Genomic DNA, 55,303 nt, shown 5'->3' with positions numbered 1-55,303 from the left:
CGGGTCCTCCCAGCCGTGCAGCACCAGGATCTTCGCGCCGATCTTCGGCTGCTCGGGAAGCCCGGCGGCCGCAGCACCCCGTGGATCGACACCACCCCGCGGACCCCGCCGGCGTTGCTGCGCGCCGCGTCGAGCGCACACAGGCCGCCGAAGCACCAGCCGATCACCACCAGGCGGTCGGGGTCGACCAGCGGGTGCTGGCGGGCCGCGGCCACGCCGGCGACCAGGCGGTCGCGCAGCAGCGCGCGGTCGTTCAGCAGCGGGAACATCAGGCGCGAGTTGTCGCCGGTCTCCTCGCCGCGCACGCCCTTGCCGTACACGTCGAGGGCGAAGGCCACCCGGCCCTGGGCCGCGAATTCCTCCGCACGGGCGCGGATCGAGCCGTTCTGGCCGTCCCACGCGTGGGCCAGCACCACGCACGCGCGCGGCCGTCCGGTCGCCCCGTCGTGCGCCAGGTAGCCCTCGGCCACGATGTCGCCGGCGGGGTAATCGACGAACTCGGTGACGATCGATCGGCTCACGGTTGCGGTCATCGGCACCCAATGATTCGCACGGCGCGGCCCGGTCCGACAAGCCCCGCGAAAGATCACGGCTCGCGCTTGTCCTCGGTCGCAGGCGTACACGTCGCCAGCGACGGCGGCCGCGCCGCTTGCAGCCGCTGCGCCGTCGCTCCGCGGCCCGCAGCACGCGGAGCAGGTTGCGGCCGGCGAGCTTCTCCAGCTCCTCGTCGGTCCAGCCCCGGCGGGCCAGCTCGGCCAGCAAATGGGGGTACTTCGACACGTCCTCCAGGCCGACCGGCACCGCCGACATCCCGTCGAAGTCGCTGCCCAGGCCCACGTGGTCGACGCCGGCCACGCGGCGCACGTGCTCGACGTGGTCGGCCACCTGCGCCAGGGTCGCGCGCGGCTGCGGCTCGGCGTCGATCTCCGCCAGCCGGGCGGCCCTGGCGGCCGGATCGGCCAGCTTCGCCCTCCGCCTGGGCCTTGCGCCGCGCCTCACGGGCGTCCGCGCCGCCTGCGACACGTAGGCCGGCAGGAACGTGACCATCACCACCCCACCGTTCTCGGGGATCCGCCGCAGGATGTCGTCGGGCACGTTGCGGGCGGTGTCGGCGATCGCCCGCGCCGACGAGTGCGAGAAGATGACCGGCGCCTCGCTCACCCGCAGCGCGTCGTCCATCGTCGCCGGCGACACGTGCGACAGGTCGACCAGCATGCCCAGGCGGTTCATCTCGCGCACCACCTCCTCGCCGAACGTGGTCAGCCCGTCGTGGCGCGGCGGCAGCACTGCGCAGTCGGCCCAGTCGGTATGGACATTGTGCGTCAGCGTCAGGTAGCGGACCCCGAGCGCGTGATAGGCCCGCAGCGTCGCCAGCGAATTGGCCAGAGTGTGCTCGCCCTCGGCGCCGAGCAGCGACGCCACCCGCCCGGCCTGGAAGGCCGCCTCGACCTCGTCGGCGGTCAGCGCCAGCGCCAGGTCGTCGGAATATTGCGCGATCATCCGCCGCGCCAGATCGATCTGCTCGAGCTGCAGGCGCACCATGTCGCCGGCCGGCCGATCGCCGGGCACGTACACCGACCAGAACTGGCGCCGACCCGACCCGCGCAGCCGCGGCAGATCGGTGTGCCCTTGGTGGCCGCGCGCAGGCCATACGCGGCGACGCCCGGCGCATCCTTGTGCTCGCGGATCGTCCACGGCAGATCGTTGTGACCGTCGATCAGCGGCACGCGAGCCAGCACCGCGTGGGCCCGCTGCAGCGCCGGATCGGCGGCGAGCGACGGATCGAGCCCCGGCGGCGCCCCGACCTGCATCGCCTCGGACGACGGCGACGGCTCGGCTTGCGTCGCATCGGACGACGGCAACCCGGGCGGCGCGGCCGCCGATCGCTCGCGCGCCGGCGCGGCCGCTCGCGCATCCTCCTGCTCGGACGGCGCCGGTCGCTCGATCGCAGGCGCGGCCGCTCGCGCGGCCTCCTGCTCGGGCGGCGCGGCGCACCCGAGCGCCAGCCAGGCCAGCGTCCACGTCGGCGCGCGCGAGGGGAGACAAGCCGCAGGCTCGGAATCACCCGCGGATTCTATCACGGACCCGCGAGCCCCGGCTCACCTCGCCGATCCCGGCGCCGCGCTCGCCATTCATCGTGGGCACCAGCGGCCAGCGCAATCGCCTTCTCCCGAGTCTCGCGGTCGCGTGCGGGCGACCGCGGCGCACCGCCATCGAGCCTCGAGGTCCTCGCGCAGGTGCCCGCGGCACGCCGCCATCGCCTGCTCCCGAGTCTCGCGGTCGCGTGCGGGCCACCGCGGCGCACCGCCATCGGGCCTCGAGGTCCTCGCAGACACCCGCGGCCCGCCGCAATCGCTCGCTCGCGGCTCGAAGTGCCGAGCTCGGTCCGCGTTCACAGCGGCGACGGCGACGGCGACGGCGCCGGCGACGGCGGAGGCGGCTGCGGCGGCGGCATCGGGTTCGGCGGCGGCTTCGGCTGCGGCGACGGCGGCTTCGGCCCCGGGCTCGGCGGATTGGGGTTCGGATTGGGGTTCGGGTTCGGATTCGGCGGCGGCGTCGGGTTCGGCGTCGGCGACGGCGGAGCCGGAGACGGCTGCATCGTCGCGGCCGCGACCGCTGCGGCGGCCTCGGGCACCGCGATGGTCATCAGCGCCAGCGCGGCGACCGTCGCCGAAGCGGACTTGAGAATGCGAGTCATGATGCGCTCTTTCATGATCTCAACCGTAGTCGCCTCGCGGGACCCGTCCAGCGGAGCCGGGGCCATTGCTCCACTCCCTTCATTCCATTAGGGCGCGCGACTCTCGCCGGCTCGGGTCGGCCAGCGAGGCCAGGCGTGGCCCGCTGCGACGATTGCGGCGCAGCGACGAAGACGTGGCCGCACCGGTCGCCTCGATCACGCGCGTCCGCCTCGCCGCGACCTCGCCCGCGCGTCGCTTCACCCGTACCGCCGCGCCGCCTGCGCGACTCATTGCGTACTGCGATTCGCCACCCGTCGATCGGGCGATGTGCCGGGCGTCCGCGCGAATCGTATTGCCGCACCGGCGAGCGAGCCCGACTCGCCGTCAGCGTCCCACCCAGGCGAGCCCGCTCGTCATGCTCCAATCCTGTTTTAAAGACATGTCCATTTCAACATGTCTCATCAAACATCCCTCGCCCGTCCTCCCCTGTCTCCCGATGAAGACGCCCGACCCACTCCGATCCTGCCCAAGAACAAGGTTCTAACCGACCTTATCTGCCGCTATATCAATACCAAAGTTTTCACTTGACCTTTCAGCCGCGCGATCCAATACTCAAGTCCATGCTTGACCTTGGCGCCGTCGACCGGGTTTTTCACGCGCTCGCCGATCCGTCTCGTCGCGCCATGGTCGAGCGGTTGAGCAGGGGGCCGGCTTCGGTGAAGGAGCTGGCCGCGCCGCTGGCGATGAGCCTCGCGGCGGTCGTGCAGCACGTGCAGGTGCTCGAGCAGAGCGGCGTCATCCGCACCGAGAAGGTCGGGCGGGTCCGCAGCTGTCGTCTCGACCCTGCCGGGCTGAACGTCGCCGAGCGGTGGATCGTGGAGCGCCGCGCCCTGTGGGAGCGCCGCCTCGATCGCCTGGGCGACCTCCTCGCCGAGCCCGAGACCGACGAATAGCGAGCGCACGACAAACAAACCACGGAGGAACAGCCATGCACACGGAGTCCGTCGTCCACAGCACCATCACCATCGAGCGCACCTACCCCGCCGCCGCCGAGCGCGTGTTCGCGGCCTGGGCCGACCCCAAGCGGAAGCGGCGGTGGTTCGCCGAGGGCGAGGGCTGGAGCGTCCTGCATCTGACCTGGACTTCCGCGAGGGCGGCCGCGAGACCGCGATCTTCCGCGACGACAAGAATGGCGCCGAGATCCGCAACGACGGCCATTACGAGGACATCGTCCCGGGCCGCCGGATCGTCGTCGCCTATACCATGAGCGTCGGCGGCAGGCGGATCAGCGCCTCCCTCGGCACCATCGAGCTGCGCCCGCAGGGCGACGGCACCCGGCTCCTCTACACCGAGCAGGGCGCCTTCTTCGACGGCGCCGACGGCCCGCAAATGCGCGAGCAGGGCTGGCGCGAGCTGCTCGATCGGCTCGCCGAGCAGCTTCAGGCCCCGCGCTGACGATCAGCGCAGCGACAATCGCAGCACTTGCACCGGGAACAGCCGCTCCGGCGGGAAGACCTGCCCGCCCTCGAAGCTGCGCAATTGCGAGTTGGCGATATAGACCAGCGAATCACCGTCCAGCACCCCGGTGGTGGGAATGAGGAAATCGGGGTGCCCGGCCTCGAGCACTCTTGCCTGGACGATGCTGCCGAGGTCCGGCGCCAGCTCGAGGCGCACGATCCGTCCCCCACCCGCGCCGTTGTCGACCCCGACCAGCGCGCCGCGGTGGAAGTACAGGCCGTCGAAGCCGTGGGTCGCTGCGCCGCGCGGGTGCGGCAGCGTGGAGCTCGCGGGTCGCCAGCGGGATCGCGGTCAGCCCGCGCACGAAGTCGGCCACGAACAGCACGCTCCCGTCGTCGGACAGGGCGATCCCGTTGGGGTAGCCGAATTCGCCGGCGGGGGCGACCGACTCGAACTGCGCGCCGGGCCCCGGTCGCAGCGTCAAGACCTCGCCGGCCTCGCTGTCGGTGACGTACAGCGCGCCGTCGGGCGCGATCACCAGATCGTTGAGCAGGTGCCGGCCCGCCGATTCACGCGGGTAGCGGGCCCGCGACTGCCCGGTCGACGGATCGATCTCGTGCAGCGCCGCCTTGCCGCGGTGCTCGGCCTCGACGTAGCCCTGCATCTCCGGCCCGGCCGCGCTGGCGACCCACAACGAATTGCGGCGCGCGTCGAACTTCATGCCCAGCGGGCTGTAGAGACCGTTCGTCGCGTCCGCCACCGCGAGGTGCGCGCCGCCCCCTTGCGATCGACGGCCACGACCTTGCGCTTGTAGATGCTGCCGACGAAGAAAGTGCCGGTCGTCGGGTCGTGGGCGATGCCCTCGGGGATCAGCGCGCGGTCTGCCAGCGTGAACGCGCGAGCGCTCTTCGGCGCCGGCAGCCGCGCGGGCGGCCGCGACCAGGCGCTCGAACTCGGGCCCGCCGAGCTTGGGAAAATCGTGCGCCTGCGGCACCAGCAGGCTGCCCGCCGCGTCGAGGCGGCGCAGCACCGCGAAGGCCTCCTCGCCGCGCCCCGCGGCCGCCAGCACCTGGGCGCGCAGATAGTCGATCGCCTGGTTGCTGCCGTCGATCGCCGCCGCCGCGTCGAGCGCAGCCAGCCCCGCCGCGTAGTCCTGGCGCCCGAGCGACCCCCCGAGCTTGCCGTACGCCCCGGCCAGCGCGCCCACCTCGGCCCCGACAACATCGCCGGCGCCGCCTCCCCCGTCGGCTCGGACGGCGCCCGCGGGGCGTGCAGGCGGTCAGGAGGGCGGCGAGGAGCAGCAATCGTCGCATCTTGCCGCGACCTTAGCCCAACCCGCCCCGCCCCACGACCACGATGCAGCGCGCGGGCCCGGCGCCGCTGCCCCCATTCGCGAGGACACCGGCACTCGCTCGCATCAGCGCTCTGCGACCGTCTCGCTCATTGCTTGTACCAGTCGTCGAACGGCGACAGCGCCCACAGCACCGTCTTCCACGTCGTGTACGTATCGACCGCCTGTGGTCCGCAGTCGCGGCCGAAGCCGGAGGACTTCACCCCGCCGAACGGCACCTCGACGGGGGTCGGGTTGTAGTTGTTGATCCACACGTAACCCGACTGCAGCTCCTGCGAGCAGCGGAGCGCCCGTTGCACGCTCGACGTCCACGCCCCGGCCGCCAGTCCGAACTCCGTCGCGTTCGCCAGCGCGATCGCCTCGTCGTCCTCGGTGAATTTCGTGACCGTCACCACCGGCCCGAAGATCTCCTCCTGGAACACGCGATGTTCCGGCTTCACGTCGGCCAGCACCGTCGGCAGGTACCAGTGCCCGCGCGTGAAGTGTCCCTCTGCCGGCGGCGGTCCGCCGCACAGCAGCGTCGCGCCTTCGAGGATCCCGACATCCACGTAGCCCGCGACCTTGCGCAGGTGCGCCGCCGAGATCAGCGCGCCCATCTGGCTGCGCTCGTCGAGCGGCGGCAGCACGCGGATCGCCTGCGCCCGCTCGACCAGGCGCGCCACGAAGCGCTCGTAGATCCCGGCCTGCACGAGCAAGCGGCTGCCCGCGTTGCAGTTCTCGCCCTGATTGTAAAAGATGCCGAACGCCGCGCCCGCGCTGGCGCGCTCGAGGTCTGCGTCGTCGAACACGATGTTGGGCGACTTGCCGCCGAGCTCGAGCTGCGTCGGTCGCAGCCGGTCCGCGCGCGCGTGCAGCACCTTGCGCCCGGTCACGGCCCCGCCGGTGAACGCCAGCACGTCGACATCCCGATGCTCCGCCAGCGGCGCGCCGGCCTCGGCCCCGGTGCCGCAGACCACGTTGAACACCCCCGGCGGCACCCCGGCCGCAAGCGCCAGCTCGGCCGCGGCCAGCATCGTCAGGCTGGTCAGCTCGCTGGGCTTGAGCACCACGCTGCAGCCGCTGCACAGCGCCGGCGCGAACTTCCACGCGCCCACGTACAGCGGGAAGTTCCACGGCGTGATCTGCCCGACCACCCCGGCCGGCTCGCGGATCACCGTCGCAAAGCTGTTACCCGGCACGCGCGTGGTCTGGCCGAACACTTGCGACGCCAGGCCCGCGTAGTACTCGAGGATCTCCGCCGTGCCGACGATGTCGGCGCGAGCCTCGGCGATCGGCTTGCCGCTGTCGCGCGTCTCGAGCCACGCGAGCGCCTCGGCCTCGTCGCGGATCGCCCGCGCGAACGCCCACAGCACTCGCCCGCGGTGCGCCGGATCGGCGCGCGACCACGTCCCGGCGGTGAAGCTGGCCCGCGCGGCCCGGACCGCGCGGTCGATGTCCTCCGGGCTGCCCGCGGGGATCTGCGCGAAGATCTCGCCGGTCGCGGGGTCCTCGACGGGCAGCGTCGCGCCGGTCGACGGCGACACCACGCGGCCGTCGATCACGTGGCCCTGGGTTGGAGGAAGCGGGCGGCACCGGCGGGGATCGTGGCAGTGTCCATGGCGGTCGGGGCCGCGAGTCTACCCGCGAAGGCGTCACCGCGCATGCGGGCCGCCGGCGGGCCCGCCTCGGGTGCTGCTACCCTCGCCGGCATGGTCTCCGAGACGCCCGTCTTCGCCGCCCTCCTGCTCCTCCTCGTCGCGCTGCTGGCCGTGAACACCTCCGTCACGCGCATGCGCCTGAAGATCCGGCTCGGCGACGGCGGCGACGAACGCATGACTCGCGCCATCCGCGCGCACGCCAACGCGTTCGAGCATGTGCTGCCATTCGTGCTCCTGCTGTTCTTCTATGAACAATCGAGCGCCTGCGCTGCCACCATTCGCTGGGCCGGCGGCCTGTTCCTGGCCGCGCGGCTCGGCCACGCGGTCGGCATGCTGCGCGGCCCGTTCGACCTCCTCCGCCTCAGCGCCACCCTCACCGCCCTGCTCGAGTGTGGGTCGCCCTGGCGCTGCTGCGCAACGTCCTGTGAGCGCCGGTGCGCCCTAACGTCGGTGCTTCCGGATCTACCCGGACGCGGCTACTGTATCCCGCATGTTCGGGCGCCTGCTTCGCTGGCTCCGTGGACCCTCCCGCCCGCCGCTCCGCCCGCCGCGACGCCCACCGCGACACCCGAGCCGGCGACCGAGAGCGACAGCCCCTATCGGCGACCTGCCCCCGAGCCGACTGCCACGAGCGTGACCGCCCCGGCGACCAGGGACTGGTGGACGGTGCACCTCATGCCGGCAGGGTGTTCGAGAAGATCGATGCGTTCGCGCTGCAATACGTCACGGGGCTGATCTACATCACCACCAACGACATCGTCCTCGTGCACGAAGGAATGCCGCATGTGCTCGAGCACCAGCGGTGCGAGCCGGCCGAGCCGGAGTGGTGGGGCCTACGACTCACGTCCTTCGCACCTCGTATGAATGGTGGCGGTCGCACGATCCGCACCGCCGCCTCGTGACGGTCCCGACCTACGAGGCCCCCCACCTGCCGCTGTCGCTGGAGGACCACGAGATCGTGACCCGCCCCTTCGAGTCGGCAGAGCCCACCGGGCGGCGCGTCGACCTCGCCCCCGCGCTGTTGCCCGAGCTCGCTCGGGTGCTGCGCGCCGGCGATCCGGACGCCCTGTCGGCGGTCCTCGCCCTGCTCGACCTGCTCGCGCGGTTCGACGGGCACCGCCGCGGCGAGATCGACATCGCGTCGACGCCGGCGGGGCGCCAGAGCAACCTGCGAATCGGCCTCGGCGCAGCCGGCGTCGACCTGCTCGGCGACCGCGTGGACGAGCCCACGCGCGCACGCGTCGCCGCCGCGCTCGCCCCCGGCATCACGGCCGACGGCACCCGCGTACACGCGCTCATCGACAAGCGCGAGGCGCTCAGCAGCAGCAGCGGCCACCTGGCGCGGCTGTGCCTCGCCTCCCTGGAGGTCTCGGCCAGCGGCTTCGTCTACGAGGACGAGCTGCTATGGATCGAGTTCGACCCCGGCATGGAATATTCATAGCGCCTCGCCACCGCCCTCACTGCGGCAGGCGCAAGTTCGAACCCGTCGACCACCGCGCGCGAGATCACGTTGGGAAGGGCCGGCACGATCGCCTGCGCCGCGGCGGGCACCTCGCTCGGATGAATCACCGCGACCTGCACCGTGCGCGAGTTCTCGTCCATCAGGAACAGATAATAGCGGTCGTCCTGGGCCGCCGCCACGCCGGCCCTGCGGCCATCGCCGGCGCGTCGGCGTCGATGACCGCGCCGTGGTCCATCGCCGTCAGGCTGTTCACGTCGACCAGGTCCGCGTCGGTCGGGATTGCTCGATCGCGCACGACGCGATCCCGCACGTCACTCCCCCGAGCGACCCCACCTGATACGAGCGGATGCCCGTGCTGATGATGTCGCGGTTGCCCCACTGCGGCCCGGACGCCTCCGCGATCACCTCGAACACGTTGATCTGGCCGCAGCCGTCGCCGAGCTGCCCGCCGTCGGTGTTGTTGAAGCAGTGGCACGGGTGGTAGCCCGACCAACCATCACGATTGAGCTCGGACGGTGACACGCCGATCCACGGCGCGTCCTGCTCTCGCTCGTCCTCGCCGTCGCCGATGCAGCTCAGCGGCTGCAGCGTCGGCTCGTCGGCGTACGGCATCGACGCCAGCAGCACGACCAGCTTCGAGCCGGGCCACCCGTAGTAGTCGAGCGCCGACCCGGGGCAGTACGGATCGCTCCCGGGGCCGCACGGGAACGGCCGCTCCTGCATCGCATAATACGCGCAGTTGTTGCCGAGGTCCCCGACGAACGCCGGCGCCCCGTTCGGGCCCGAGAGATGGAGGTTGTACGATTGCTCCGGCGCGCGCCGGTCCCAGAACGAGCGGATCGCCCACGGCCCGTCGCCCGCGCCGAGCGGCTGATACACCGCCAGCGCCTTCACCCGCAGCGGCCCCTCGATCACGAGGTGGAGCTGCTCGTTGAACGGCGTCAGCCGATCCGACGTGACCTCGTGCCGGGTGCGGCAGCGAACTCCTCGCCCCACCCAGAAATCGATGACCTCCGACTGCACGTCGCAGCGCGGATCGTCGGGTTCGGCCTCGATCCGGCGGCCCCACCAGCCGGGCGCGCCGATGTTGGTAAACGTCAACGTCCCGCCGCGCGTCGGCTCGCCGTCGTTGTCCGGCTCCACCGGCGGATGCGGCGGCGCGTGCGGCTCGTCGAGGTCGTCCCAATCGCCGGTGTTCGGCTCGCCCGCCGACGTCGGCTCGCCCGCCGACGTCGAACTCCTGGCCGCCGACGTCGGCTCGCCCGCCGACGTCGAACCCCCGGCCGCCGTCGAGCCGCCCGCGGACGACTGCTCCGGGTTCGATCCGCACGCCGCAGCGAGCGCCAGCAGGCCCACGGCATGAACAAGATTCTTCATGGCAGCCTCGCTTCGCCCGTCGTCGGCTCAGATGTCCTCGATGATGGCGAACACGTGATCGCCGCGGTCCTGGAACACCGGGCCGTTGACGATGAAGCGGCCGTTCTTGTCGTTGAGCGAATGCACCTCCGGGCCCTCGCCCGTGGGGATCCACTCCTGATTGGCCTGTTGCTCGTACGACAGCGTCCCGAGCAGCTCCGTCTTGTCCTCCTGCCCGAGGTAGCGGTAGAGCGTGATCTTGTACAGCTGCTCGCGCGTCGGGATGTCGCCCATCTCCGTCCTGGCCGCGCGCAGCTCCGGCCACGTGAAGCCCTCCGCGTGGGCGAAGTTGTAGCCGGCCCGATCGCAGCCGCCCGAGTACGGCTTGTGGAAGTTGCCGGGCGAGTTGAGCCCCGGCGCGCCGTCGTCCTCCCAGATCGCCACCTCCTCCATCGGCCGGCCCTTGTGCCCCCAGTACTTGTGCCCCGGCGCGCCGGCCGAGGCGTACCGGGCAGGAAGGTCTCCGACGGGTAGTAGGATTCGTTGCCGGGGAACTGCGTGCGCGTCGTCGGCACCGGCGCGCTCGCCAGGTTGATCGTCACGCACGCGTGATAATCGTCCCAGCCGTCGTCATGGTTGGCGACCGTCGCCCGCTCCGGCTTCGGCACGTAGACCCGGCCCTCGGGATCGACGTAAGGCCGAAGTGAGCTCCCAGCCCTGCCCGTGGCGCGGCCACTCGAACCCCTGCGAGTCGGGCGCCTCGGGATCAGGAAGAACATTTTATAGGCATCGCCCTCGGGGTGGACGACCCACGTCGGCCGGAAGCCGGTGAAGTTGATCGGGTCGTTGGGCAGCGGATCCTGGTTGTACGTCGAATAGCCGTATTCGTAGCCCGCGTTCACGTGGTAGACGAACGGCCGCATCCCGCCGTTTTCCGCGATCTTCTCCGCCGGGTCGTCGTTTTCGCCGATCGCCCAGCCCTTGTTCTTCGCCCCCGGCATCCACGCGACCTCGTCGGTCACGCCCTTGAGGTACGGGACCTCGAAGTCGCTGTCGACGATGTAGTGGGTCTCGGTCTCCTCGACCGGGAAGTCCTTGCCGCACTGGACCGCCGACAGCGTGTAGGTCCACGGCATCGCCGTGATGATCGGGTACGGCTTGCCCTCGAAGGTCGTGTCGGCCAGGTGCTTCACGCGGTAGACGTCCGAGAACGGGGTGCTGTCGTCGACGCCTTCGCCCACGCAGTCGTCGGGCGGCGGCTCGGGCCCGTCGGAGTCCCCGCTCCCCTGGGAGCCTGCGGAGCCGGTGGGCCATCGGGCCCTTCGGAGCCTTCGCTGCCGCTGACCCCGTCCGTGCCGGCGGAGCCTTCGCTGCTCCCGGCCCCGTCGGTGACCTCGCCACTCTTCGCACTCCCGCACGCGAGCAACCCCACCGACAATCCAAGGACCCCGACCTTCATGTTCATCGCCGGATGCTATCGCACGCCGAAGCGCGGCGGAAGGGCGGAAAGCGAGCACTCCGAGATGGCCCGTGAAGCGCGTGTGTTCAGGAGACCGAAGTGTGGACTTTGACGGTGAGAGGTCGTTCGGCACCAGTCGCGGTTCGGCACCACGCGCGTGTCGGCGGCGATTCAGCCCCGCGTCGCCGGACGCATCGTGGGCCGCGGCCTCCAGGACGTCTGCGTCGATCCGCCACTGCATGCGCGCGCAGTTCGGGCCGTCCCCGCCGACACGCTCGGCCATCACCCGAGCGCGTCGTCCGGAGTCGCGAGGACTCGCTATCATTGAACTCCAGTCAATGTTCGCACGCAGGGCGAGCGCTCATCGCTTGCGCTGCGGCTTCGCGGGGAACAGCGCCGCCACCCGCTCGCGCAGCCACCTGTGGGCCACGTCGTCCTGGCGCGACGCCGAGAACAGCGCCCCGAAGCGGACCTCGGGCAGCTCGAGCGGCGGCGGGAACGTCACCACCGGCGCGTGGCGGGCGTACTCGAGGGCCAGGCTGCGCGGGGCCGTCACCATCACCTCGGTGCGAGCCGCGATCGCCAGCGCCGTCTGGAAGCACGGCGTGCGCAGCACCACCCGGCGCGCGCGGCCGAGGCTCGCCAGCCGGTTGTCGACCACCCCGCCCGGCAGCGCGCGCGGGGCCACCAGCACGTGGCGGGCCGCCAGGTAGCGCTCGAGCGTCAGCCGCCCCGGCGCGTGTTCGGCCGCGATCGCCACCACGAACGGATCGCGGAACAGCGGGCGCAGCATCAGCCCGCCGCGCTCGGCGAACGAGGCCCCGAGCGCCAGGTCGGCCTCGCCGCGCTGGATCACGTCCTCGACCGCGTCACCGACCACCATCGTCACCAGATCGACCCCCAGGGCCTCGCTCGCCAGCGCCGCCAGCAGTTGCGGCAGCACCACCAGCTCGGCGTAGTCGGCGGCGATGATGCGGAAGCTGGCCTTGAGCGCCGCCGGCTCGAACGCCGCCCCGGCCTGGAACACCCGCCCCACCGCCGCCAGCGCCTCGGCCAGCGGCACGCGCAGTCCCAGCACGCGCTCGGTCGGCGCCAGCTTGCGGCCGACGCGGACGAACAGCGGGTCGCCGAGCGCCTCACGGAGCCGCCGCAGCGCGTGGCTGACCGCGCTCTGCGTCAGCCCGAGCTCGCGCGCGGCCCGGACCGTGCTGTGCGTGCGCAGCAGGACGTCGAGCACGCGCAGGTGGCCCAGATCGATCCCCGACGTATGAATGACGTTCATGGCTGACATGACGACGATGAGCTTCATGATGCCATGCTCCGGGCGCACAGTCGCGGGCATGACGACCGCCAAGCTGCTCGCGCCCGCCCTGCTCACCGCCGCCTTCGCCCTCGCCTGCGCCCACGGGTGCGACGGCGGCGACGACCTCGACAACCCCGAGGCCACCCCCGACATCGCCGGGCGGTACGTCAGCGACTGTCTGCCGAGCCCGCAGGCCGACGGCTCGACGCAGTACCTGCGGCTCGACTTCGACCTCGACGACGCCGCGTGGAAGCTCGACTACGTCACCCACGCCGACGACGCCTGCGCCACCAAGCTGGTCACCGTCCACATCGAGGGCCCCTACGAGCTCGAGCGGCCGTCGACCGCCGTGGAGGGCGCGTGGGAGGCCCGCTTCGGCTTCACCACCAAGACGATCCGCCCCGAGGTCGACGGCCTGCGCGACTACCTCAATCCGCTCGACGGCTGCGGCGCCGCCGACTTCGCCACCGGCGTCGCCCAGGACGTGCTGGGGACCGGCTGCGCCGGCTTCGGCCAGTACCCCGGTTCCGACTGCCCGGCCGACTACGACCTCGTCAAGCGCGACGGCGACGACCTGTTCTTCGGCGCCCGCCCGGCCGACAACAACATGTGCACCGCCGCCAAGCGCCCCGCCGCGCTCAGCCCCGTCGCCAACCACCGCCGCTGATCGCCGAGGTCGATCACCTCGGTGGATACAGCCGCGGCAGCTTGCGCGCCCGCTTCACCCCCTGCGCGTGCGCGGCGAGGTCCGCGCGCGGCGCAGGCCGAGCGGCTTCGCCTCGTCGAACGTCGACGCGGTGTTGAGCCGCGCCGCTCGGACTCGTCGACGTCGCCCACTCCGACCAGCGTGCCGTGGCGACACAGCGCCGCGTTGAGCGCGTCGGCCCGCGGCCGCGAGCGGCCCTCGGGGCCCAGCAGCATCGCCCGCAGCGGCTGCAGATCGAAGCGCGCCAAGAGCCGCGGCTCGGGGTCGAGCGCGACGTGCCACAGCTCCGCCTCGCCCGCGAGCAGCACCTCGCTCCGCTGGCGTCGAACGCCGCCGCCGAGATCGCGAACGGCACCCGGAACAGCATCGTCGTCGCCTCGACCACCCCGCCGTCCTGGACCCGCCGCCACGCGTCGCGGGCCTCGCACAGCACCAGCGCCTCCAGCCCGGTCTCGGCCCAGGCGGTGTCGTCGAGCCGGTCCGACTCGTCCTCCGTCGCGTCGCGCAGCTGTCCTTCGGGCCACATCGCCGGCACGTGCTGGCTGTACAGGTCGAGCGGCAGCTGCAGCTCGCCGTCGAAGCGGTACACCGCCCCGTCGCCGTGCTTGTCGCGCGCCGCCAGGTAGCGCGCGCCAGCGTGACCCGCAGCTCGACCGGGTAGTCGCCGAGCGCGTCGAGCCGGTGCCGCCGCCCCGTCGCCGTCTCGATCCGAACGACGCCTCCTGCAGCTCCTCGAACACGAACGGCACGCAGGCCGGCAGCGCCCCGAGCACCAGCGCCCGCGCGCCAGCTCGTAGCAGGCGAACTGCCAGCCGGCGGCGTACAGCACATTGCCTTCGAGACATGTCATGAGGGACAGCCCCGCGCTCGGCCACCAGCGCGGCAGCGCCCCGGTCTTCAGGTCGACCTCGAAGCTCGCCGTCGATGTCGCCAGCACCGCCCGGTCGGCGGCCACGAACGCCAGCCCGCGCGGCGTCGCCGCTGGGCGTGCGTCTCGGGCACCGGCCACACCGGCGCCTCGTTCGGCCCGCGTGCGGCCGCGGGCAGCTCCCGGTCGCAGGTCGGCGCCGGCGCCTCGCTCGCGTCCCACGCCGCCAGCACCGCCTGCAGCGCGCGCTGGACCACGAGGGTGTCGTGGTGCTCGATGATCGGCGGCGCGTGGAGCTCGATGAGCCGCCCCAGCCGCACCGCCGCGCGCAGCAGCTCCGCCAGGGACCCGCTGCGCGCCCCGGCCACCAGCACCCCGCCCGGGCGCCGCTCGAGCGGCCGCTCCACCACCGGCGGCACCGGCACGCGCCCCACCAGCAGCCGCGCCGCCGCCTCGGGCCCCACTCTGGCCGCGAGCGCCGCCGCGAGCGCCGCCGGCCCGGTGTTCGCGTAGGCCTCGTCCTGCCACGACTCGTCGTCGCGCTCGACGACCTCGGCGTCGATGCCCAGCGCCGCGTACACCTCGACCAGGCGGTCCGCGTACCCCGGATCGCACGCGGCCTCGAGCCGGCGCAGCTCCCGGTCGGGCGGGTCCGGCGGCCAGGCGTGCAGCCACGTGTCCAGCCCCGAGTCGACGCCCGGGTGCCCGGGGGGCGTCCGCACCCGCCCCTCCGCGTCGAGCCACGCCGTCATCGCGGCCACCGCTCGCACCTCGACCTCGCGCAGCCCGAGCGCCGCGGCGATCGCCGGCACGAGCCCCGGATGCACCACCGCCACCGGCAACTCGATCACGCCCCACGCCGCCGGATCGCGGGCCTCGATCGGCCCGAAGAACGGCTCCGACCATAGGCCCGCGCGAGCCGTCCGCATGCCCGGCAAGAACGGCACCGGCCCCGGATGGACGACGCGCGCGCGCGGTTCGTCGGCCGCGGCCAGTCGGTCCTGCGCGCCCAGGATCGCCGCCGCGTCGGCGGTGAAGAAGCCGGCCAGCGGATCGGATCGCACTCCGCCTTGTACCTCGAGCGCCCGCCCCGAACGAGGGCCCCGCCGCCCCGCCGGCGCGCGACCGCTCGCGCGTCGATCTTTATTGTCAACTTGATAATTAAATTTCACACTGGGCCCATGCCCCGATCTCCCATCCCCCTTCATGGCCAGCGCCCTGCTCGCCTGCGGCGCCCCCGACGGCGGCCTCGACACCACCACCACCGGCGACTCGGACACCGGCGCCGCCGACCCTGCCGAGCCGCCGGTCAGCTACACCCGGCACGTGGCGCCGATCCTGGCGCGTCACTGCGTCGCCTGCCACAAGCCGGGCAGCATCGCCCCGTTCGTGCTCGACGATTACGCCGCCGCGGCGCCGTTCTCCGCGGCGATCGTCGCCGCCACCGCGGCGCGCGAGATGCCGCCGTTCTCGGCCGACAACAGCGGCGCCTGCGGCGCTTCCGCGACGCCCAGTGGCTGAGCGACGAGGACTCGCCACCCTCGCGGCCTGGCACGAGGCCGGGGCGCCCGAAGGGCCGGAGGCGCCGGCGCCCGAGCCCGCGCCGCTGCCCGGGCTCACCGGCGAGCTGTTGACCGTGGCCATGGCCGAGCCCTACGTCCCCGACGCCGCTCAGCCCGACGATTACCGCTGCTTCGTCGTCGAGGGCGCCCCGGCCGACGGCCCCGAGCGGTTCGTCACCGGCTTCGCGGTCCGGCCCGGCAACGCCGCGGTCGTCCACCACGTCATCGTCTACGCGCCCAAGGGCGAGGATGCCCAGGCGCAGGTGCAGGCGCTCGACGACGCCGAACCCGGGCCCGGCTACACCTGCTTCGGCACCGCCCAGGTGCCGGCCGCCGTGGCCGCGGCCTGGGCCCCGGCGGCGGCGCCACGCACTACCCGCCGGGCACCGGCATCCGCCTCAAGCCGGGCGCGCCGCTGGTGCTGCAGATGCACTACAACACCCTCGCGGGCGGCGACCTGACCGACCGCAGCGAGGTCGACCTCGAGGTCGTCGAGGGCGGCGTCAAGGCGGCCCGCTTCGTCGGCCTCGTCGACCTGCTGCTCGAGCTGCCGCCCGGCCAGGCCGAGGCGCACGCGGGCCTCGACGTCGAGCTCGGCCAGGCCGGCAAGCTCACCGGCCCCGTCGACCTCCTGGGCCTGTTCCCGCACATGCACACGCTCGGCCGCACCCTCGAGCTGGACCGCGCCGGCCCCTCGGGCGCCGGCTGCCTGGTCCGCGTGCCGCGCTGGGACTTCCACTGGCAGCGCCTCTACTTCTACGACCAGCCGATCCGCCTCGACCCGGCCGACCTCCTGACCCTCCGCTGCAGCTACGACACCCGCACCCGCGACACGGTCACCCGCTGGGGCGAGGGCACGCAGGACGAGATGTGCGTCGCCGGCCTGCTGGTGGTCGATCCGTGAGCGCGTCGGCTTTATTGTCAAATTGATAACAAAGCCCGCGACGGTTGACAGCGGCCCGGTCCGGCGGCCTGGTCTCGCCGTGGCCCGCGACCGCCCTGTCCCGCCTCGCGCGCCTCGCCGCCGCCGCGCCCGGAGGAGGCCCGCGAGGAGCTCCTGGTCGCCGCCGACCGCCTGCTGGCCGCGCGCGGGCCCGAGGACGTGGGGCTCGCCGACGTCGCCCGCGAGGTCGGCGTCACCACGGCCTCGTGACCCACTACTTCGGCACCTACGCCGGCCTGGTCCGCGAGGTGTTCGTCCGCCGCAACCGCCTCGCGGCCGCGACCATCCTCGAGCAGATCGACGCGGCCCGCGAGTCCGGCGACGTGCAGGCGCTCCAGCGCTTCGCCGTCGCCTACGTCACCGACCCCCACCGCGTGCGCCTGTTCCTGTGGCTGCGCCTGCACGACGCCGACCGCCCGCGCGGGGCCGGCGAGGGCGGGGCTGCTGCGCGCGCTGGTCGACGTGCTGGCCCACGAGCGCCCGCCCTGGCCGGCGCCGGCGCGCCGGTGCCGGAGCGCGCGACGATCGAGCTGCTGGTGCTGCTCACCCTGTCTGCCGGCCACGGCTGGGCCATCGGCAAGGAGACCTGGCTCCGCGGCCTCGGCCTGACGCCCGGCCCGGAGATCGACGCCACGTTCCAGCAGCTCCTCCTCGACGCCCTGGCCCTGGTCGCCCGCGCCCGCGCGCCCGGGTGACCCGCGAGCGACGCCCGCGGCGGCCCGACGGCGACGCTCGCACATGTCCCGAAGGACATTGATCATACCGAGCCGGCACCTGCCGCAGCGTAACCCCCGGCTCGTCGACCAACGGACTCGACCGGCACGAGAGCCGCCGACCCGTCATCCCTCGCGCTTTCCATGCGAGCCGAATCACGACGCCTCCGCGGTGTCCGGGCCGGACAGGGTGCAAAACGAAAGCCCCGCGAGCTCTCGCCTCGCGGCGCTGGTGCAGGAGGACGACCTCGAGTTCGCGCGGAACGATCGCTCGCGCCGCACCAGCGGGCCGCGGCGGCGATGCAGCGAAGCACCGGCGAGCATCGGCGCACGAAGGGCGTGAGCCGCCCGAGCTCGCCGCCGTGCTCCACCCGAGTCCGCAGCGCGTTGGGCGCCGCCACGCATCCTACGACCTCGGCAAGTCTGCGGGGATATGCCAGGGTTCCGCGGCCGCGCATGGACCTCGACGCAACCCCTGCACCCCCGACGACCTGGCCGTCCTCGACCGGCTGCGCACGCCGATGTGGATCGTCGACCTGCCGCACGCCTGGAGGTGGTGGTGCAACCGCGCCGGGCTGGCGATGTGGAACGCGCCCTCGCTGCCCGAGTGGATCGGGCGCAACACCCTGCATCCCCGTCGGCCGCCACGCTCACCCGCATGGAGACCTTGCTCCGCCGGTTCGAGCGCGGCGAGGTCGCGACCGAGCGCTGGACCTTCTACCCGACCGGCGCGCCCGCCCCGGTGGTGGCCGAGTGCCGCGCCTCGGGGTTTGGATCGCCGAGCGCCGCGGCGAGCCCGGTCGGCTGGCCATGCTCGTCGAGGCGCGGCCGCTCAGCGCCGAGGAGATCCACACCACCGAGCGCCGCGGCTACGAGGCCCTGCGCCACATCGGCGAGCTCGTGTCTTATTACGCCGACAGCGGCGAGGCCCTGCTGCGCAACCCGGCGGCGATCCGCGCTCTCGGTGACCCCGTCGCGCCCGAGGAGACTCGAGATCAGCTGCTCGCCAGCTTCGTCGATCCGGCGCAGGTCGCCGAGCTGCGCGCCTGCATCGCCGGCAACGCCGTCTACCGCGCCGACGCCCGCGTCCGCACCACCGCCGGCGAGCACTGGTACGACACCGAGGCCCGCGGCGTCCTCGATCCGGTCACCGGCAGGCCGGGCGTGCTCGTCACCCAGCGCGACATCACCGAGCGCCGCTCCCACGTCGAGGAGCTCGAGCGCAGCCGCGAGCTGTTGGCCGCCCAGGCCGACGAGCTGCGCAACCTCGCGGCCCCGGTGATCCGCGTCGGCGCCGGCGTCCTCGCGCTGCCGCTGATCGGCAAGCTCGACCGCGACCGCATCGAGGTCGCAGTCGCCGCGCTGCTGGAGCGCACCACGGGCCAGCGGGTGTCTCGCGTCGTCCTCGACCTCACCGGCGCCGCCGACATCGACGACGCGGCCGCCGAAGGCCTGCTCCGGATCCTCCGCGTCCTCCGCCTCCAGGGCGTGGCGTCGGCCCTCAGCGGGATCCACCCCCGGCTCGTGCACGCGATCCTCGCCGCCGGCCTCGAACTCCGCGGCGTGCCGTGCTTCCAGACCCTCGAGGACGCGCTGCGCGCCGCTTGATCGGCGTTCATATGTCCCAAGGACAGACCACCGATTTGCCCGCGCGAGGCCGACGCGACCGGTGCTCGCGCTGCCAGGCGCAAGTGCGCCGCGCCATCGCTCTACTGCCAGCATCTTACCCTCGTCGGTCCACCCGAAGGGTCGGCGTATTATCCGCGACGCGGTCTGAACCACGCGGAGTGGAGACGAATCGAAGACACGCTCGAAGACGACGCCCCTCCTGCTTTTCGTGTGCGCTGTCGGCTGCACGCCGTTCCGGCAGGCCTCCAGCAAAACCGCCCCGGAGGCCTCTCCCAGGCCACGGACGTCGAGCGTGACGACGTGACGAGTGCCTCGGGCGCGCAGCAGCGATTTACGTGCGCCACGTTCGAGGTGAGGGCCTCGGTCGACAATGGTGAGCGCCGGATGGGCTACACGCTGAAGGTCGACGCCACGAAGACGATCGCGTTCGAGGTGACGGAGTTCTCGCTCGATCCGGTGTCGGGACACACGGCCGACGAATACCGAGGTGAGCTCTCGAAGATCCATTCTATGAACGGCACGGCCCACCTGAACGAGAGCGGCGTGCTCTCCGGCGTGACGTTTGCTCCCGAGCCGACGCGAACGGCGCTGCTGCAGGAGCAGACCTTCGGACCGACGTCCACGACGCGCTGCTCGTCATGGCTCGACCGCGGAAGCCGGCGCTTGGCGAGACGCAATCGTGGGAGCTCGACGTGCCGAAGTTCGGCGTCCCGAACGGCTATGGGACCGCCGATCTCCTGCCGGCGCGTCTCTTTCGGTGGACGGCGAGGCTTCACGACGACGCGCGTGGCGCGGCCGTGGAGCTCGCGTGGACGACGTCCGCCGCGAAGCAGACGTACGCCGGAGCGGACCTCGAGCAGTGGGACGAGAGCGGCACGGCCGAGGGTCGTTATGCGCTCGACGGCTTCGTCGAGGAGCTGCGATCCTCGCGGACGACGATCGCCACGGTCTCGGCTGCGGGTCGACGTTCGACGGGGACGACGAAGGACGAGCGCTCGATCCGGCGGCTCGGCCCGTGCTCGCCATGACGTGCGGTCGTCCGGCCGGCTGAGCACCCCGAGCGCGATTGCGCTCCGACTTCTGGCGTTTTCAGCCCCGCAGCACTAGCCTGCGGCGCATGCTGTTCGAGCCGGACCGCCACGAGCCGCTGACCGACGAGGCGTGGGACCCCGAGCGAGCGCGCGCCGCGGTGCGCACGATCGTCGCCGACCTCGCCGCGAGCTTCAGCCCGTCCGAGCTGTGGCCGGAGCACCCGCTCGACGAGGTCGGAGCTCCGCCGCCCGCCGGCAATACAAGTCGATCTACCTCGGCGCCGCCGGGCGCTGTGGGCCATGTGGTACCTGGCGCGCGAGGGCGCGGCGAGCCTCCCGTTCGGGCCGGAGGACCCTATCGCCCGCGTCCACGCCGCCTTCCTCGCGGCGCCCGACGTCGGCCAGGCCGTGCCGTCCTACTACCTCGGCGAGGTCGGCATCCTCCTGGTCCTGTGGAAGCTGACGCGCGCCGAGGCGGCCGCGGAGCGGCTGTACGCGGCCATCGAGGCCAACATCCCCAACCCCACGAACGAGGCGTTGTGGGCCGCCCCGGGCACGATGCTCGGCGCCCTGCACATGCTGCAATGGACCGGCGAGCCGCGCTGGCGCGAGCTGTTCCACGCCAACGTCGAGCAGCTGTGGCGGACCTGGCTGCCGAGCGAGCGCCCCTCCTGTCACTTGTGGACGCAGGACCTCTACGGCGACGTCGTGCAATACCTCGGCGCCGGGCACGGCTTCGCCGGCAACGCCTACCTGCTGCTGCGCGGGCAGGCGCTGCTGCCCGCCGAGCGCCGCGAGCTGCTGCTCACTCGCTGCGTCGAGACCCTGCGGATCACCGCCAGGCACGAGGGCGACGCCGCCAACTGGCCGCCGCAGCTCGGCCCCGAGCCGCCCGGCCGCGAGAAGATCCTCATGCAATGGTGCCACGGCGCCCCGGGCATCGTCACCGCATTGAGCGACTTCCCGCCCGGCGAATCTTCCGAGATGGACGCGCTCCTGCTCGCGGCCGGCCGCGCGACCTGGCAGGCCGGCCCGCTCGCCAAGGGCGCCGGCCTGTGTCACGGCACCGCCGGCAACGGCTACGCGTTCCTCAAGCTGTCGGCGCACCGGCGACCCGCTGTGGCTGACCCGCGCCCGCGCGTTCGCTATGCACGCCATTCGCCAGAGCGAGCGCATGCGCCAGGAGCACGGCCGCGGCCGCTACACCTGTGGACCGGCGACCCGGGGTCGCCGTGTACGTGTGGCATTGCCTGATCGAAAAGGCCGACCTGCCGGCGCTCGACGCCTTCGAGTGACCCGGCCGGCGGGCGCATGCCCGAAGCGACATGTCCACCGGGACAGGCTATCACGCCTGGTTCGACCCTTCATACAATGCCTCGAGGACATGTCCCTTCCGACATTCATTGAACGAAACCATCAATGATAGCGCCGGTCGCACTCCCACGCCTCGGCCTCCCGCGCGCGACCGACGAGGCCGCCGTCGCCGACCACGACCGCCTCGTCGCCGACCGCGGCGACCGCGTGCAACGGCGGCAGCTCCTCCTCGGTGCGCACGGTCTCGTCCGTCCAGGCCGGGTGCCCGTACACGACGACCCCATCGGCGCGCACCATCCACCGGCCTTCGCGGGTGAGGCCGGTGATGGTCGCTCGGTCGAACTGCGACTCGTCGATGAACACGCCGTTCGTCAGGATGAACAGGGCCTCGTCGGCGCCGCCGAGCGCCCAGTCGCTGGCGGTCGAGGCGACGCCGCGGGTCCGCCGCCGGCGACGCCACAGCCTCCTCGGAGCGACGCGCCGCCTCACCGAGTTGCCGGCGAATGCCGCCTGCCCTCGCGCCTCGCACGACGGCACCCCTCAGCGCGCCGCCGACGAGCGCCGGCCTGCCGCCTCGGCTCGCCCGTACAGCACGCCGGCCACGATCTCGAGGTCCGCGGTGAACTTCGCCATCTCCGCGCGGCGGTCGGCCGAGCTCGGTTGGCGCAGGATCGACGACGGATGCACCGTCGCCAGCACGTGGGGCACCCGGTCGTTGGCGATCAGCTGCCCGCGCATCGTCGACACGCGGAACGACCGGCCCAGCAGCGCTTGCGCCGCGGTCGCGCCGAGGCACACCAGCACCTCCGGACGGATGAGCTCGATCTCCTTCTCGAGCCACGGCAGGCACGCCCGATCTCGCGGGCGCTCGGCTCTTGTGCAGGCGCCGACCGCCGCGCCGCTCCCACTTGAAGTGTTTGACCACGTTCGTCACGTACGCGTCGTCGCGGGCGATGCCGGCCTGCTCGAGCCCCTGGTCGAGCACGCGGCCCGCGGGGCCCACGAACGGCGCCCCGGCGATGTCCTCGTCGTTGCCGGGCTGTTCGCCGACGAGGATCAGGCGCGCCGCCGGGTCCGGCGCCGAACACCGTCTGCGTGGCGTTGCGGTAGAGCGGGCAGCCGTGGCATCCCGCCGCGGCCGACCGCAGGGTCGGAGTGACAGCCGCTCCGGGAAAAGTCCCGGGCGCTGCCTGTCACGTCGTCGTCTTCGTCGTCGTGCATGTACAAAGTGTGGCGCGGGTTGCGACCGCGCGCGCGTCCGCGAGCCCCGATCTTGCCCGGGCGTGCTCGCCGGCGATCCGGTGCTACATACCGGCCATGCTCGCGCTCGCCGCATTCGCGCAATCGCTGGCTGCCCCGATTGCGCCCCTGTCCGCGCCGCCCGAACCGCGATCGCGGCCGATCCGGACCGCTGGTTGTACGCGTTCGGGGTCGCCGCCCCGTTCCTGGTCGCCTCGGTGGTGATCGCTCTGGTGTATCGCCTCGGCCGCAGCGAGCCGAGCCGGAGGTCCCGCGATGGCCCTGAACAAGCAGCACGACGGTCCGCTCGTCGCCGCCGGGATCGCCCTCGGCGTCGGCCTCGGCGGCTTCGTCGACGGCATCCTCTTCCACCATTGTTGCAGTGGCACCAAATGCTCAGCTCGGCTGCCGCCGGACACTTTGGTGGCGATGAAGGTCAACATGATGTGGGACGGCCTGTTCCACGTCTTGACCTGGCTGATGACGGTGGTCGGCATCGCCCTGCTGTGGCGCGCCGGCGGCCGCGAGGACGTGCCGTGGCGCGGGCGCACCCTGGTCGGCGGCCTGTCGCTCGGCTGGGGCCTTTTCAACTTCGTCGAGGGCCTCGTCGATCACCAACTCCTCGGCATCCACCACGTCCACCCCGGCGCGCACGAGCTCGCCTGGGACCTCGGCTTCCTCGGCTCCGGCCTCCTCTGCATCGCCCTCGGCATCGCCCTCGTCTGCCCGGCGCGTCGCTGAGCGCACCGCGATGCTCGCCCCGCTCCACGGACAGGGGCCCGCCACCACGACCGAGCTCGTCCGTCGCGCCGCCGAGTGCGGCGATTCGGCGCGACGCTCCGCTCGTCTGTTTGCACATGCATGCGACCCGGCCCGGGGATGCTCACCGGCCGGGTCGTGATCGATCGCGGGCATCCGCACGTCGATGTCACCCAGGTCCAGCTGTTCTACCGCCGGGCTCGGCCCTTCGCGGGGCTCCCGCGAGGTCGACGCGAGCGACCTGCGACGCGCTCACCGCCGCTTCGCCCGGGCTCCCGCGAGGTCGACGCGGGCGACCTCGCGACGCGCTCACCGCCGCTTCGCGCTCGTCTTCTTTGCGCCCGCTCGCGGCCTTGCGGCGGCGCGTCTCCCAGCCCTTCTTGGCCGCCTCGCTGCGCTTCTTGGCCGACTGGCTGCTGCCGCCGATCCGGCCGCCCTTGCGCGACGACGAGCGATCGACCTTCTTGCCGCGGCCGCTGCCCGACTTCTTGCCGCCGCCCGTCCCTGTTGACGGTGGCCCAGGCCCGGCTCTCGGCCTCGTCCTCGCTGACGCCGCGCTTCTTGTAGCCCTCTTCGATGTGCTCGGCCTGGCGCTTCTGTTTGTCGGTGTACTTTTCCTTGCTTCCGCGTGCCATGGAGATCCTCCTTTTCGACGATTTGCTCGAGAAGGTGGCACACGCGGGCCGCGGCAACACGCGGCCCGCGGATTTCATCCGACCGATCGCGGCCGTGACGACGACCCTCAGAACGGGACCCCGCAGCACTCGCTGGCGGCCGCGTTCAACGCCGCCTCGTCCATGCCGGCGCACAGGCCCGGATCGGGGCAGGAGGCGAACTCCTTCTCGCCGTCGTGGCAGCTGCAGGTACCGCCCTGGCAGACGAACGCGACCCCGAGCACGTCCGGGCATTCGACGATCGTGTCGCATCGATCCGCGGCGAGGAACTCCGCCTGGACGATGCAGTCCGCGCAATGGATGAGGTAGGCGGCGCCCTCGGCGAAGCAGGGGGAGCCCGCCTTCAGGTCCACCGCGTCGCCCTCGCAGTCGAGCGCGCCGCGGCAGGTGTTCCACGCCGTCCCGCTGCACAGGCACGCCGGCGTGTCCTTGAACAGGGTGTCGATCTTGCAGTTCTCGGCGCACGCGGCCGGATCGACCTCCGCGTCGCACGAGCCGAACACCCGCACACCTGGTCGCACGACGCCTCGAAGTCCGCCATGTCGACCTCGCACAGCGCCTCGCCGGTCGTCGCGGTCGTCGTCGGCTCCGTCGCGCTCGCCTCGGTCGTCGGAGTCGTCGTGCTCGCCTCCGTCGCGGTCCCCTCGCTCGTCGTCGTCGCAGTCGCGTCCGTGGTCGTCCCTTCGCCCGTCGTCGGCACCTCGGTGGTGTTCGACTCGGAGCCCGACGCCGACTCGGTCTCCTTCTCGGGGCAGGCGGTGCAAAAAACGATCGACGCCGCGCAGAGACCGCGGACCGTCACCATCAAGCTGTTAACATCAAGTCCCATTGGCCGAGGATGGGCCAGCGAGCTCGGCTTGTCCAAAACTTTCCTCACGCGGTCTCGCGGCCCCAGAACGCCGCCAGGGCGTCAGTGCGCACATACCCAACATTCGCTCCCGGTATTCGCCGGATCGAGATCCAGCCAATCATCGCAATCACCCGAGGGCGCGATCGCCCGGGCGCAGCCTGCGCGAATGACCGCACACGGAAATCACGTGGGCCGGTCCGCCAGGGATGCTATGGCAAACCCATGCACCTTCGACCTCTCCTTGGCATGATGATGATTTCCGGTCCGGGCTCCGCTGCTCGCCTGCGGCGACGACGACAACGCCTCGGCCACCGACGACGCGAGCACCGGCGGGCCGACCACGACCGCGCCGACGGGCGAGCCGACCACGACCCTACCGACCACCGGCGCCCCGACCACCGACGTCGATCCGACCGAGGGCGACAGCGAGAGCGACAGCGGCTCGACCACCGCCGGCACCTCGACGACCGAGGGGCCGGCGCTCGCGTGCCACGAGCTCCGCTGCCGGCGGCGCTCGTGGAGGACGGCGCGGGACGACGGCCTGACGATCTCCGGCTTCGCCGGCTACGACGGCCTCACCCCCAAGGTCTACGACTTCGCCCGCGACGCCGATCGGCGACGTGCTCGCCGTCGGGTACTTCCATTACATCGGCGAGGACATGGTCCATCCATTCGCGCGCGACGACGGCAGCGGCTGGATCGAAGACGCGAGCCTCGGCGTCGAGCCCGAGCGGCCCACCCTCTCGGCGGTGGCCGCCGACGACGGCGGTCGGGTCGCCCTCGCCACTTACTCGGCGCTGCCGTTCGACCTGATGCAGCGCGAGGGCGAGGTGCTGCTGGCCGACGGCGGCGAGTTCGAGGTCATCGGCACCTTCCACGGCGCGGTGCGCAGCGGCCTTCTACGACGGCGAGCCAGGTCGCCGGCGTGTTCTCGCTCGACGACGAGCCGGCCATCTTGCACCTCGCGGTCTACGGCGACATGGGCTGGCACGCCCCGCCCGGCGGCGCGCTCACCGGCACCGGCGCCTTCGAGCTCACCGTCGACGGCGACGAGCTGCTGGTCGGCGGCGCCTTCTCCGGCGTCGGCGGCATCGCTGCGCAGTCGGTGGCCGCGTGGACGGCGCCGACTGGACCGCGTTCGACCTGCCGGAATCGACGGTGTTCGCGCTGGCGCGCGACGGCCAGGGCGACCTCTACGCCGGCGGCCTGTTCTCGGTCGAGGCAGCGTCGAGACCGGCGGCATCGCCCGCTGGTCCGGTCAATCATGGCAGTCGGTCGCCGGCGGTCTGGCCAATCCGAGCTTCCGCGGGGTCGTCTCCGACCTGGCCGTTCGGTCAGGTGAGCCTACGTCGCCGGCTGCTTCACCTCCGCCGGCGGCCCGCCCAGCGAGCCCGCCGCGGTCCCGGCCCTCGGCCTGGCGCGCTGGGCCGGCGGCGCCTGGAGACCTCGCCGACCCGGGCCTCGGCGTCGGCACGGCGTGGTTCACCCCGCTGAAGTGCGGCGACGAGGGCCCCGACGCGATCTGGGACGCCCAGCACCAGCGCCTGTTCGTCGACGGCGACCGGCTCCTCCTCGGCGGCTCGTTCGCCGGCGCCGGCGGGGTCGCCTCCCAGAGCGTCATCGCCCTGGGCGCCGACGATCAACGGGTCGCCCAGGGCGAGCCCGGCCGCGGCTTCTCCGGCGCCACGCGCTCGCTCGCCGTCGGCGGACCCGAATGCGGTCCACGTCATGGGCGGCGTGACCCACGCCGGCGGCGTCGCGGTCGACAATCGCGTCATGCGCGACGACGGCGGCGCCTGGACCCCGCTCGGTCCGCCGGTCCCCGCCGACGCCTATTGTTGGCAGCTCGCGGTCGACGCCGCCGGCGTCCCGGTGCTCGGCTGCGACCTGCCGCCCGAGGGCGACCTGCCGCCCGAGGGCGGCGTCCTGCGGCTCGCGGACGATTCGTGGCAGGTCGTCGGCGAGCCGTTCCCGCAGGGCGGCGTGGCCACCGTCGGCTTCGACCCGCGGCGCGCTGTGGGCCGCGGGCGGCGGCGGCGAGGGCTTCGTCGCCCGCGAGGACGGCGGCGCCCTGACCGTCTTCGGTACCAGCAATGGCCGCGTCGCCTCGCTCGCCTTCCGTCCGGTCCCCGCGGGCGAGCCGGTGCAGGCGGTCGTCGGCGGCTACTTCAGCGAATCCGAGGGCGTCCCGGCCGGCGGCGTGGCCCACTGGAACGGCGAGGCCTGGGAGCCGCTGGCCGACGGGATCGTCGGCAGCGTCCTCGCCGTCGCCTACGCCGAGGACGGCGCGATCTATGCCAGCACCGCCGACGACGGTACCCCCAATCGACCGATCCTCGCCCGCTGGGACGGCGCGGCCTGGGCCGACGTCGCCACCCCCGAGCCCGGCCCGGTCGAGGCCGGCTACGCCTTCTATTCGCTGCTGGCCCGCGGCCAATACGTGGTCGCCGCCGGCTTCGCCTGGCCGAACTCCGGCCAGCGCAACATCTTCGTCTACGACGGCGCCGGCTTCGCGAGCCTGCGCGGCGGAGCGACCGCGATCTACGTCGAATCGACGGCGCTGGCCCACGACGGCCTAGTGGTTCGGCGGCACGATCGCGGAGGCGGGGCCGCCCGAGGCCCGGCTCTCGTCGGTCGGGATCGCCCACCTCCGCTGATTGACTCGACCGCGGGTCTCGCGTCTCGCGCGCCCGGCCGCGGATCGGTTCGCCTCGCCCTTTCTCGAACGAGAAGAGAAAGGAAGTCGCGTCGTCCGGGCGAACCCCGAGGCGCAGCGCGGCGCCGACGGCATTCGCGCACCCTGCCCCACCTGGGTCTCACCGGCGAATCGCCGTACCCGACGGCGATGCCGGGAATAACCTGGCCGCGCCCGGATGCGATCGGCACCCCGCGGCTTAGCGCGCATTCGAGCCCTGTGCCCTCGCCAGACCGCTTCTGGGGTCGGCCGCGCCCGTCGGCTCAATCGCCCTCCGCGACGATCCCGCAGCGGTCTCGCAGCGGCGAATCTCGGCCCTGGGCCGCGAGTCGCAGATATGGGGTGTCGTCGCATCCTGCGGATGGGGTCGCATCCGCCCGCTGCGCGATCGCGCAATGTTGCGCCGCTTCGGCCGGGCATCATCCGGGGCGTTCGATGGAGGGCGGCCGCGCATGAGCTATCACGAGCCCATCTTTGCCATGAGCCTCGACCCGGCGGTATTGCTGGACTCGCAAGGCGTCGTCACGCGCGTCAACGACAGCTGGCAGCCCACCTTCGGGCATTCGGCGGACGAGCTCGTGGGCCAGACCTTGACGGGTCTTGTTGCCCCCGCAGGAGGCCGAACACCTCGGTCGTTGGCTCGGCGACCTCGCCTCGGACGGCAGGCCGCGGAGCTGCATACCCGGCTCCGCGCCGGCAACGGTGAATATCGCCTGACCTACCTCCGGGCCTTGCGGGCCCCCGAATCGGGGGACGTCTGTCTGATCGCCCGCGAGCGCTGGCTGGACGACGCCGAGCGCGACCATCTGCGGCGGATCGGTCACCGCTGGGACGCGCTGGTCCACTGCCTCCCCGACTTCGTCGTCACCTCCGACCTCGACGGTGTCGTCCTCACCATCAACCGCGAGGTCCCGGGCATCCCCACCGATCAGCTCGTCGGCAGGCCCGAGAGCATGTTCACCCCGATCGCCCCCGACGAGCGGCCGGCCCTGCGCCAGCGGTTCGCCCACGTGGTGAAGACCGGCGAGACGCTCACCTACGAGACCCAGGTCCTCTACCCCGACAACACCTACGGCACCTTCGAGAGCCGGCTGGGCCCGATCTTCGACGGCACCAGGATCACCGGCACCGTGCTCGTGACCCGCGACCTCACCCGTCAGCGCCAGGCGGAGGAGGCGCGGCGGGCCGCCGAGCAGCAGATCCGCGAGTACACCATCCAGCTCGAGCGCAGCAACCGCGAGCTCGAGCGGTTCGCCTCGGTCGCCTCCCACGACTTGCAGGAGCCGCTGCGCAAGATCCAGGCGTTCGGCGACCGCCTGCGCCAGAAGTACGAGGAGCTCCTGCCCGAGGCCGGCCGCGACTACGTCAATCGCATGCAAGAGGCCGCCAAGCGCATGCAGGACCTCATCAACGACCTGTTGATGTTCTCGCGGCTCACCACCAAGGAGCAGCGCCACGCGCCGGTCAACCTCAACAAGATCTTGACCGCCGTGCTGTCCGACCTCGAGGTGCGCATCGAGGAGAACGAGGCCAAGATCGAGGCGGAGGGGCTGCCGATGCTCGAGGCCGACCCGATGCACATGCGGCAGCTGTTCCAGAACCTCATCAGCAACGCGATCAAGTTCCGCCGGCCCGAGCACCCCCTGTGGTCAAGATCACGGCCCAGGAGCTGCCGGCGCACGGGCGGGCGACCAGCATGGTCATGCGCGTGTCCGACAACGGCATCGGCATCGACGCGAAGTACCACGAACGGATCTTCGGCATCTTCGAGCGCCTGCACAGCCGCGGCAAGTACGAGGGGACCGGCGTGGGCCTGGCGGTGTGCCGCAAGATCTGCGAACAACACGGGGGCGCGATCCGGGTCGAGAGCAACCCGGACGCCGGCAGCACCTTCATCGTCGAACTCCCGCTCCGTCAGGAGAGGAAGCACCAGTACCCATGAAGTCCAACAGCAAGCGACCGATCACGATACTCATCGCCGACGACGACCCCGAGGACCGGATGCTCGCCGCCGAGGCGCTCAAGGAGAGCCGCCTCGCCAACGACATCCGCTTCGTCGAGGACGGGAGGAGCTGCTCGACTATCTGCTGCTGCGCGGCCGCTTCACCAACCCCGACGACGCGCCGCGCCCCGGGGTCATCCTGCTCGACCTCAACATGCCGCGCAAGGACGGCCGCGAGGCGCTGCGCGAGATCAAGGAGACCCCGGACCTGCGCCGGATCCCGATCATCGTGCTCACCACCTCCAAGGCCGAGATCGACATCTATCGCAGCTACGACCTCGGCGTGAACTCCTTCATCGTCAAGCCGGTCACCTTCGACTCGCTCGTCGAGGTCATGCAGGTGCTGCGCAAGTACTGGTTCGAGATCGTCGAGATCGCCGCGGATTGAGATGCACGAGCCGGTCGACGTGCTGATCGTGGACGACGACGAGGACGACTTCATCCTCGCGCGCGAGCTGATCGCCGACATCGAGACCAGCGATTATCGGGTGCGGTGGGTCCAGTCGTACCAGGACGCCGTCCACGCCCTGCTGACCGCCGCGCCCGACGTGTGCCTGCTCGACTACCGGCTCGAGGCGCGCACCGGCATCGACCTGCTCCGCGAGGTCCGCGGGCTCGGCTGCGACGTCCCGATCATCTTCCTCACCGGGCAGACCGAGCGCGAGCTCGACCTCGAGGCGATGCACGCCGGCGCCGACGACTTCTTGATCAAGGGCAGCTTCACCACCCGCGAGCTCGAGCGGGCGATCCGCTACGCCATCGAGCGGGCGGCCACCGGCGCCGCCCAGCGCCGGCTGACCGAGGAGCTGCGGCTGATGCAGGTCCAGGCCCAGCGCTCGAGCCAGGCCAAGAGCACGTTCTTGGCCAACATGAGCCACGAGTTTCGCACCCCGCTGAACGCCATCCTCGGCTACAGCGACATGCTCATCGACCAGGCGCGCGCCGGCGAGTTCGAGCAGATCGAGGACGACCTCGCCCGGATCCGCAACGCCGGCCATCACCTGCTCGCGCTCGTCACCGACATCCTCGACCTCAGCCGCATCGAGGCCGGCCGGCTCAGCCTCGCGCCCGAGCGCTACCCCCTCGGCGAGCTGCTGCGCGAGGTCGTCGACGCCGTCGCCCCGCTCATCCACCGCAACGGCAACCGCTTCGTCTACGCCCCCGCCGACGAGCTCGGCGAGATGGTGGCCGACGCCACGCGGACCCGCCAGATCCTGTTCAACCTGCTCAGCAACGCCGGCAAGTTCACGCGCAAGGGCGTGGTCTCGCTCGCGGTCACCCGGCGGGCCGCGCGGCTCAGCGACTTCAACCATCACGCCGGCGACCAGCCGATCGAGGGCGTCGAGTGCGTCGAGTTCGTGGTCGCCGACTCGGGCATCGGCATGACGCCGAAGCAGATGGAGCGGCTGTTCGAGCCGTTCTCGCAGGTCGACGACACGGGAGGGCGCCGCTTCGGCGGCTCGGGCCTCGGCCTCGCCATCAGCCGTCGGCTCGCGCGGGCCATGGGCGGCGAGCTGCGGGCGCGCAGCGAGATCGGCCGCGGCTCCTCGTTCCGCCTGTCGCTGCCGTCGGACAGCACCGCCGCCGCGCGCTGGCGCGGGCTCACGCCCGAGCGGCAGTTCGCCGCCGGCGAGCGCGGCCAGCTGCCGATCGTGTTCGTGCTCGGGCCGACCGACGCGTTCGGCCGCCAGCTGCGCGACCAGCTCGCCGACGTCCAGCTCGACATCGTCGTCGAGGCCGACCTGCGCCGCGGCGTCAAGCGGCGCGCGCGCTCGGCCCGTCGCTGCTGGTGGTCGAGCTCAACGTCGGCGCCCCGGCCACCCTCGTCACCCTCGGCCAGCTCGCGCGCGAGCCCAGCCTGCAGGAGGCCGGCATGTTGATCTACCTGGTCGACGAGCAGGCCCAGTTCGGCTGCCTGCTCGCCAGCGACGGGGTCGTCAGCGCCCCGCTGCAGGCGCTGCGGCTGCAGCGGATCGTCGAGCGCCTGTCCCCGGGACAGCTCAGCCGCTGCACCTGTGGTCGAACAGCGCCGGCCTGTTGCAGGAGGCCACCGAGATGATCCGCCACACCCGCCGGATCGCCGCCCCGGCCGGCGGCGCGGTCGTCGACCCGAGCGAGCTGCACCTCGTCCACCTCGCCGCGCCCGGGGCCTCGTGGGGCCTCGCGGCCGGGCGGGTCGACGACCGCGCGCGCGGCCCCGCCGTCGTCCTGGTCGCGCCCGACGACCCGCGCGCCGTCCCGCCGAGCTTCGCCGCCGAGATGCGCGCGCTCGTCGAGCAGACCGGCATCCCGCGCCAGGAGCTCGCGCGGAGGTCGGCGCCGCCTTGATGGCGAAGATGCGCCACGACTGATTTCACAGCAGCGGCAGCCCCTGGTGCTGCACCGCCAGCTTCAGCAGCGCCGGCTTCGGCGTCCCGGCACGATCCCGTACGCGCGGGTGATGGCGAAGCTCGCCACGTAGAGCGTCTTCTTGCTCTGCTTCGTCACCCCGAACACCAGCGACGACGGCGCGTCGAGCGGTCCGCCTTCGGCGACCACGTCGATGTCCCCGTGCTTGTCGATCGCGACCAAGCGGTCCTGCCCGTTGACCGCCACGAACAGCGTCCCCTTGTCGTCGAACGCGATTCCGTCGGCCCCGGCCAGCGCGTCGAAGTCGTCGGCCCACACCTCGACGTCGCCGGGCGATCCATCGCACTCGATCTCCACCCGGAGGATCGTCCCGTAATCGAGGTTCGACACGTAAAGGTTGTTCTTGTGGCGGTCGAAGGCGATGCCGTCGACCCCGAAGTCCGACAGCTCGAGGTACGGATCCTCCTCGTTGCCCGCGAATGCAGGGTCTGTCAGCCAGACCTCGGGTTCGCCGTCCTCGTCGATCTTCCAGATCTGCCCGTGCAGCGGATCGGTGACGAACAGCTTGCCGTGGTCGCCGAACGCCAGATCGTTGGGATAGCCGGTCGGATCGAGGGTCGCGTACGTCGATACCGCGCCGTCGGGGTCGATGCGAAACACGAACGCGACCGGCGGCGTGGGTGAGATGCTGCCGGTGGCCACATAGAGGTCGCCGTCCTCGCCGAACTTGAGCCCGGCCGACAGCACGCCGGGCGGCAGCGGCAGGTCGCGAACACGCTCACGTGGCCCCACGGGGTGATCTTCGATGTGCTTCCCCGTGGAAGCATAGATGTTCCCGTCGTCGTCGACGGTGATCGACTCCGGTAATCCGCCCAGGGCCGGGTTGAACGCCACCACCGTCGACAGCTTGCCGCCCGCCGCGGCCACCCCCCGGCGAGAGAGACATGAAAAGCCCTACAGAGATTGACGCGATCGGCTGCGACCCATGACAAATCCCCCCCCGATTCTCACCCGGGTCATGGAGCGTCGCGGTACGTCGTCCAGGATCGAGAAATCGTCGCGCCGCGCAGTATGATGATCGGAGGGCGCGGCGACGAGCGCGGCGGCGGCGCGTCGCGGAATCTCGAAATCGAGTGGGTCGGCCGCGACGGGCTGCTATCCTGCCGGCGATGACACGCTCCGGAATCGTCGCTCACCTGATGCGGCGCACCGCCCTCGGGCCGCGCGGCGGGTTTCTCCTCGGCAACCTCCCGGAGGTCGCCCAGGGCCGCATGTTCGAGCTCCTGCATCATATGTGGCGGGCCCACGGCGACATCAGCTGCGCCCGGGTCGGCACACGACTGCTCTATCTCGTCGTTCACCCCGACCAGATCCAGCATGTGCTCGTCACGCGCCGGGAGAACTACACCAAGGCGATGCACCGCGCCGCGCCGCTGATCGGCGACGGGCTGCCGGCCAGCAACGGCGAGCTGTGGGCGCGCCAGCGCAAGCTGCTGACGCCGCGGTTTCAGGTCGGCGCCCTGCCGCATTCGCCCCGCCCCTCAGGGGGGCCATGGAGCGACAGCTTGGGCCGCTGGCAGCGAGCGGCCGCCCGCGGCGACGAGCTCGACCTCGCCGACGAAATGGTCGCCCTCACCCTCGACGCGATCCTCGGCTCCCTGCTCGGCGAGCGCCTCGACGACGAAGAGGCGCGCCTGCGCGCCGCCATCCGCGACGCCGTCGACTTCGTCGGCGCCAGCGGTCAGCTGTTCCGCGTCCCGCTGTCGTGGCCGACCCAGCGCAATCAACGTTTCCTGGCCGCGCTCGCGGTGATCGACGATTTCATCCACCGCGCGATCGAGGCCCACCGCGGCCGCCCCGACGGCGATCCCGATCTCCTCACATTCCTGCTGCGCCACGTCGGCGACGACCCACAATCACCCGACACGGCCCGACTGATCCGCGACGAGGCGGTCAGCCTGCTGCTCGGCGGCCACGAATCGACCGCCCAGGCGCTGACGTGGTTGCTTTATTGCCTCGACCTCCACCCCGAGGCGAAGGCGCGGGTGATGAGCGAGGTCGATACATTCGGCGACGCCCGCCCACGGTCGCCGACCGCAACCGCTTCCTGTTCCTCGCCGCCGCGGTGCAGGAGGCGCTGCGCCTGTACCCGCCGTTCTGGGCGTTCCCGCGCCACGTGGTCGCCGACGACGAGCTCGGCGGCTACCTCGTGCCGGCCGGCGCCACCGTGATGCTGTGCCCGTATCTGACGCACCGCCACCCGGCGCTGTGGGAGGCGCCCGAGCGCTTCTCGCCCGAGCGCTTCCTCGGCGGCGTGGCCCAGGCCGCGCGCGGGCCAGCTATTTGCCGTTCGGCTACGGCCCACGCACCTGCATCGGCAACCACATGGCGACCGCCGAGATCGTGCTGGCGACCGCGGCGATCCTCCGCCGCTTCACCGTCGAGCGCGTCCAGCACGCGCCGGTCGCCGCCGAATTCCTCCACGACGTTACGACCCCGCGGGGGATCCGCGTCGCTGACGTCGCGTCAAGCCGCCAGCGCCAGCGCGACATGATCCAAAACATTGATACGATTGACCTAGGCCAATTGTTAGTGCGTGCGATGGCTGACAGGGGCGGCCCTGCCTCGAAGACCAGGGGCCTTCCGACGGCCCCGAGCACCTCGATGTCGCCGGGGCCATTGCCCAGCGCGAGGGACCGCGAAAGCGACGCGCCGCGGGCCGCGGCAAACTGTCGTAACAATGTCAACTTGCCCCCGAGCGCCCCGGGCATGCTGTGACAATCACCAGTGTAGCGACCGTCCCGGGCCGCGAATCGCGAACCATCACAATCGGTTACGCCCAGGTCCGCGGCCAGCAGCGCGACGATCTCGTGGGGGCTGGAGGAAACGATATAGAGAGCCACGCCGGCCTCCATGAGCCGCGCGATCAGCGGGCGCACGAACGCGAACAATTCGCCGCGCAGCGTCTGCAGGTCTCGCGGGCCAGGGCCGCCAGCGCAGCCTGCTCCGCGCCCGCCAGGGCCGCCGCGTAGGCCGCGGTGCTGCGGGCGACCATCGTCGGGAAATCGATGGAACCGGCGCGCAACTGGGCCACGGCGGTCATCACGGCCGCGATCGCGTCGGCCCGGCCGAGGCCGCGGCGGCCCATCTCGTCGAGCAGCGCCAGGCCGATCGACCGCGGGTGCATCGTACCGTCGACATCGAGGATCGCCACGCGTGCCACGGGTTCGTCGTACGTCATGCCCTGATCATAGCGGACCGAAGCCGCATGCTCCAGACCCCAGACGCACGAGGCACCGGATAATTCGCCAGTCTGCGCGATGGTCGTTGATCGGAACCAATAATTCGAGTAGCTCTGATCAAAGGTCATGCTCACCGAATTGGCGTGCTCGAACAGATCGAGCCGGCGCTGGAGCGCGCCGTGCAATCCGTGCTCGATCACCGCTTACCCGACGGACGGCTCGCCGCCGGCTGCAGCGGCCGGCGCTGGAGAGCGCGCTGGCGCTGCACCTGCTGCGCACCTGCGGCCACGGCCCGGCGCTCCAGGCCGAGATCGCGGGCTTCTGCCGGCGCCGCCTGGCCGAGGTCGACGTGGACGACGTCGACTCGAGTCATGCCAGTCGCCTCGACCGCACGCTTTCGCGCATCCTCTGCGAGCTCGTGGTCCACGGCCGGCTCGGCGCCGAGGGCCTCGCCTCGCTCCAGCGCACCCTGGTCGCCTTCGATCACCCCACGCTGGCGCAAGCGCGTGCTCGTCGAGGTGATGCTGGTCGAACTCGGGGCGCTCCTCCGGGTCAGGCCGTGTTGCGCTCGCGGTCGTCCGCTCCGAGTCCTCCCATCTGTGGGTGACGATCTTGCTGGCGTCGATTCGCGTGCTCCAGCTGTGCCACGCGCCGCGCCGCCGAGATCGGTGACGCCGAGGTGGCGACGATCCTCGGCGCCCAGGCGACCGACGGCAGCTGGGCAGCAGCGTGCTCGTCACCATCGTCGCCCTGCTCGCGCTGACCGCCTCGGCTGCGCCGCGCCGCACCGCGCCCTCGGCCTCAATTTCCTCGCCGGCCAGTTGCGGCCCGGCGGCGGCGTCCCGTTCATCACCAACGAAGACATCTGGGTCACCTGCCTCGCCGGTCTGGTGCTCACCGAGGCGCGGCGGCCCGCGCACGAGCTGCAGCGCTGCGAACAATTCCTGGTATCGCAGCAGCAGGCCGACGGCGGCTGGGGCTACGCCGAGGGCGTCTCGCAGACCGACGCCGACGACACCAGCGTGGTGCTGTCGCTGCTCGCCCGCCGCAATCCGCTGATTCATCGCCCGAGCATCCGCCGCGCGGTGGCCAACCTGCTCGCGCTGCAGAACAGCGACGGCGGCTTCCCCACCTTCGTCCGCGGCGCCGCGTCCGAGGCCGAGATCACCGCCAAGTCGATCACCGCCCTGCGCGCCAGCCACATGGCCCCGCCCGCGGTCATCGACGCCGCCTGGGCCTGGCTCGCCCGCGCCCAGCAGCCCACTGGAGGCTTCCGCGGCGAGTGGAAGCTGTGCGTCACCTACCCCGCCTTCCATGTCATCAACGCGGCCGCGGGTCAGCGCCCGGGCACCCGCGCGGCCGACATCCGCCGCCGCTGCGTCGGCTTCCTCCGCGACCTGCGGCGCGGCGACGGCGGCTGGCCGATCCACCCCGACGACCGCCGCAGCCACGTGCTGAGCACGGCCTACGCGCTCGCCGGCCTCGCGGCCTGCCCCGGCAGCCTGTCCTCCGGCGAGCTCAACGAGTCGGCGCTGGCGCTGCTCGCCGGCCAGGGCCGCAGCGGCGGCTTCGCTGCCGAGGCCGACTCGCTCGGCCCGCGCCCGTTCGTCTACGACGTCCCGCTGCTCGCCACGCTCTACAGCGTGTGGGCCCTGGCCCGCGTCCGCGACCTGCTGTCCGGCCGCGCTACGAGGTGCCGCTCGGCGCGCTCGCGCCTCGCCTGTCCCTCATCATTCACGACCGCGCGTGGATCAAGACCGCGTGAGCGCGGACGCAGCTCGCAGCCCTGTCATCGTGTGGGTTCGCGCATTTCGACGAATTGTCCTCCACGAAGGCGGGCGCGCGGGGTCACATCGCGACCCGGCGCGTCGCGCCGCGCGAGTCGAGCGCGCCGAGCGAGCGCTGGCCCGCCAGGAGCAGATGATGCAGTCCGGCATCGGCCGCGAGCTCGACCGCCAGACCGCCCGCGCCGAGCTCGAGGCCGCCCGCGTCGCCGACCGCCACGCCCGCCGCGCGATCGAGTGCTCGGCCCCAGCCGCCCCGGCCGCGTCACCGTGGTCGCGCCGATCGACGGCACGGTGCTGCGCCGGCCAACCAGATCGGCGCCCAGGTCGAGCCGGCGGGGCGCCGCTGCTCGAGATCGGCGACAAGACCGCGCTGTGGGTGGTGGCCGAGGTCGACCCCGGCGTGTTCGAGGCCCGCCGCGTGACCGTCGGCCCCACCGCCGGCGACCACGCCCAGGTCGTCTCCGGCCTGAACCCCGGCGAGCGCGTGGCCGTGGCCGGCGCGCTGCTGATCGACCAGCAGTCCGGCGTCGCGCTGTGAGTGTCCTAAGGAGCATGTCCGTACGGACATTCTCGTAGGGCATGTCTATCCAGACATGCCCCTCGAGACCTGCTCTAAAGTCACATCCCGTCGTAGCGGTCGTGGTGGCGCACCCACGCCATCGGGAACTCGAGCCCCTCCTCCTGCCGGCCCAGCGGCGTGAGGTCGAGATCGCGTAGGTCGTCATCACCGGCTCGAAGCCGCGGCCGTACGTCGAATAGGTGTGGTAGACCGCGTCGCCCTCGCGCTCGAACACGCTGATCCCCGGCGCCTCGGAGTGCGGGAACGCCTGCTTTATAATGGTAGTCGACCGCCTGGGCCGCGACGTCGGCCGGGTCGGACGACACGCCGAAGTCGTAGTGGAAGCTGCTGCCGTGCGACGACAGCCACGGGAACGTCCAGCCCATCCGCGCCCGGAAGGCGGCGATCTTGGCCAGCGGCGCCCGCGAGACCACCACCAACGCGGTGTCACGGGCGGCCAGGTGGACCTGGACGCCGGCGAAATGATCGGCGACGAAGGAGCAGCTCCTGCACCCCTGGTCCTTCGATGGATCGAACATGAAATGATACACGACGAGCTGGCGCTTGCCGGCGAACAGGTCGGGCAGGCGGCGCTCGCCGTCGGGCCCGCTGAACACGTACGGGGCGTCGATGCGGACCCGCGGCAAGGCGCGCCGGGCCGCCGCCAGCGCGTCGCCCTCGCGGGTCCACGCCTTCTCGCGCGCCAGCAGCTCCAGGCCGGGCCGCCAGCCAGGCCTCGCGGCTCACGACATCATTCGCGGCGGTCATGGCATTCCTCCTTTCGCGGTTCGGGTCGACGCTTCGGCGCCAGCGACCGCTTCGCCCGGACCACCAAAGTGGTCACTGCGGCGCCGGTCCCCGTCGCCGCGGCGACGGTGAGCGCAATGGAGGTCCAACAGGCGGGGCACATGCCGACAACATAGGCGGCCCGCGTCCGCGTCGCGCGTAACATTCGTGGCGCGACTCCCCTCGTGACATTTCCCGGCGGCCGGACCATCCTCGCCGCGTGCCCGCGCCCGACGCCCTCCTCGACGCCGCCCGCGCCCTCGCCGGCGGCGACCGCTGCGCGCGCTCACCGGCGTGGGTCGCGACGACGGCCCCCGCGGCCTCACCCTCCGCGGCATCGCCTATGCCCAGCTCGGCGACCTCGAGCTGGCGCGCACCGCCCTCGAACAGGCAGTCGGCCGCGCCGACGACGACCCGCTCCTGGCCGCCCGGGCGCGCGCCGCCCTGGTCGAGGTCGAGCTCGGCAGCGGCGCCCCGGCCCAGGCCGCCCGCGCCGCCAGGGCCGCCGCCGACGCCCTGGAGCGCCTCGGGGACGCCCGCAACGCCGCCATGCAGCGCCTCGTCCTCGCCCGCGCCGAGGTCCTGCTCGGCCGCCTCAACGAGGCCCGCCGCGCCGTCGAGGCCGTCCTGGCCGGCGACCTCGGCCCCGACCTCCGCGCCGTCGCCTCCTCGTGCAGGCCGAGATCGCCGTGCGCGCGCTGCACCCCAGCGACGCCCGGGCCGCCCTCGCCCGCGCCCGCGAGGCCATGGCCGCGCCCCGCATCAATTGCTCGCGCGCACGGTCGAGGCGCTGGAGCACGAGCTCGCGCGCCCGGTCGCGTCGATCCTGGCGCGCCGGCGCGCCCGTCGACGCCGACCTGTTCGCCATCGAGTCGCTGGCGCGCGGCCACGTGCTGCTCGTCGACGCCTGTCGCCGCCTCGCCCTCGCCGGCCGCGTCACCATCCCGCTCGCGCGCCGCCCGGTGCTGTTCGCCCTGCTCCTCGAGCTCGCGCGCGCCTGGCCGGCCGCGGTCGCGCGCGACGATCTGGCGGCCCGCGCCTTCGCCGTCGGCCGCGTCAACGCCTCGCACCGGGCCCGCCTGCAGGTCGAGCTCGGCCGCCTGCGCAGGCTCATGGACGGCCTCGCCGCCGCGCCGGTCGCCAGCGAGGACGGCTACGTGCTCGCCTCCGGAGCGCGACGTCGCCGTCCTGTTGCCGCCGACCGACGACGAGGCCGCGCGCTCGGCCTGCTCCTCCGCGACGGCGCGGCGTGGTCGGCCCAGGCCCTCGCCGACCACGCCGGCGTGTCACGCAGGACCGCCCAGCGGGCCCTGCAGCTGCTCGTCGAGCGCGGCGTCGTCGTCCGCACCGGCAAGGGAAAGAACGTCCGCTACACCCGACCCGGCGCCCCGATCGCGTCACGGATGTCTACTCGGCCTCGTCCCGGGCGGCTAGACCTCGGACATGCGACAGAATGTCATGACCCACGAACAGCCCCCCGCTCCCATCCACGCCGCCGAGGTCGCGCGCGAGTACGTCCCGGACGGCGAAGGCCAGATCCACGGCGTCACCTTCGACGGCAAGTCGGTGTGGTTCGCCCGCGACGACGAGGTCGTCGCCTTCGACCCGATCACGGGCACCATCGTGCGCCGCTTCGCCATTCCGGGGCCGGCGCCGGCACCGCCTGGGACGGCGAGCGCCTCGATCAATTGGCCGGAGGCGAGATCCTCGTCATCGATCCGAGCGACGGACAACGTGTCAGACGCTTGCCCTCCCCCGGCAAGGGCGAGGACAGCGGCATGGCCTGGTCCGACAGTTGTACGTGGGTCGGCCAATGCTATGGCGCGCGGATCCACAAGGTCGACGCCGCCACCGGCGAGGTCGTGAAGACCCTGACGTCGGACCGGTTCGTCACCGGGGTGACGTGCGTCGACGGCCAGCTGGGCACGGCGCGGCCTTCGACGACAAGCCCGCCGAGTTGCGCCGCCTGGCCGCCGACGGCACGCCGGAAGAGGTCCTGAGCGTCCCCGTGGCCGCGATCGCGGGGGTCGAGGCGGCTGGCGACGGCATCTGGTGCGCCGGAGCGAGGAAAATTGCGCCTGGTCCGACGCACGTCCGAGGGTTGACATCGCCGCCGTGAGAAGTCACGGCCGACAATTCAATTCCTCCAGATCGAAATCTCGCATGATTCCGGTGTGTGTGGTGGACCGTCCAGGGTGCTACCGATTTTGGACTTGTGCTGTCAGCACCTGATCCGCGGCCCCCTCGGTGAACACTCATTCCATGTGACCCCGCCGCTCCGATTATGGGAGCGGCACCATGGGAGACATCATGCGTATCATCATTAGTGCCCCCATTCACCGTCTCTTCCTCGGCCTCTTGCTCGTCGCGGCCTGCGACGCCGGCGATATCACCCCGGAGCAGTCCGACCGCGATACACCTATCGGCTGCGGCGGCGTCGACGAGCTCGAATGCCCAGCCGGCCTCGAATGCATCGACGCCAGCGGCGGCGTATGCCGCCCGGAGATCCAGGGCCCCGATTGCGTCGGCCTGTGCGAGCCGATCGACGGCCTCTGCGGCGGTATCCTCCAGATCGCCTGCGACGAGGGCTGGGTCTGCCACGACCTCGCCGACGAATGCGACCCCGAGCTCGGCCACACCGATTGCCTGGGCGGCTGCCGCCCGCTCGAGCTGGCCGACAAGCCCGCCAAGATCGAGCCCGCGCCGCTGCCCGAGGGCCTGTGCGGCGGCCCGGCCGGCGTCGAATGCGAGGAGGGGTGGATCTGCCACGACCTCGCCGACGATTGCGTCCCCTCGCGCGGCGACAGCGAATGCCTCGGCGGCTGCCGACCCGCGGAGCCCGGCCCGGACCCCGTCCCCGACGTCGAGCCCCAGCCCGAGCCCGACCTCTCCTGCGGCGTCGACGGCAAGCAGTGCGACGAGGGCCAGCTCTGCGTCGACAAGCTCAACGACGCCTGCGACCCCGAGAAGGGCCACGCCGACTGCCCCGGGGTCTGCCGCCAGGTCGAGGCGCCGCCCGTCCACAGCCCCGCGCAATGCGGCGGCGTCGCCGGCCTCACCTGCCCCAGAAGCAGGCCTGCGTCGACGACCCGAGCGACGCCTGCGACCCCGACGCCGGCGACATCGATTGCCTCGGCACCTGCCAGGACCGCCCGGCCACGCGCCGCTACGTGAGCCACGACCGCGAGGAATGCGCCGTCGCAGTGTTCGTGTGCCGCCTCGGTGAGCAGCCGTTCTTCGAGGAGCACGGCTGCGGCTGCGAGACGCTGTGATCGCTACCGGCGGCGGGCCCGTCCCGCCGCCTCGTCGATCGCGGGAATGACGCCACATGTCCCATACGACATGTGCCATCATTCCACGCGCTCGCTATTTCTTGCCCTTCCCGCCGCCCTTCGGCCTCCCGCCGCCCTTCGGCCCCGCGCCGCCCTTCGGCCCCCCGCCGTGCATCGACTGCTTCGGCGCGGGCGATCCGCCCCGAGACTTGCCGCCGTGGTGCTTCGGGCCGCCCGGACCGCCGAGCCCGGACCCGCCCTTCGCCGATCCGCCACCGTCGTGGCCCTTCCCAGGCCCGCCGCCGAACCCGCCCTTCGCGGACCCGCCGCCCTTCGCGTGCCCGTCGAACCCGCCCTTGCCGTGGCCCTTCGCGTGCCCGCCGAACCCGCCGTGGCCTTCGAAGCCCACGTGCCCCTTTGCGTGGCCGGGCGGCAGCCCGCCGGTGGCCTTCCAGTGGCCGTGCTTGAGGTGGCCCGGCGGATCCACCGCCCCGTCTCCGCCTCCACGTAGACGCTGTGGTACATCGGCCGGTCGACCACGAACGCCCACGCCAGCAGCGGCTGGGCGACGAACACCGCGGTCGCCTCGAAGCGCGCCGGCGCCACGAATGTCAACACATCGGCGTGGACCGCCGCGCCGGCCGAGAAGTGGACCCCGGCCGAGAAGTTGGCCGAGAACGACACCTCGCTGGTGGCGCGGCTGGCCACCACCGTCGCGGTCGCGCAGATCGACCGCGTGGACCACGGACGCCCGCGACGACGGGATCACCTTCATCTCGAAGTCGACCCGCGCGTCGCCGCGGACCTCGACCACCTCCACGTGATCGACCTGCCCGTCGGCGTCGATGTCGATGCGATTGATGCCCGCCGCGGGGTCGTTGACCGCCAGCTCGAGCTCCTCCGCCGTCTCGATCGTCCCGCCCTGCACCAGCGCGGTGACCTCGGCCAGGCGGAAGCTGTCGGCCTGCAGCTCGATCGACGCGGTGGCCGGCGCCGCGGCGACGACCGCCACGTCCGCCTCGGCAGCGACCGCCGCGGCCGCGGCGGCTTCGGCCTCGACCTCGGTGCGGGTCTCGGCCTGCGCGACGACGGCGGCGTCACAGGCGGTGGACAGCAGGAGCGCGGAGGTGACCAGGAGGGTTCGTCCCATGCCCCCTAGACCGGCGCCACTCCCGCGCCTCCAAGGGGCTCAGCCGGGCTCGAGCACGTGGCAGCAGCCGGTCTTGCAGTAAAAGCCCTCGGGGCAGTCGCTCTGGCCCATGTCGTCGATCTCGCACGGCTGCGCGTCGCCCTCGCAGGTGGGGTCGTCGCAACCCGGGGGCGGCTCCGTCTCGCCGAAGCAGACCTCGCACTCCTCCGGGTGGCACTCGTCGTCGCAGTCGGGGTTCTTCGTGCATTGCTGGCACGAGTCGATCTGCGCCAGCGAGCAGTCCAGATCGCCGAGGAAGATGTCGTAGGACATCCCGTCGACGACCACCGTGCAGCAGCCGAAGCAATCGCAGCCGTTCGGCACCTGGCACTCGTCGATGCACTGCTGCGGCTGCTCCATCGGGCAGTTCTTGTAGTCCTCGTCGTACGGGCACTTGTCGCCGCCCGGGCTCTTCGGGTCGCACTTCAGGTTCCACGCGCAGTCGCCGGCCCCGCCGCCCGAGTTGCCGTCGAAGAAGCAGTCCTGCTTGCACGGGTCCATGTTGTCGCCCGGCAGGCCGGTCGCGAACGTGTCCTCGCGGTCGTCGCACGGCGACACGCACTCCGGGTCGGCCTGGTCGACCAGGCCGTCGCCGTCGTTGTCCATGCAATCGCCGCAGGCGTAGACGCCCCCGTCGCACTGCAGCGGGACGCACGACCCGCCGCCGGTGGTGGTCGTCGTCGTCTCGGTGGTGGTGACCGGCTCGGTCGTGGTGTCCGAGGTCGTCGTCGTGCTCGTACTGGTGCTGGTGCTCGTGCTCGTCGTCGGCCCGGCGGTGGTCGGCTCGGCCGTCGTCCCGGTCGTGGTGTCGGTCCCGGTGGTCGGCCCCGCGGTCGTCATCACGGTCACCGTCGTGCTGTCCGACGCGGTCTCGCTGGCGACCTGAGTCTCCGTCTCGCCCTTGCTCGGCCCGTTGCAGGCCAGCAGCGCGCATATCCCGAGGACGTGAATCTTGCTCATATGCAGATGCTCTCGCCGGTCACGCGAAAAGGCAATCGCCGTTTTCGCGCGAGCCGCCGCTCGCACTGCAACACGTATCATCGGCCACGGCCGAGCCCGCCGGGCGCGCGCGGCCCGCAGACCGCCTGTGATCATTCGACCACGAACACGCCGCGCAGATCCTCGGTGGCCGACAGCGGCACCCCGTCGCCGTTGAGCGAGATCGCCCGGGACCGATAATAGAGCCCTTCGTCAGCGCCGGCCCCTCGTAGGGCACCCCCACGGTCTTGGCCCCCGACACGCCCGGCAGCATCGCGTTCTCCCACACCAGCTTGCCGAACACGTCGAACACGCGGACGATGTAGCCCTTCTCGCTCGAATCGTCGGCGAACTCGAAGGTCGGCGTCGCGGAGGTCGCCGTCGGCTCCTCGGCCCCGGGCGCGACGACCGCGAGCGCCTCGGTGATCTTGAAGCCCGCATCGACCGTCACCGCCTCGCCGGCCGCGACCGTCACCTCCTGCAATTCGGTGCCGCCGATCGAGCTGTCGGGGTCGCGCACCAGCCGGTCGTTCTCGAACGCCGCCAGCACCTTGTACGTGCCCGCCGGCACGCCCGGGATGCGGAACGTCCCGGTGACGTCGGGCTCGACCCCCGGGTCCGGCGACCGCAGGCCGAACGGCACCGGCCCCCGCTCGAGCGTCGCGTTGAACACGCTGACCGGCACCAGGACCACGCTGGTCACGCTGCCGCCCGGCGCGTTGACGATCTGCACCGTCCCGCTGACCGCGCCGAGGTTCTCCTCGCCCTCCGCGACCGCCGTCAGGTCGACCTTCTCGAGGTCGGCCGCCGCCACCGTGGTGGCCGTCGCCGCCAGCTCGAGCCCGCGCCGGTAGCCGCGGATCGACGCCGCGCCGGCCTGCACGTTGAAGATCGTGTACGCACCTGTCCGATCGGCCACCCCGTATTGGGCCAACGCGTCGCCGCTCACACCCTCCGCGACCACCAGCGTGCCGCCCGGATCGATCCCGCCGACCGTGCCGGTCACCGTCACCCCGCCGCGCAGCGCGTCGGGCAGCATCACCAGGCCCACCGTGGTCAGCGGACCCTCGATCACGCTGGCCTTGAGCGCCTCGTCGTACGTCGCCTCCGCCGCGTGGATCGGCAGGGCCACGCGGATCCCCGACGGGAACGGCAGGTAGTCGCGGGCGAACGCCTGCAGCGTGTAATCCACGTCGCTCGCCAGCTCGCCGTCCGGCTGGCGCGGCGCGCTGACCTGCAATTCGTAGTGGCCCATCGCGTCGGTCACCGCGACCTCGCCGAGCGGCGCACCGGTGCGGTCCTGCCCGTTGACGAGCGCCCCCTCGAGCGGCTCGCCGGTCTGCAGGTCGATCACCATGCCGTGGATCTGCAGCGGCTCGCCGCACACCCACGCGTCCGTCTCGCCGGCGACCGGATCGCACGCGAGCCCCTCGACACAGTGGGGACCGTTGGCCGTGGCCGGGTCGATCAGCGGGTCGCACGGCCCGCCCTTCTCCGAAGGTTCGGTCACGTCGAGCTGCTTCTCCCCGCAGCTCGCAAGACCGAACGTGAGCATCGACCCGTACGTGAGGACCAGGATCTTTCGCATCGTACCGAGTTTGACCACGACCGCCCCCGCGATTCCAAGGCCGATCGACCGAGGTCGCGGGTCGCGCGCGCCGCCCGCCTCAGCCGGGCACGATCGCCTGGCAGCAGCCGGTCGAGCAGAAGAAGCCCCTCGGACAATCTGAGACCCCGTCCATGTCGACCATGCACGGGACGTCGCCCTCGTCGCAGCCGGCCTCCTCGCAGCCGTCGGGCAGCTTGTCCTCGCCGAAGCACAGCTCGCACTTCTCCGGCTCGCAGACGTTGTTGCACGAGTCCTGGAAGGTACACTTGCCGCACGCGTCGAGGTTCGTCAGCGAACAGTCCGGCGCCGAGCCGAGGAAGATGTCCACCGTCCCGTTCGGCGTCTGCACGTGGCAGCAGCCGAAGCAGTCGCAGCCGTTCGGCACCAGCTCGAGCAGACCTCGAGGCACTGCGCCGACACGTCCGGCTCGCACTCCTGCTTGAACCCGCAGCCGATCAGCTCACCCGGGTTCTGCGGGTCGCACTGCAGATCGTACTCGCACTTGTCGTTGCCGACCCCGCTGTCGGAGTCCCAGTAGCAGTCGTTCTTGCAGTCGAGGTTCTGCCCCGGCAGGTCGGTCTGCAGCGAGCCCTCGCTGTCGTCGCACGGGCTCGTACACTCCTTGTCGCCGCCGTCGATCGCCCCGTCGCCGTCGTTGTCGAGCGCGTCGCCGCACTGATAGATCTTGCCGCCGCAGGCGACCGGCATCGGCATCCCGCCGCCCGTCGTCTCGGTGGTCGTCGTCGTCGTGCTCGTCGTCGTCGTCTCGGGCGGCTCCGTGGTCCCGACCGTCGGCCCGGTGCTCGTGACCGGCTCGCCCGTGCTCGTCGGCTCGCCCGTGCCCGTGGTCGTGGACGTCGTCGTCGTCTCGCCGACGGTCGACGGCGTCCCGGTGGTCGTGGTCGTGCCGGTCTCGGTCTCGGTCGTCGTGGCCGGCCCCGAGGTGCAGCCGACGATCGACCCACAAACTACGAACAAACAGTAGGCAATGACATCTCGTCGCATCGGCGCGTGGGACCGGCTCCAGAGCGACGATTCCAAAGCTTCCTCACAACGAGACGTCGATCGCGAACACCCCGTAATCCGAGGTCGCCGTACCAGTCACATGGATCGTCCCGGCCTTGGCGGCGGATCGCCCCGTCGGGGGCCTCCTCGGTCTCGCCGGTGATGTCGAGGTCGAGCGCGACCATGCCCGCGAACTCGCCCGTCATCGCGAACTCGCCGCTGAAGCTGCCCGTCACCGTCCCGGCCGGCAGGTCGCGCAGGCTGAGGTCGAGCAGCGCGGGCCCGCCGTCGTAGGCGACGTCGAACATGTCCTCGACCGGCCCATCCGAGTAGTCGGTGAGGGTGACCGTCAGGTCCATCTCCTTGTTGTCGGACGCGCCCTGGTCGACCTTGCCGCCGACCACCATCGTCCCGGACAGCTCGCCGGCGCCCATCTGCTCGGGGATGTTGGCGTTCGAGGCGGCGTTGAAGCCGTCGAAGCCGAGGCCCAGCGCGCGGTCGACCGCGCGATCGAGCCCGAGGTAGGCCCGCCGCGCCGAGTCCGGGTCGGCCACCCCGTCGTTCGGCGGGCCACAGCTTGCGATCACGAGGGACAGCGAGGCGCACGCAGCGGCGCGCGCGAGGATCGACCTGGTGAGCGAGGGCATGTCTGCGGGCTGTGACAGACCCGTCCCCGGGGATTCCAAGCGGATCCACCTGCGCAGCAGCCGCCGCCCCGGGGGCGTGCCGCAGCCGCAGGGCGTCGCCCACGCCCGAGCCAGGCTCATCGCGGCCGTCGCCCCCGCCGGCCCTCGCGCTGCCGACGGGCCACCGAGTCCGCCCTGTCGGCCGGCGAGCGCCCGGCGACGACCTCGTCGATCCCGAGCCCGCGGCCGCCGCCGCCGCAGTCGCGCGGGGTAGTGCGGATGCGGGGTCATGGTAGCGAGCGGACGCAGCCCCGCGGAGGATGACCGCGTCGCCCGCGCCAGCGTCAGCGCTCGCCCCATTCACAGGCCGAGCACCCGGGCAACGCCGCGAGCGGCCCGAGCTGCCACCTGTCCGCAGGGACATCCGGACTCCCGCCCATCTTTTCGCCGACGCGCTCAGCCCGGCGGCATGAACCCGTCGCAGGCCTCGGCGATGCCCGCGATCGCCTCGTGGAAGAACATCTGATAGTTCTCGGCGCAGATCTGGCCGACGCTGCCGTAGGTGAACATCTCGGTGAATTCGGTCAGGCGCTCGCCGATCTCCGCCGCGTCCTTGCAGGCCGGGTTCTTCGGGCCGATGAGCGACAGCACCACGATGTTGCTCTCGACCCCGCCTTTGAGGGCGGTGAGCGCGTTGAACCATTGTGGCGGGTCGCCGGCCGAGCCCTCCTCTTCCTCGTCGGTGATGATCACCAGCACCAGCAGCGCGTCCTCTCGCACGAATGCTCGTTACACGCCCCAGGCGCGCCCAGGTCGGGGCCCAGGGCCGCCAGCGCCGCGTCGATCGGCATCTCGTCGCCGCTGCCGTCGATCCCGACCTGGGCCGCGCAGGTGAAGCTCGTCGGCAGGTCGTCGGCCTCGGTCATGAAGCGCTGCCCGCTCTTGAACGGCCCGCACACCGCGTCGCTGGCCCCCTCCGCCCCGGTCGTCTGCGTCACCAGGGCCCCGAGAGTGTCGGCGCAGGCCGGGTCGTTGTGCTCGTAATCGTCGGTCGACACGACCCCGATGTGCAGACTCTCCGCGTCCGCCAGCTCTTGCTGGATCTCGCTGACGAAGGTGGGGAAGCTGGCCACCAGAGTGACCTGCTCCTGCTTCATGCTGCTCGAATTGTCGACCACGAACAGCAGATCGATCTTGACGCACGGCTTGTCCGCCTGCGACCCCGGGTCGACCGGGTCCGGCGAATCGCCGAGGTCGAACTTCGGCCCCGAATCCGACGGCGCCTCGCCGCCCGCCGGCGCCTCCTCGGTCTCGCCGGTGTCCCCGCCGGCGCCCGTGCTCGTGCCCTCCGAGGTCGTGGGCGCCGACTCCGGCCCCTCGCCGGTCGACGACGTCGACGACGCCCCGGGTGAGGTCCCTGGCGACACCGTGGTCACCGCACCGAGCGAGGCGCCCACCGACGCCGAATCCCGCCCCCCGTCGTCGCCGCAGCCTGCGCTGAAAAGGCCCACGCACATCGGGACCGCCAGGACCGCGCGACGGATGAATTGCCGACTGCCGAGATTCATCAGACACCTCCACTCTCCACAATCGGTCGCCACCGCGTCGGCGGTCAACGCCGCGGTCTCGACGCCGTCGCACTACCGCGCTCACGTCGATTCATCATATGTTCTCAAAGACATGTCGCTTCCGCCATGTCCCACATGGAAGCCACGCCGCGGCGCCGGCCAGCGGCCCGCCCGCGCCGGCGGCCCGCGCGCCGCGCTTCACAGTCCACGAGAGAAGACCCAGATTCTGGACACAAACCCCACGCAAACTCACTTTGAATCCAGATCCGTCGGGCCCTCTCAGGAGGGTTCGCGCAACCTCCGCTCCTCCCGGATCGGCATCTGCGCAGTTCTCGCGCTGCCGAGCCCGATATGCCCCGAGGTATGCAGGCAAGCGCGCCCGCGGCGCGCCCGCCGCTACCACACCGCGCACGGCCGCGGCGCCCGCATCGGCGTCCCCTCCGCGCACTGGAACGCCTGCCAGAACGCCGGGAGATTGACCAGCGAGCCGACCGCGCGGAACCGGCGGGGCGAGTGGACATCGCTCAGCACGTCCATCTCCTCGCTCTGCGGCGTGTCCTTGCCGCAATAGTTCTGGGCGAACGCCACGACAACAATTGCTCGCCCGTCAGCGGGCCGAGCGGCAGCGTCTCCGGGTGCTCCTTCACCCATCGCACATAGGCCGCGTGCGCGTATTGAGGCCGCCGGCGTCGGCGATGTTCTCCCCGAGCGTCTGCTTGCCGCGTACGCGCAGCCCGGGCAGCACCTCGTAGGCGTCGTACTGGCTCACCACGCACGACGCCGCCGCGTCGAAGCCCGCCCGCGCCGCCGGCGTCCACCAGGCGGCCAGCGCCCCCGTCTCGTCGAACGTGCTGCCCTCGTCGTCGAAGTGGTGCGTCAGCTCGTGCCCCATGATCGACCCGATCGCGCCGAAGTTGACCGCCATCGGCAGCTCGATCGAAAACAGCGGCGGCTGCAAGATCGCCGCCGGGAACGCCATCTCGAGCGTCAGCGGGTTGGTGTACGCATTGAGCACGCTCACCGGCATCAGCCACTCCTGGCGGTCGACCGGCCGGTCCGCCTTCTGCATCTCGCGCGCGAGCTCGGCCCGGCTGGCCGCCACCACCGCGCCGAAGTAATCGGCGCGCTCGACCTTCACCTGCGAATAGTCGCGCCAACGGTCGGGGTAGCCGACCATGTTGCTCAGCCCCCGCGCCTTCGCCTGCGCCCGCGCCTGCGTCCCGGCGTCCATCCACGGCAGCGTCACGAGCCCGCGCTCGAACGCCTGCTCGATCGCCACGATCATCGCGTTCGCCGTCGCCTTGCTGGCCCCGGGAACGCCCGCGCCACGAAGTCCGGCCCGACCGCCTCCGGCAGCGCTTCCACGGTCCGGTCGACGCACCGGCGCCAGCGCGGCGGCAGCTCCTGCTGCCCGGTGAGCTCGGTCGCCCACGCGAAGTCCTGCGCCTCGACCGCGCGCGACAGGTGCGGCGCCGCCCCGCTCACCAGCTTCCACCGCAGGTACGCGCGCAGCACCTCCTTGCGGCTCTTCGCCAGCACCACCCCTGTGTTGCGGAAGAACTCCGGCGTCGCCACGTTCACCTGCTTCACCGCCGCGTTGCCGGCCGCCGCGAACACCCGCGACCAGTCGATCGCCGGCGTCAGCGCGCGCATTTCGCCAGCGAATGCTTGTGGTAGGTCGCCTCGGTGTCGCGCAATTGCTCGAGCGGCAGCGACGCCTGCGCCAGCACAGTCTCGAGCGCCACCACCTCGATGGCCCGCCGCTCGGCCTCCGCCGGCGTCGCCGACCAGGGTCAGCATCCTCGCCACGTGCTTCGTGTAGCGGCCCAGCCGCTCGCGCGTCGCCGCCTCGTCGCCCAGATAATAGTCGCGGCTCGGCAGGCTCAGACCGCCCTGCGTGAGCATCAACAGGTTCACGCGCGGCTGCTTGTAATCCGGCTCCATCGCCGTCGAGTAGAACGCCTCGACCCCGTACGGCTGCAGCCGCGCCGCGGTCTCGAACGCGCTCTGGGCGTCGCGCACCCGGGCGATCTCCGCCAGCGCCGGCTGCAGCGGCGTCGTCCCGGCGGCCTCGATCGCCGCCTCGTCCATGCACGCCGCGTAGAAGTCGCCGATCCGGTCGCGCCGCGGGTCCTCACCGCGCCGTTGCCCGCCTCCTCGAGCAGCGTCCGCAGCACCGCGTGATTGACGTCGTCGATGCCCGACACGCGCGACGTCGACGACTTGTCCGGCGGGATCTCGTTGCGCGCCAGCCAGCCCCCGCAGGCGTAGCGGTAGAAGTCCTGGCAAGGCGCCGCGCTGCGGTCCATCGCCGCGTACACCGCCGCCAGCGGCCCCTCCGTCGGCGCCGGCGCCGCGGCCGGCGGCGTCGCGCTCGCGGGCTCGGGCGCGCTCGTGGCGGCGCGTCCGCAGGCCATCCATGACAACGACAAACCGATCATCAGACCACGGCACCGGGGCAGCATCGCCGACAGGGTGCCACAGACCTCGTTTCGCGGGCCCCGTCGCCGCCGCGTGCGGAATCACCCGGACGACGAATCACCCCGCCGCGAAACCATGCGGGCAATGTCTGCAATCACCGCCCGGACATGGGGGACGCCGCCCAGGTCGCTCACGCGCTCACGCTGTCCGAACCGCCGCGCGGCGGATGCTGCTCGCGAAACCTCGGCATTGCCAGGGCGAGGCCGACGAGCGCACCGATGATGCCACCCAAGGGTCCGCCCTCGGTGAGCCCGGCGATCGCTGCGTTGCCGCCGCAACTGCGACCACGCAGCCGTACTGCGGGTGCGCGTAACAGATCACGGCGGCGGCGGCGATGAAACCCAGCGAACCACCCATGACCGCGTACGCGAACTTCATTCTCGCGCGCATCCTACCACGCCGCGCCTGTCACGGCCCGACTCATGCGTCGCTCGAGGACGAAGGCTGCGGCACGGCGCCGCGGATGCGCCCGTCCGGGTGCGCGCGCAGGCGATCGAGCGCACCGCGATAGAGCTTCCCGGGCCCGTTCGGGTAGAGAAACGCGATCGCACCCAGCGCGCGCAGCACCTCGGTCCGATCGCTCGACTCGAGCAAGACCGGGATCTTCGCCTCGAGCACCGGGATGTACGCGAGGTTGAGCAGGTCGTTGCGCACGTACTCTGCTTGCGGGCCGTCGATCGCCAGCGTCCGCAGCCGGGTCTCGGGATCGAACACGTACACCACGCGCTCGCTGCCGTTCGACCAGCAGGCCCAGCGGCTCGCTCGCGTCGATGCCGGGCCGCAGAGATCCAGGCTCGAGCTTGAGCTCGCACTGCGCCATGCAGTGCTCGATCTGCGCGTAGTCGCAGTCGTCGCCACGGTGATGCGGGCCGAAGTGCGCGGCGGCGGGCGCTGGCGACGAGCTTGGCGATGATGTCGCGGGCCGCCGGTTTCGCCTGCAGTGCGCGGCGCAGCGATCAGTGGGTCGCTGCGGAACGCCTGCGCGTGCGTCGGGCTGAAGCCGAAGGTCGCGTGCGGCGAGCGGGCCTGCAGCTCGTCCAGCAGCGCCTGCCGGTCCTCGTCGTTCAGGTGCGTCGTCTGGAGCTCGACGCGGGTCCCGTCCTCCAGCCCGAGGGTCACATGGTCGTGGGTCCCGCGACGACTGCCGTGCGTGGTGTGGTCGTAGATCCACACGATCTCGTCGGTGCGCGAAGCGGCCGCTCGCATGCGGTGGACCATCGGCCGCACGTGCGTGAGCTGCACGCCGAGCGCCATCAAGAGGACCATCGGCATCACGAAGATCGCCAGCGCGACCCCCAGCTTCCAGCCGGCGACCGCTCCGAGGAGCAGGCAGCCGACCGCCGCGATCGGCGTGAAGGAGACGAGGAAGACCCGCGTCGCGCCCTGGGTGGAGATCGATCGGAGGCAGCGCTCGAGCGCGGGGGAAGAGCTCACGGCCATGCCCGATGATAAGGCTCCCGGGGGTCTTTGAAGCGATAATTCGTTCGCTCGTTCGGGGGACGAGCGTCGGCGGATCTCGAGCTCGACGCGGGCGTCTTGCGGAGAACTGTTCGGGTCTTGAAGCGGGTTTCCGAGTCGGGGTTGTCGTCGCTGACGTGGGGCCGGCTGTGCGAGCAGCGGGCGCCCAGGCGTCGTAGATGCATTGTGCAGTGAACAGCGCATTCGGGACGGCGACAGGCCGTCGCAGGATGTCTGGCACATGTCGATTGGCCGCGCTGTCGTGGACATGCTCTCGGTCATCGCACCGGGGCTTCACCCGGTGAGCCGCCACCCGTGCGAATCTCGAAATTGAAAGCCAAAGTTGATCCTACCTCACATATTCCGCCTCTCCCGACGCCCGCGGGGCCCGTTGACCCCACTTTTTGAAAGCTATTATCAACACGCGCGACGCGAAACCGCGCACCTCTCGAGGCACTCTCACGATCGCTCGTCGTTCGACCTCCATCCTCCTCTCTGCCGTCCTCTCGCACGCCGCCTGCGGCGACGACGGGACCACCAGCGCGAGCGACACCGCCGACACCACCACCGGCACAGGAACCACCACCGACGACCCGACCGCGGCGCCGACCACCGCGATTCCCACCACCACCTCGACCACCACCGGCTCCACCGACTCGGAGACCGGCACCACCGAGCCGATCACCTCCACCACCATCGACGTCACCACCGGCACCACCACCCTCGACACCACCACCACCACTCTCGACACCACCAGCACCACTACCAGCACCACCGCCGACACCACAACCACCCTCGACACCACCACCACCGGCGCCGTCGACGACACCCCGCCGGTCGTCGCCCTCGCCCGACCCTTCGACAACGTCCACCTCGCCAGCCGGCGGCTCGTCGTCACCGGCCAGGCCAGCGACGACACCGACGTCGTCGCGGTCGACCTCGTCGTCAACGGCGAGGCCCCCGTGGCGCTCACGATCGTCCCTGGACCTGTCCTCGAGTTCAGCGCCGACCTCCGCCTGCGGCGCGGCTGGAACACCCTCGAGCTCGTCGCTCGCGACGCCGCCGACAACAGCGGCAGCAGCGTGCGTCACGTCCACCTCGGCGTCCCCGTCGCTGGCGGCGCCCACTCGCTCGCACTGACCAACAATGGCGCCTGGGGCTTCGGCCGCAACAACGAGGGCCGCTCGGCGTCGGCGACCTCGTCGACCGCCTCGTCCCGACCGCCGCGCTCGGCCTCGACGACGCGGTCTCGCTGTCGGCCAACCTCAATCATTCGCTTGCGGTCACCGAGGCCGGCGCCGTTATGGTCTGGGGCCGCAACGACGAGGGCCAGCTCGGCCAGGCGCCCGGCGCCGACGTCTCGACCCCGGCGCTCCTCGATCTGCCCGAGGTCGTGCTCGTCGCCGCCGGCCAGCGTCACAGCCTCGCGCTCACCGAGGACGGCCAGGTGGTCGTTCGGCCTGAACAACGCCGGCCAGCTCGGCCGCGACGGCGACTCGCTGCCCGCGGTCGTACCTGGCCTCGAGGACATCGTCGCCATCGCCGCCGGCGGCACCTACTCGCTCGCCGTCGACGGCACCGGCGCAGTGTGGGCGTGGGGCAACACCGACGGCCAGCTCGGCGACGGCATGACCGTCGACTCACCTGTCCCGAAGGCCATCTCGATGATCGACGCCGTCGCAGTCGCCGCCGGCAAGGCCCACACCTCGCCGTCGCTCCGCTGGGCAGCCTGGCCGCCTGCGGCCTCAACGTCTCCGGCCAGCTCGGCGACGGCATGAACGCCGACAACGAAATGCTGCCCGTCGCCGTCCCCGAGTTCGCCGACGTCCTGACCGTCGCCGCCTCCGGCAACCTCTCGCTCGGCCTCGCCAACGACGCTGCGCTAGGGCCTGGGGCCAGAACTTCAGCGGCCAGCTCGGCCTCGGCGACAACGCCGACCGCCCCCGCGCCGACCCTCGTCCCCGGCCTGCCCCCCGTGCGGGCGATCTCCGCCGGCCTGGCCCACTCCGTGATCCTCGACGACAACGGCGGCGTCTGGGCCTTCGGCCTCAACTCGTTCGGCCAGCGGCAAGGGCGACGCCGGCAACGCCACCAACAGCGCCGTCCCCCTGCTCGTCGCCCTGCCCTGATCCGTCCGTGAAGCGACGGCCCAAATCCGACACGTCGCGAAGCTCCTCGGGCATCACCGAATGTCCATTCCCGCGAGCCAACCTCCTCCCTGCCCACCTCGGGGTCCCGCCGCCGGGCACTCACCCGCCGTGACTCGAGCCCGGTTCGCGGCCCGCATCGCCGGCCCTCACCGCGGAGCTCGCCGAGCTGTCATTGCCGGCATCGCGGCGCTGGCAGGAGCGCCGGGGGAGCGCCCGTCTCGCCGATGTGCAACGACCCGGGCACGCTGCCCACCGGCACGGTGAGTGCGGCGCTCGCATCCTCAGGGATCGTCGGCGTCCGGCGGGGTGGAGCTGCCCCTCGTCCTCCGCGAGCTCCTCGAGGTCGGCGGCCGATCGCCCCTGGATCGAAGCCAACCACTGGTCGAAGTCGCCGAGAGTCGACGCCCGCATTCCGGCTTGGCCGCGAGATCGTCGATGATCTCCCGCAACAGCTCGCGACCGCGACGGAGGCGGCTGCGGACGGTCCCCTGGGGCAGCTCCAGGACCTCGGCGATCTCACGGCTGAGCAGTCCCTCCCAGTAGAACAGCTCGAGC

The 55,303-nt window shown here is 71.9% G+C and carries 55 protein-coding genes and 13 pseudogenes (1 of these 68 running past the window's edge); 31 read left to right on the top strand and 37 right to left on the bottom strand.

The features are described 5' to 3' along the window. The 4 genes and pseudogenes from OV079_RS52975 to OV079_RS52960 all read right to left on the bottom strand — a co-directional run. Window positions 1-521: the 5' portion of a dienelactone hydrolase family protein gene (locus OV079_RS52975; protein ID WP_267778332.1), read on the bottom strand. 43 nt of this gene lie to the left of the window's left edge; 521 of the gene's 564 nt are visible here — the first part of the coding sequence; the start codon lies at window positions 519-521; its stop codon lies off the left edge, out of view. A gap of 217 nt (window positions 522-738) precedes the next feature. Then, window positions 739-1,608, bottom strand: a pseudogene (locus tag OV079_RS60440) (dipeptidase); the annotation flags it as partial. Continuing rightward, window positions 1,497-1,862: a hypothetical protein gene (locus tag OV079_RS52965; RefSeq protein WP_267778330.1), complete on the bottom strand. Its 366-nt coding sequence runs from the start codon at window positions 1,860-1,862 to the stop codon at window positions 1,497-1,499. The gene OV079_RS52965 and the pseudogene OV079_RS60440, both read right to left, overlap by 112 nt. A gap of 530 nt (window positions 1,863-2,392) precedes the next feature. Continuing rightward, the gene (locus OV079_RS52960; RefSeq protein WP_267778329.1) at window positions 2,393-2,713 is read right to left on the bottom strand and encodes a hypothetical protein; all 321 of its coding nucleotides are present in this window, start codon (window positions 2,711-2,713) and stop codon (window positions 2,393-2,395) included. A gap of 585 nt (window positions 2,714-3,298) precedes the next feature. On the opposite strand from OV079_RS52960, the gene OV079_RS52955 reads away from it, so the two are divergent. Both OV079_RS52955 and OV079_RS52950 read left to right on the top strand, forming a co-directional pair. Further along, on the top strand, window positions 3,299-3,631 hold the full coding sequence (locus OV079_RS52955) for an ArsR/SmtB family transcription factor (protein ID WP_267778328.1): 333 nt from the start codon (window positions 3,299-3,301) through the stop codon (window positions 3,629-3,631). 142 nt (window positions 3,632-3,773) lie between these two features. Beyond that, window positions 3,774-4,133 carry an SRPBCC domain-containing protein gene (locus OV079_RS52950; protein WP_267778327.1) on the top strand — a complete coding sequence of 120 codons (360 nt, stop codon included), beginning with the start codon at window positions 3,774-3,776 and terminating at the stop codon, window positions 4,131-4,133. Between the two features lie 3 nt (window positions 4,134-4,136). Here the strand turns inward: OV079_RS52950 and OV079_RS52945 are convergent, their stop codons facing one another. The 3 genes from OV079_RS52945 to OV079_RS52935 all read right to left on the bottom strand — a co-directional run bounded on the left by OV079_RS52945 (window position 4,137) and on the right by OV079_RS52935 (window position 7,028). After that, window positions 4,137-4,259 carry a hypothetical protein gene (locus OV079_RS52945; protein WP_267778326.1) on the bottom strand — a complete coding sequence of 41 codons (123 nt, stop codon included), beginning with the start codon at window positions 4,257-4,259 and terminating at the stop codon, window positions 4,137-4,139. Then, the gene (locus OV079_RS52940) at window positions 4,246-5,343 is read right to left on the bottom strand and encodes an SMP-30/gluconolactonase/LRE family protein (protein ID WP_267778325.1); all 1,098 of its coding nucleotides are present in this window, start codon (window positions 5,341-5,343) and stop codon (window positions 4,246-4,248) included. The genes OV079_RS52945 and OV079_RS52940 overlap by 14 nt, the downstream gene beginning before the upstream one ends. Before the next feature lie 233 nt (window positions 5,344-5,576). After that, on the bottom strand, window positions 5,577-7,028 hold the full coding sequence (locus OV079_RS52935; RefSeq protein ID WP_267778323.1) for an aldehyde dehydrogenase family protein: 1,452 nt from the start codon (window positions 7,026-7,028) through the stop codon (window positions 5,577-5,579). A 147-nt stretch (window positions 7,029-7,175) separates the two neighbouring features. Between OV079_RS52935 and OV079_RS52930 the strand changes: the two genes are divergently transcribed. The 3 genes from OV079_RS52930 to OV079_RS52920 are packed head-to-tail and all read left to right on the top strand — an operon-like array spanning window position 7,176 to window position 8,565. Next, complete coding sequence (locus tag OV079_RS52930) at window positions 7,176-7,859, top strand: MAPEG family protein (RefSeq protein ID WP_267778321.1); 684 nt, start codon at window positions 7,176-7,178, stop codon at window positions 7,857-7,859. Beyond that, window positions 7,811-8,026, top strand: coding sequence for a hypothetical protein (locus OV079_RS52925; RefSeq protein ID WP_267778319.1), 216 nt, complete (start codon window positions 7,811-7,813; stop codon window positions 8,024-8,026). The genes OV079_RS52930 and OV079_RS52925 overlap by 49 nt, the downstream gene beginning before the upstream one ends. Continuing rightward, window positions 8,023-8,565, top strand: a complete 543-nt coding sequence (locus tag OV079_RS52920) for a hypothetical protein (protein WP_267778317.1) — start codon at window positions 8,023-8,025, stop codon at window positions 8,563-8,565. Before OV079_RS52925 ends, OV079_RS52920 begins: the two co-directional genes overlap by 4 nt. A gap of 16 nt (window positions 8,566-8,581) precedes the next feature. Here the strand turns inward: OV079_RS52920 and OV079_RS52915 are convergent. The 3 genes and pseudogenes from OV079_RS52915 to OV079_RS52905 form a co-directional block, all read right to left on the bottom strand. After that, window positions 8,582-9,963, bottom strand: a pseudogene (locus tag OV079_RS52915) (DUF2403 domain-containing lipoprotein). A gap of 27 nt (window positions 9,964-9,990) precedes the next feature. Continuing rightward, window positions 9,991-10,395 (bottom strand): hypothetical protein, encoded by a 405-nt coding sequence (locus OV079_RS52910; protein WP_267778316.1) that lies wholly within the window; start codon window positions 10,393-10,395, stop codon window positions 9,991-9,993. 1,367 nt (window positions 10,396-11,762) lie between these two features. Continuing rightward, complete coding sequence (locus tag OV079_RS52905) at window positions 11,763-12,710, bottom strand: LysR family transcriptional regulator (RefSeq protein WP_267778315.1); 948 nt, start codon at window positions 12,708-12,710, stop codon at window positions 11,763-11,765. Window positions 12,711-12,741: 31 nt separating this feature from the next. Between OV079_RS52905 and OV079_RS52900 the strand changes: the two genes are divergently transcribed. Next, window positions 12,742-13,371: a hypothetical protein gene (locus OV079_RS52900; protein WP_267778313.1), complete on the top strand. Its 630-nt coding sequence runs from the start codon at window positions 12,742-12,744 to the stop codon at window positions 13,369-13,371. A 13-nt stretch (window positions 13,372-13,384) separates the two neighbouring features. Here OV079_RS52900 and OV079_RS52895 read toward each other — a convergent pair whose 3' ends face one another. Beyond that, the gene (locus OV079_RS52895) at window positions 13,385-14,365 is read right to left on the bottom strand and encodes a hypothetical protein (RefSeq protein WP_267778312.1); all 981 of its coding nucleotides are present in this window, start codon (window positions 14,363-14,365) and stop codon (window positions 13,385-13,387) included. Further along, on the bottom strand, window positions 14,308-15,342 hold the full coding sequence (locus OV079_RS52890) for a hypothetical protein (RefSeq protein ID WP_267778310.1): 1,035 nt from the start codon (window positions 15,340-15,342) through the stop codon (window positions 14,308-14,310). Before OV079_RS52890 ends, OV079_RS52895 begins: the two co-directional genes overlap by 58 nt. A gap of 142 nt (window positions 15,343-15,484) precedes the next feature. Between OV079_RS52890 and OV079_RS52885 the strand changes: the two genes are divergently transcribed. The 6 genes from OV079_RS52885 to OV079_RS52865 all read left to right on the top strand — a co-directional run bounded on the left by OV079_RS52885 (window position 15,485) and on the right by OV079_RS52865 (window position 19,104). Continuing rightward, a complete protein-coding gene (locus OV079_RS52885) occupies window positions 15,485-15,799 on the top strand; it encodes a hypothetical protein (RefSeq protein ID WP_267778308.1) in 315 nt (104 codons plus the stop codon). After that, window positions 15,792-16,301 (top strand): hypothetical protein, encoded by a 510-nt coding sequence (locus tag OV079_RS52880; protein WP_267778307.1) that lies wholly within the window; start codon window positions 15,792-15,794, stop codon window positions 16,299-16,301. The genes OV079_RS52885 and OV079_RS52880 overlap by 8 nt, the downstream gene beginning before the upstream one ends. Next, window positions 16,268-16,744 (top strand): monooxygenase, encoded by a 477-nt coding sequence (locus OV079_RS52875; protein WP_267778306.1) that lies wholly within the window; start codon window positions 16,268-16,270, stop codon window positions 16,742-16,744. Before OV079_RS52880 ends, OV079_RS52875 begins: the two co-directional genes overlap by 34 nt. Before the next feature lie 153 nt (window positions 16,745-16,897). Then, on the top strand, window positions 16,898-16,993 hold the full coding sequence (locus tag OV079_RS60435) for a TetR family transcriptional regulator (RefSeq protein ID WP_420829617.1): 96 nt from the start codon (window positions 16,898-16,900) through the stop codon (window positions 16,991-16,993). Further along, on the top strand, window positions 16,990-17,478 hold the full coding sequence (locus OV079_RS52870) for a hypothetical protein (protein ID WP_267778305.1): 489 nt from the start codon (window positions 16,990-16,992) through the stop codon (window positions 17,476-17,478). The genes OV079_RS60435 and OV079_RS52870 overlap by 4 nt, the downstream gene beginning before the upstream one ends. 771 nt (window positions 17,479-18,249) lie before the next feature. Further along, entirely contained in the window at window positions 18,250-19,104 is an 855-nt protein-coding gene (locus OV079_RS52865; protein ID WP_267778290.1) for an STAS domain-containing protein, read from the top strand. 410 nt (window positions 19,105-19,514) lie between these two features. On the opposite strand, the gene OV079_RS52860 is transcribed toward OV079_RS52865, so the two are convergent. Next, complete coding sequence (locus OV079_RS52860) at window positions 19,515-19,646, bottom strand: hypothetical protein (RefSeq protein WP_267778288.1); 132 nt, start codon at window positions 19,644-19,646, stop codon at window positions 19,515-19,517. 117 nt (window positions 19,647-19,763) lie between these two features. On the opposite strand from OV079_RS52860, the gene OV079_RS52855 reads away from it, so the two are divergent. Further along, window positions 19,764-20,153: a hypothetical protein gene (locus OV079_RS52855; protein ID WP_267778287.1), complete on the top strand. Its 390-nt coding sequence runs from the start codon at window positions 19,764-19,766 to the stop codon at window positions 20,151-20,153. A gap of 303 nt (window positions 20,154-20,456) precedes the next feature. Next, window positions 20,457-21,410, top strand: coding sequence for a lanthionine synthetase C family protein (locus OV079_RS52850; protein WP_267778286.1), 954 nt, complete (start codon window positions 20,457-20,459; stop codon window positions 21,408-21,410). Window positions 21,411-21,572: 162 nt separating this feature from the next. On the opposite strand, the gene OV079_RS52845 is transcribed toward OV079_RS52850, so the two are convergent. Further along, window positions 21,573-21,959, bottom strand: a complete 387-nt coding sequence (locus tag OV079_RS52845) for a hypothetical protein (RefSeq protein ID WP_267778285.1) — start codon at window positions 21,957-21,959, stop codon at window positions 21,573-21,575. 51 nt (window positions 21,960-22,010) lie between these two features. Next, window positions 22,011-22,806 (bottom strand): annotated as a pseudogene (locus OV079_RS56970) (UdgX family uracil-DNA binding protein). 179 nt (window positions 22,807-22,985) lie between these two features. On the opposite strand from OV079_RS56970, the gene OV079_RS52830 reads away from it, so the two are divergent. Continuing rightward, window positions 22,986-23,450, top strand: coding sequence for a DUF2243 domain-containing protein (locus OV079_RS52830; RefSeq protein ID WP_267778283.1), 465 nt, complete (start codon window positions 22,986-22,988; stop codon window positions 23,448-23,450). A gap of 370 nt (window positions 23,451-23,820) precedes the next feature. On the opposite strand, the pseudogene OV079_RS60430 reads toward OV079_RS52830, so the two are convergent. From OV079_RS60430 to OV079_RS52820, 3 genes and pseudogenes are all read right to left on the bottom strand, one after another. After that, window positions 23,821-24,103 (bottom strand): annotated as a pseudogene (locus OV079_RS60430) (plasmid stabilization protein); the annotation flags it as partial. A gap of 107 nt (window positions 24,104-24,210) precedes the next feature. Beyond that, on the bottom strand, window positions 24,211-24,663 hold the full coding sequence (locus OV079_RS52825) for a hypothetical protein (protein ID WP_267778282.1): 453 nt from the start codon (window positions 24,661-24,663) through the stop codon (window positions 24,211-24,213). 512 nt (window positions 24,664-25,175) lie between these two features. Then, window positions 25,176-25,442, bottom strand: coding sequence for a hypothetical protein (locus OV079_RS52820; RefSeq protein WP_267778281.1), 267 nt, complete (start codon window positions 25,440-25,442; stop codon window positions 25,176-25,178). 2,640 nt (window positions 25,443-28,082) lie between these two features. Between OV079_RS52820 and OV079_RS60425 the strand changes: the two are divergent. The 6 genes and pseudogenes from OV079_RS60425 to OV079_RS52800 form a co-directional block, all read left to right on the top strand. After that, window positions 28,083-29,114: pseudogene (locus tag OV079_RS60425) on the top strand (sensor histidine kinase); the annotation flags it as partial. Window positions 29,115-29,383: 269 nt separating this feature from the next. Beyond that, window positions 29,384-29,629: a sensor histidine kinase gene (locus OV079_RS60420; protein ID WP_420829616.1), complete on the top strand. Its 246-nt coding sequence runs from the start codon at window positions 29,384-29,386 to the stop codon at window positions 29,627-29,629. Continuing rightward, window positions 29,626-30,077 (top strand): annotated as a pseudogene (locus OV079_RS60415) (response regulator). Before OV079_RS60420 ends, OV079_RS60415 begins: the two are co-directional and overlap by 4 nt. A gap of 1 nt (window position 30,078) precedes the next feature. Next, entirely contained in the window at window positions 30,079-31,569 is a 1,491-nt protein-coding gene (locus tag OV079_RS52810; RefSeq protein ID WP_267778278.1) for an ATP-binding response regulator, read from the top strand. Further along, on the top strand, window positions 31,563-31,748 hold the full coding sequence (locus OV079_RS52805) for a hypothetical protein (protein WP_267778277.1): 186 nt from the start codon (window positions 31,563-31,565) through the stop codon (window positions 31,746-31,748). The genes OV079_RS52810 and OV079_RS52805 overlap by 7 nt, the downstream gene beginning before the upstream one ends. Continuing rightward, a complete protein-coding gene (locus OV079_RS52800) occupies window positions 31,745-32,017 on the top strand; it encodes a hypothetical protein (protein ID WP_267778276.1) in 273 nt (90 codons plus the stop codon). Before OV079_RS52805 ends, OV079_RS52800 begins: the two co-directional genes overlap by 4 nt. 63 nt (window positions 32,018-32,080) lie before the next feature. Here the strand turns inward: OV079_RS52800 and OV079_RS52795 are convergent, their stop codons facing one another. Beyond that, the gene (locus OV079_RS52795) at window positions 32,081-32,965 is read right to left on the bottom strand and encodes an SMP-30/gluconolactonase/LRE family protein (RefSeq protein WP_267778275.1); all 885 of its coding nucleotides are present in this window, start codon (window positions 32,963-32,965) and stop codon (window positions 32,081-32,083) included. Between the two features lie 242 nt (window positions 32,966-33,207). Here OV079_RS52795 and OV079_RS52790 point away from each other — a divergent pair. The 3 pseudogenes from OV079_RS52790 to OV079_RS60405 all read left to right on the top strand — a co-directional run. Continuing rightward, window positions 33,208-34,116: pseudogene (locus OV079_RS52790) on the top strand (cytochrome P450); the annotation flags it as partial. Further along, a pseudogene (locus OV079_RS60410) lies at window positions 34,038-34,289 on the top strand (cytochrome P450); the annotation flags it as partial. The pseudogenes OV079_RS52790 and OV079_RS60410, both read left to right, overlap by 79 nt. Next, window positions 34,274-34,477: pseudogene (locus tag OV079_RS60405) on the top strand (cytochrome P450); the annotation flags it as partial. The pseudogenes OV079_RS60410 and OV079_RS60405, both read left to right, overlap by 16 nt. Here the strand turns inward: OV079_RS60405 and OV079_RS60400 are convergent. From OV079_RS60400 to OV079_RS52775, 3 genes are read right to left on the bottom strand one after another with little or no spacing between them, the layout of a single operon-like run. Then, window positions 34,393-34,953 carry an HAD family hydrolase gene (locus tag OV079_RS60400; protein WP_420829615.1) on the bottom strand — a complete coding sequence of 187 codons (561 nt, stop codon included), beginning with the start codon at window positions 34,951-34,953 and terminating at the stop codon, window positions 34,393-34,395. The pseudogene OV079_RS60405 and the gene OV079_RS60400 overlap by 85 nt on opposite strands. Window positions 34,954-34,964: 11 nt before the next feature. Further along, window positions 34,965-35,480 (bottom strand): HAD family hydrolase, encoded by a 516-nt coding sequence (locus OV079_RS52780; RefSeq protein ID WP_267778271.1) that lies wholly within the window; start codon window positions 35,478-35,480, stop codon window positions 34,965-34,967. Then, entirely contained in the window at window positions 35,477-35,767 is a 291-nt protein-coding gene (locus tag OV079_RS52775; protein WP_267778270.1) for a hypothetical protein, read from the bottom strand. Before OV079_RS52775 ends, OV079_RS52780 begins: the two co-directional genes overlap by 4 nt. On the opposite strand from OV079_RS52775, the pseudogene OV079_RS60395 reads away from it, so the two are divergent. After that, window positions 35,652-36,548 (top strand): annotated as a pseudogene (locus OV079_RS60395) (hypothetical protein); the annotation flags it as partial. The gene OV079_RS52775 and the pseudogene OV079_RS60395 overlap by 116 nt on opposite strands. Window positions 36,549-37,200: 652 nt before the next feature. Further along, on the top strand, window positions 37,201-37,605 hold the full coding sequence (locus tag OV079_RS60725; protein WP_476703786.1) for a permuted SH3 domain-containing protein: 405 nt from the start codon (window positions 37,201-37,203) through the stop codon (window positions 37,603-37,605). A gap of 80 nt (window positions 37,606-37,685) precedes the next feature. On the opposite strand, the gene OV079_RS52760 is transcribed toward OV079_RS60725, so the two are convergent. Then, entirely contained in the window at window positions 37,686-38,294 is a 609-nt protein-coding gene (locus OV079_RS52760; RefSeq protein ID WP_276604370.1) for a DUF899 family protein, read from the bottom strand. Between the two features lie 789 nt (window positions 38,295-39,083). On the opposite strand from OV079_RS52760, the gene OV079_RS52755 reads away from it, so the two are divergent. Beyond that, window positions 39,084-40,412 (top strand): HTH domain-containing protein, encoded by a 1,329-nt coding sequence (locus OV079_RS52755; protein WP_267778269.1) that lies wholly within the window; start codon window positions 39,084-39,086, stop codon window positions 40,410-40,412. Between the two features lie 298 nt (window positions 40,413-40,710). Continuing rightward, a complete protein-coding gene (locus tag OV079_RS52750; protein ID WP_267778268.1) occupies window positions 40,711-41,586 on the top strand; it encodes a hypothetical protein in 876 nt (291 codons plus the stop codon). Between the two features lie 192 nt (window positions 41,587-41,778). On the opposite strand, the gene OV079_RS52745 is transcribed toward OV079_RS52750, so the two are convergent. From OV079_RS52745 to OV079_RS52690, 13 genes and pseudogenes are all read right to left on the bottom strand, one after another. Further along, a complete protein-coding gene (locus OV079_RS52745) occupies window positions 41,779-42,834 on the bottom strand; it encodes a hypothetical protein (RefSeq protein WP_267778267.1) in 1,056 nt (351 codons plus the stop codon). 39 nt (window positions 42,835-42,873) lie between these two features. Then, window positions 42,874-43,833 (bottom strand): hypothetical protein, encoded by a 960-nt coding sequence (locus tag OV079_RS52740; protein ID WP_267778266.1) that lies wholly within the window; start codon window positions 43,831-43,833, stop codon window positions 42,874-42,876. A 19-nt stretch (window positions 43,834-43,852) separates the two neighbouring features. Continuing rightward, window positions 43,853-45,439 carry a peptidase associated/transthyretin-like domain-containing protein gene (locus OV079_RS52735; protein ID WP_267778265.1) on the bottom strand — a complete coding sequence of 529 codons (1,587 nt, stop codon included), beginning with the start codon at window positions 45,437-45,439 and terminating at the stop codon, window positions 43,853-43,855. A 79-nt stretch (window positions 45,440-45,518) separates the two neighbouring features. Then, window positions 45,519-45,788 carry a hypothetical protein gene (locus OV079_RS52730; RefSeq protein ID WP_267778263.1) on the bottom strand — a complete coding sequence of 90 codons (270 nt, stop codon included), beginning with the start codon at window positions 45,786-45,788 and terminating at the stop codon, window positions 45,519-45,521. Further along, window positions 45,749-46,438 (bottom strand): hypothetical protein, encoded by a 690-nt coding sequence (locus OV079_RS52725; protein ID WP_267778262.1) that lies wholly within the window; start codon window positions 46,436-46,438, stop codon window positions 45,749-45,751. The genes OV079_RS52730 and OV079_RS52725 overlap by 40 nt, the downstream gene beginning before the upstream one ends. Further along, complete coding sequence (locus OV079_RS52720; protein ID WP_267778261.1) at window positions 46,429-47,112, bottom strand: hypothetical protein; 684 nt, start codon at window positions 47,110-47,112, stop codon at window positions 46,429-46,431. The genes OV079_RS52725 and OV079_RS52720 overlap by 10 nt, the downstream gene beginning before the upstream one ends. Window positions 47,113-47,547: 435 nt before the next feature. Next, a complete protein-coding gene (locus tag OV079_RS52715; RefSeq protein WP_267778259.1) occupies window positions 47,548-47,871 on the bottom strand; it encodes a hypothetical protein in 324 nt (107 codons plus the stop codon). Continuing rightward, window positions 47,841-48,518: a vWA domain-containing protein gene (locus OV079_RS52710; protein ID WP_267778258.1), complete on the bottom strand. Its 678-nt coding sequence runs from the start codon at window positions 48,516-48,518 to the stop codon at window positions 47,841-47,843. The genes OV079_RS52715 and OV079_RS52710 overlap by 31 nt, the downstream gene beginning before the upstream one ends. Window positions 48,519-49,055: 537 nt before the next feature. Continuing rightward, entirely contained in the window at window positions 49,056-49,247 is a 192-nt protein-coding gene (locus OV079_RS52705; protein WP_267778257.1) for a M13-type metalloendopeptidase, read from the bottom strand. A 55-nt stretch (window positions 49,248-49,302) separates the two neighbouring features. After that, complete coding sequence (locus OV079_RS52700; protein WP_267778858.1) at window positions 49,303-49,686, bottom strand: M13-type metalloendopeptidase; 384 nt, start codon at window positions 49,684-49,686, stop codon at window positions 49,303-49,305. A 195-nt stretch (window positions 49,687-49,881) separates the two neighbouring features. After that, a pseudogene (locus tag OV079_RS52695) lies at window positions 49,882-50,750 on the bottom strand (M13 family metallopeptidase); the annotation flags it as partial. Between the two features lie 62 nt (window positions 50,751-50,812). Beyond that, a pseudogene (locus OV079_RS60385) lies at window positions 50,813-50,968 on the bottom strand (hypothetical protein); the annotation flags it as partial. Window positions 50,969-51,560: 592 nt separating this feature from the next. Then, window positions 51,561-52,574: a hypothetical protein gene (locus OV079_RS52690; protein WP_267778255.1), complete on the bottom strand. Its 1,014-nt coding sequence runs from the start codon at window positions 52,572-52,574 to the stop codon at window positions 51,561-51,563. Between the two features lie 367 nt (window positions 52,575-52,941). Between OV079_RS52690 and OV079_RS60380 the strand changes: the two are divergent. The 3 genes and pseudogenes from OV079_RS60380 to OV079_RS52680 all read left to right on the top strand — a co-directional run. Continuing rightward, window positions 52,942-53,970 (top strand): annotated as a pseudogene (locus OV079_RS60380) (hypothetical protein); the annotation flags it as partial. Then, window positions 53,876-54,376 carry an RCC1 domain-containing protein gene (locus OV079_RS60375; RefSeq protein ID WP_420829614.1) on the top strand — a complete coding sequence of 167 codons (501 nt, stop codon included), beginning with the start codon at window positions 53,876-53,878 and terminating at the stop codon, window positions 54,374-54,376. The pseudogene OV079_RS60380 and the gene OV079_RS60375, both read left to right, overlap by 95 nt. Next, complete coding sequence (locus OV079_RS52680; protein WP_267778252.1) at window positions 54,373-54,738, top strand: RCC1 domain-containing protein; 366 nt, start codon at window positions 54,373-54,375, stop codon at window positions 54,736-54,738. Before OV079_RS60375 ends, OV079_RS52680 begins: the two co-directional genes overlap by 4 nt. Before the next feature lie 291 nt (window positions 54,739-55,029). Here OV079_RS52680 and OV079_RS60370 read toward each other — a convergent pair whose 3' ends face one another. Beyond that, the gene (locus OV079_RS60370; protein ID WP_420829613.1) at window positions 55,030-55,263 is read right to left on the bottom strand and encodes a hypothetical protein; all 234 of its coding nucleotides are present in this window, start codon (window positions 55,261-55,263) and stop codon (window positions 55,030-55,032) included. Window positions 55,264-55,303: the final 40 nt, after the last annotated feature.

The sequence above is a fragment of the Nannocystis pusilla genome (assembly GCF_026626665.1).
GTDB classification, from domain to species: Bacteria; Myxococcota_A; Polyangia; order Nannocystales; family Nannocystaceae; genus Nannocystis; species Nannocystis pusilla.
This window is presented reverse-complemented; position numbering and strand designations above follow the sequence as displayed.

Coding starts and splice junctions, on each gene's coding strand:
- OV079_RS52960 (WP_267778329.1), bottom strand. CDS start 2,713: ATGAAAGAGCGCATCATGACTCGCATTCTCAAGTCCGCTTCGGCGACG.
- OV079_RS52955 (WP_267778328.1), top strand. CDS start 3,299: ATGCTTGACCTTGGCGCCGTCGACCGGGTTTTTCACGCGCTCGCCGAT.
- OV079_RS52930 (WP_267778321.1), top strand. CDS start 7,176: ATGGTCTCCGAGACGCCCGTCTTCGCCGCCCTCCTGCTCCTCCTCGTC.
- OV079_RS52910 (WP_267778316.1), bottom strand. CDS start 10,395: ATGGAGGAGGTGGCGATCTGGGAGGACGACGGCGCGCCGGGGCTCAAC.
- OV079_RS52905 (WP_267778315.1), bottom strand. CDS start 12,710: ATGAAGCTCATCGTCGTCATGTCAGCCATGAACGTCATTCATACGTCG.
- OV079_RS52900 (WP_267778313.1), top strand. CDS start 12,742: ATGACGACCGCCAAGCTGCTCGCGCCCGCCCTGCTCACCGCCGCCTTC.
- OV079_RS52885 (WP_267778308.1), top strand. CDS start 15,485: ATGGCCAGCGCCCTGCTCGCCTGCGGCGCCCCCGACGGCGGCCTCGAC.
- OV079_RS52875 (WP_267778306.1), top strand. CDS start 16,268: ATGCACTACAACACCCTCGCGGGCGGCGACCTGACCGACCGCAGCGAG.
- OV079_RS52855 (WP_267778287.1), top strand. CDS start 19,764: ATGGCTCGACCGCGGAAGCCGGCGCTTGGCGAGACGCAATCGTGGGAG.
- OV079_RS52850 (WP_267778286.1), top strand. CDS start 20,457: ATGTGGTACCTGGCGCGCGAGGGCGCGGCGAGCCTCCCGTTCGGGCCG.
- OV079_RS52830 (WP_267778283.1), top strand. CDS start 22,986: ATGGCCCTGAACAAGCAGCACGACGGTCCGCTCGTCGCCGCCGGGATC.
- OV079_RS60420 (WP_420829616.1), top strand. CDS start 29,384: ATGGTCATGCGCGTGTCCGACAACGGCATCGGCATCGACGCGAAGTAC.
- OV079_RS52810 (WP_267778278.1), top strand. CDS start 30,079: ATGCACGAGCCGGTCGACGTGCTGATCGTGGACGACGACGAGGACGAC.
- OV079_RS52805 (WP_267778277.1), top strand. CDS start 31,563: ATGTTGATCTACCTGGTCGACGAGCAGGCCCAGTTCGGCTGCCTGCTC.
- OV079_RS52800 (WP_267778276.1), top strand. CDS start 31,745: ATGATCCGCCACACCCGCCGGATCGCCGCCCCGGCCGGCGGCGCGGTC.
- OV079_RS60400 (WP_420829615.1), bottom strand. CDS start 34,953: ATGGAGGCCGGCGTGGCTCTCTATATCGTTTCCTCCAGCCCCCACGAG.
- OV079_RS60725 (WP_476703786.1), top strand. CDS start 37,201: ATGATGCAGTCCGGCATCGGCCGCGAGCTCGACCGCCAGACCGCCCGC.
- OV079_RS52750 (WP_267778268.1), top strand. CDS start 40,711: ATGGGAGACATCATGCGTATCATCATTAGTGCCCCCATTCACCGTCTC.
- OV079_RS52745 (WP_267778267.1), bottom strand. CDS start 42,834: ATGGGACGAACCCTCCTGGTCACCTCCGCGCTCCTGCTGTCCACCGCC.
- OV079_RS52740 (WP_267778266.1), bottom strand. CDS start 43,833: ATGAGCAAGATTCACGTCCTCGGGATATGCGCGCTGCTGGCCTGCAAC.
- OV079_RS52735 (WP_267778265.1), bottom strand. CDS start 45,439: ATGCGAAAGATCCTGGTCCTCACGTACGGGTCGATGCTCACGTTCGGT.
- OV079_RS52720 (WP_267778261.1), bottom strand. CDS start 47,112: ATGCCCTCGCTCACCAGGTCGATCCTCGCGCGCGCCGCTGCGTGCGCC.
- OV079_RS52700 (WP_267778858.1), bottom strand. CDS start 49,686: ATGCCGGTGAGCGTGCTCAATGCGTACACCAACCCGCTGACGCTCGAG.
- OV079_RS52680 (WP_267778252.1), top strand. CDS start 54,373: ATGAACGCCGACAACGAAATGCTGCCCGTCGCCGTCCCCGAGTTCGCC.